This window comes from Pseudomonas sp. Yb2C2 (genome assembly GCF_052112325.1).
GTDB lineage: Bacteria > Pseudomonadota > Gammaproteobacteria > Pseudomonadales > Pseudomonadaceae > Aquipseudomonas > Aquipseudomonas marginalis.
In genome coordinates this window covers 1-55,608 of sequence record NZ_JAVAJK010000005.1, presented here as the reverse complement: position 1 = coordinate 55,608, position 55,608 = coordinate 1, and the positions used below count along the sequence as shown (strand labels likewise).

Below are 55,608 nucleotides of genomic sequence, written 5' to 3'. Positions count from 1 at the left end.
CGGGCTGTTTTTCTTCGTCTATGTGCTCTGAGGCGACTTACCAGGGCGCATGAGATACCAGCTGGCCGCTGAAAAATCCCCAGGCGATCAATGCCACGGTGATCACGGCCAGTACCACACGCACGGTCAAGGCCGTCACGAGGCGGTTGGAGTTGCCCTCGTCCTTGACCAGGAAGAACAGGCCACTGAACAGGCTCACGACGGTCGCGATCAGCATCAGGGCAATGGCTGCTTTGAGCATGGTCTGGTTCCTGGCGTTGGTGGGCATTAAGGGGATGGGCGGGCAATGAAAACAAGTATAGCCAGCGCCATGAAACGCTTTCGTCCAGGTATCGCACCGACTGTGGTGGTGATGATTCTGCTGCCTTTGATGGTGGGCTTGGGCGTCTGGCAGCTGTCGCGCGGCCATGAGAAGCAGTTGCTGGTGGACAGCTATGCCGAACGCCGCGCCGCTGAGCCGATCAGCAGTGTGCAACTCGGGGATATGGCGGACCCGGCCTTTCGCCGCGTGCATCTGCGCGGGCAATTCGATGCCGAGCACAGCGTATTGCTGGATAACCGCATGCGCGACGGCAAGGCAGGTGTCGAGTTGCTGCAACCCTTTCATGACCAGGCCAGCGGCCTGTGGTTATTGCTCAATCGGGGCTGGTTGCCGTGGCCGGATCGGCGCACCCCGCCCGTCTTCACCACCCCGGATCAGCCTTTAAATCTCGACGCCTGGGTGTATGTCGCGCCCGGCGAAACCTTCCAGCTGCATGCGGACCCCACGACCGCGCAATGGCCGCGCCTGTTGACCGCGTTGCACCCCGCCGCGCTGTGGGCTGAGCTGGGCCGCAACGGTTTTGCCTATGAGCTGCGCACCGAAGCCGGCCCCGGCACGTACGAAACCACCTGGCCCATCGTTGCGATGGGGCCGGAAAAACACTTGGCCTACGCGGTGCAGTGGTTCGCCATGTCCCTGGCGCTACTGGCTCTTTACCTCTACCTCGGATGGCACACCACAAAGGAGAAGCCCCATGGGAACGGCCACGAATCCACTCAACATGTCTGAGGTACCTGATCGGCGCAAAGGCCGCTGGCAGCTGATGCTGATCCTGCTGATGGTGATCGGTCCGATGGTGCTGGCCACCTTCATGTACAAACTGCAGTTCTGGGTGCCGGACAGTCGCAGCTACCACGGAGAAATGATCGGTAACGGTCAGACCCGCGCCGATATTGGCGTGCAGGCCGATGAACAGCGCTGGCAGTTGCTGGTCACCGCGCCTGGCGCCTGCGCCGCCGATTGCCAGCAACTGGTGTACCTTGCGCGCCAGTTGCAGATCGGCCTGGGGCGCGACGCTTCACGCGCCAGCCATGCCTTGGCCAGTGCGCAACCGGTCGCTGCCGACTATGACACCAAGCTGAAGGCCGAATACCCGCAATTGCAGCGCTACTCACTGGATCTCTCGACGTTCACCAAAAACGCCGCCGCGCCGGGCGCTGCGCAACTGTGGATCGTCGACCCCCACGGCAACCTGGTGCTGCGCTACGACGCCAAGGTCAAGGGCAAGGACTTGCTCAATGACCTGCGCCACCTGTTGAAACTGTCGAACATCGGATAAGGGCATCGTCATGGCCAAACCTGGATTTCGCCTCGCGTTGTTTGCCACTTTGCTGGCGTTGATCGTCGTGCTGCTTGGCGCCTACACCCGCCTGACCCACGCCGGCCTCGGTTGCCCGGACTGGCCGGGCTGCTACGGCTTTATCAGCGTGCCGCAAAGCGAGGCACAGCTGGCCCATGCCGAATTGCATTTTCCCGATACGCCCGTGGAGGCTGACAAGGGCTGGGCGGAGATGACCCATCGCTACTTCGCCGGCACCCTGGGCCTGTTGATTGTGCTGTTGGCGGCGCGTTCGTGGAGCCATCGGCGTGATCCGGGCCAGCCAGTGAAACTGCCGTTCTTTCTGTTGATGGTGGTGTTCGCCCAGGCGGCGTTTGGCATGTGGACGGTGACCTTGAAGCTGTGGCCCCAGGTGGTGACGGGGCACTTGTTGGGCGGCTTTGCGACCTTGAGCCTGTTGTTCCTGCTGACCCTGCGTTTGTCCGGCGTGCTGCCCGCGTTGATCGTGCCCAGGCGCCTGCAATATTGGGCCACGGCGGGTCTGGTGCTGGTGATCGGCCAGATCGCCTTGGGCGGCTGGGTCAGTTCCAACTATGCAGCGGTGGCCTGCATCGATTTGCCCACCTGCCATGGCCAGTGGTGGCCTGCGGCGGACTTTGCCAACGGCTTTCACCTGACCCAGCACATCGGCCCCAATTACCTGGGCGGCCAGCTCGACAGCGACGCGCGCACCGCTATCCACCTGACCCACCGCATCGGTGCAGTGCTGGTCACCCTGGTGCTTGCGGGGCTGGCCTGGCAGCTGCGTGCGGTGGGTATGACGCGGCTCGCGGGCCTGCTGTTGATTGCCCTGGCGGCACAAATCAGCCTGGGCCTGAGCAACGTCTATTTCCACCTGCCGCTGCCGGTTGCGGTCGGCCATAACGCCGGCGGTGCAGCGTTGTTATTGACCCTGGTGCTGGTCAATTACCACGCCCGCACCAGTCTGGTCCGGGTGCGTCACCAGTTGCCCTTCGGCTGGCGCTTCAGCCCGCGCAAACACGTATCGGGCCTCATCACCCTTAAAGGAGAGATGCCATGGCGACCTTGATCGGCGCGCGCCACAGCCAGGCGATCTGGCGCGACTACCTGGAGCTGACCAAGCCGAAAGTGGTGGTGCTGATGCTCATCACCTCCCTGGTCGGCATGTTCCTCGCCACCCGCGCCGGTGTGCCGTGGGCGGTGCTGGTTTTCGGCAACCTGGGGATAGCCCTGTGTGCCGGTGGCGCGGCGGCGGTGAACCATGTGGTGGACCGGCGGATTGATGCGGTGATGGCCCGCACCCATAAGCGACCGTTGGCGGAGGGGCGTGTGTCGCCGGTGGCGGCGCTGGCCTTTGCTTTGTTTCTAGCCGTTGCAGGATTGGCCTTGTTGCTGGCGTTCACCAATCCCCTGGCGGCATGGCTGACGCTGGCTTCGCTGCTCGGTTACGCGGTGGTCTACACCGGTTTTCTCAAGCGTGCGACGCCGCAAAATATTGTCATCGGAGGCCTGGCCGGTGCCGCGCCACCGCTGTTGGGCTGGGTTGCCGTCACCGGCCATGTCAGCGCCGAACCCTTGTTGCTGGTGCTGATCATCTTCGCCTGGACCCCGCCGCACTTCTGGGCCCTGGCCATTCACCGCAAGGAGGAATACGCCAAGGCCGATATCCCGATGCTGCCCGTCACTCACGGGGAGCACTACACCAAGGTGCATATCCTGCTCTATACCTTCGCCCTGTTGGCGGTGAGCCTGATGCCCTATGTGATCCACATGAGCGGCCCGCTCTACCTGGCCTGTGCGCTGGTTTTGGGCGGACGCTTTCTGCAATGGGCCTGGGTGCTGTACCGTGGCGCTCAGCCGCACGCGGCGATCAACACCTTCAAGTACTCTATCTGGTACCTGTTCCTGCTGTTTATCGCCCTGCTCGTAGACCACTACTTACTGTTGAACCTATGACTCGAACTCAAAAAACCGTCTTTATCCTGGTGGCCATCGTCGCGTTGATCATGGGCCTGACCGTTAACAAAGTGCTCTCGGGCAAGGGCCAGGGCGACCCTACCGCGTTGATCGACGCCGGCATCATCCTGCTGCCGCAAAGCCGCCAGCTGCCGCCGGTCAGCATGACCAACCAGGACGGCCAGCCGGTGCGGGTCAACGAGTTGAAAGGCAAGTGGAGCCTGCTGTTCTTCGGCTACACCTTCTGCCCCGACATCTGCCCGACCACCCTCGCCCAACTGCGCCAGATCAAGAGCGAGTTGCCTAAGGAGGCTGTGGATAAGTTGCAGGTAATCCTGGTCAGCGTCGACCCGAACCGCGACACCCCGACCCAGCTCAAGCAGTACCTGGGCTACTTCGACCCGCAATTCGAAGGCCTCGCCGGCGCGAACGTGGAGGATGTGCAGAAGGTCTCGAATGCCGTGAGCATCCCGTTCATCCCGGCAGACACCAGCAAGCCCAACTACACCGTCGACCACAGCGGCAACCTGGCGCTGATCGGTCCGGATGGTACCCAGCGCGGCTTTATCCGTGCGCCGTTGAACAACCAGAAGCTGGTGGCGCAACTGCCAGGGCTGTTGCAGCGCAAGTAACAAGGCAATACACAACACATGTGGGAGGGGGTAAGCCCCCTCCCACATTTTTTGATCTCCAGCGTGTTGGAGACCGAGTCGGATCAGAACGCCGGCAGGATCGCGCCTTTGTACTTCTCTTGGATGAATTGCTTCACCTCAGGGGTGTGCAGGGCTGCAATCAGCTTCTTCATCGCGTCCGAATCCTGGTTGTCTTCGCGGCTCACGAGGATGTTCACGTAAGGCGAGTCATTGCCTTCGATCACCAGGGCGTCCTTGGACGGGTCCAGCTTGGCTTCCAGCGCATAGTTGGTGTTGATCAGCGCCAGGTCGACCTGGGTCAGCACGCGCGGCAGGGTGGCGGCTTCGAGTTCGCGGAATTTCAGGTTTTTCGGGTTTTCGGTGATGTCCTTGATGGTCGACAGGATGTTGGTCGGGTCCTTCAGGGTGATCAGGTTGTGCTTGGCCAGCAGCAACAGCGCGCGGCCACCGTTGGTGGCGTCGTTCGGGATCACCACGTTGGCGCCGTCAGGCAGGTCTTCCAGTTTTTTGTACTTGCTGGAGTAAGCGCCCAGGGGCTCCAGGTGCACAGCGCCGACGCTCACCAGGTGAGTGCCTTTGGCTTTGTTGAATTCATCCAGGTATGGCTGGTGCTGGAAGAAGTTCGCGTCCAGGCGCTTTTCCGCTACCTGGACGTTGGGCTGTACGTAATCGGTGAAGACTTTGACTTGCAGGTCCACGCCTTCTTTGGCGAGGGCAGGTTTCACGAATTCCAGGATTTCCGCGTGGGGCACCGGCGAGGCAGCGACTTTCAGGGTCTCGGCGGCGTGGGCGGAAAACGCGGCAACGGCGGCGAAAGCAACCAGTAGTTTTTTCATCCAACAAGCTCCTTGTTCGGGCATGTGCCGGCTTTTGACCGGCAATGGCCGTTATTTTCGAGAAAAGTGCACCACCAGCTTGTCGCCGACGGTTTGCAGAATTTGCACCAGGATCAACAGCATTACCACGGTGACCACCATCACATCGGTCTGGAAGCGCTGGTAACCGAAACGGATCGCCAGGTCACCCAGGCCTCCGGCACCGACGACACCGGCCATGGCCGTGTAGGACACCAGGGTAATCGCCGTCACCGTTATCGCCGCGAAGATGCCGGGGCGTGCCTCGGGCAGCAGCGCGTTGATGATGATCTGGCGGGTGCTGGCCCCCATGGACTGGGTGGCCTCGATGATGCCGCGGTCCACTTCACGCAAGGCGGTTTCCACCAGGCGCGCGAAGAATGGCGTGGCCCCTACGACCAGCGGCGGGATCGCGCCCGCTACGCCCAGGGAGGTACCGGTGATCAGCACGGTGAACGGGATCATCACGATCAGCAGGATGATGAACGGCAGCGAGCGCAGGATGTTCACGACCAGCGACAGCAGCGCGTACAGGCCTTTTTGCTCGAACAGCTGGCGTGGGCTGGTCAGGAACAGCAGCACGCCTAAAGGCAGGCCCAATACCACGGTGAAGAACAGCGAACCGAACAGCATGATCATGGTGTCGCCGGTGGCGAGCCAGATTTCGGACCAGTCGATATTGGCGAAGAAACTCAAGAAAACGTCCATCAGCGCAGCACCTCCATGTGGACGTCTGCGGCGGTAAAGCGGGCAAAGGCCGCTTCCATGTCACCGCCGGTGACCGCAAGGGTCAGTTGCCCGTAGGGGATGTCTTTGATGCGGTCGATGCGGCCGGCGAGGATGCTGTAGTCCACCCCCGTTTCGCGGGCGACGGTACCCAGCAATGGCGCGTAGGTCGCTTCACCCTGGAACGTCAGCCGTACGATGCGACCCGGTACATGGGCGAAGTCATCACGCTGCTCGCCTTCATCGACCTGCTCGGCTTCCTGCACGAAGCGCTTGGTGGTCGGGTGCTTGGGGTGCAGGAACACGTCCGCCACCGAGCCTTGCTCGACGATCACGCCGGCGTCCATCACGGCTACCTGGTCACACACGCGGCGGATCACATCCATTTCATGGGTGATCAGCACGATGGTCAGTTTCAACTCGCGATTGATCTCGGCCAGCAATTGCAGGACCGAGGCGGTGGTCTGCGGGTCGAGGGCGCTGGTGGCCTCGTCGCATAGCAGGATTTTCGGCTTGGTCGCCAGGGCGCGGGCGATGCCGACGCGCTGCTTCTGGCCACCGGACAACTGCGCCGGGTACTTCTTGGCGTGGTCCGACAGGCCGACGCGGGCAAGTAGCTCGGCGACACGTTGGTCGATGTCCTTGCGCGACAATTCGCCGGCCAGGGTCAGTGGCAAGGCCACATTGTCGGCAACGGTCTTGGACGCCAGCAGGTTGAAGTGCTGGAAGATCATCCCGACCTGCTGGCGGAAACGGCGCAGGCCGTTTGCGTCCAGGGCGGTGACTTCTTCGCCGTCCACCGTGATCTGGCCGCCGCTGGGCTCTTCCAGGCGGTTGATCAGGCGCAGCAGCGTGCTTTTACCTGCACCCGAGTGGCCGATCAGGCCAAACACCTGGCCGTTTTCGACGCGCAGGCTGGTGGGGTACAGCGCGGGAATATCCTTACCGGCGACGCGGTAGGTTTTATGGACGTTTTGAAACTCGATCACGTAGCGAACCTTGTGGGGCGCATTGAAAAGGGATCAGCGGTTAGCCGGGCGCGCATTTTAGCCTGTCCGTATAGCGTTTCTTAGCATTTATTTCGCATTCAACCAGTGATTTGGCAATAACGCGATCAAAGGTCATAAAAAAGGAACGGCAGAAAACCGTGTCAGTCACTACTTAAGCAACTCGATTTCCCAGGTGCCGTGCCTGGGGTTTTGCTCAAACGAGCCGGGGACCGCTCTGGCCACTTTGAATAAGGAGTTTTGACTGATGAGTACCAAGAAGCCAGCCACCCCGTCGAAGAGTGAACTTGCAGGCACCGACACCCTGGACCGTGGCAACACCAACGCCAAGCTGCAAGCCCTGGAGGAATTCCGTTCCGATGCGACCGGCCAGGCCCTGCGTACCAACCAAGGCGTGAAGATCTCCGACAACCAGAACACATTGAAAGTCGGTGCCCGCGGCCCCTCGCTGCTGGAAGACTTCATCATGCGTGAAAAAATCACGCACTTTGACCATGAGCGTATCCCCGAGCGCATCGTGCATGCCCGGGGCACCGGCGCCCATGGCTATTTCCAGACCTATGAAAACCATTCCGCGCTGAGCAAGGCAGGTTTCCTACGTAACCCCGAGCATAAAACCCCGGTGTTCGTGCGTTTCTCCACCGTGCAGGGCCCGCGTGGCTCGGGCGATACGGTGCGTGACGTGCGCGGTTTCGCGGTGAAGTTCTTCACCGACGAGGGCAACTTCGACCTGGTCGGCAACAACATGCCGGTGTTTTTCATTCAGGATGCGATCAAGTTTCCCGACTTCGTGCATGCGGTAAAACCTGAGCCACACAACGAAATTCCTACCGGCGGCTCGGCCCACGATACGTTCTGGGATTTTGTTTCGTTGCAGCCGGAGTCGGCGCACATGGTGATCTGGGCGATGTCTGACCGCGCCATTCCAAAAAGCCTGCGTGCCATGCAGGGGTTTGGCATTCACACCTTCCGCTTGATCAATACCGAAGGTAAGTCCAGCTTTGTGAAGTTCCACTGGCACCCGAAGGTCGGCACCTGTTCCCTGGTGTGGGACGAAGCGCAAAAGCTTGCCGGTAAAGATACCGATTACCACCGCCGTGACCTGTGGGAAGCGATTGAAAGCGGCGACTACCCTGAGTGGGAGCTGGGTGTGCAGATCGTTGCGGAAGAAGACGAGCATAAGTTCGACTTTGACCTGCTCGATCCGACCAAGATCATCCCCGAGGAACTGGTGCCGATCACGCCGCTGGGCAAGATGGTGCTGAACCGTAACCCGGATAACTTCTTTGCCGAAGTCGAGCAGGTCGCGTTTTGCCCGGGCCACATCGTGCCGGGTATCGACTTCACCAACGACCCGTTGCTGCAAGGTCGTCTGTTTTCCTACACGGATACGCAGATCAGCCGTCTCGGCGGTCCGAACTTCCATGAGCTGCCGATTAACCGGCCGGTAGTACCTTTCCACAACGGCCAGCGCGACGCCCAGCACCGCACCGTGATCGACAAGGGCCGTGCTGCTTACGAGCCGAACTCGATCGATGGCGGCTGGCCGAAAGAAACGCCACCGTCTGCCCAGGATGGCGGTTTCGAAACCTATTACGAGCGCGTCGATGCCAATAAGGTGCGTGAGCGCAGTGAGTCGTTTGGTGACCACTTTTCCCAGGCTGCGCTGTTTTTCCACAGCATGAGCCACCACGAGAAAGAGCACATCATCGCGGCCTACAGCTTCGAGTTGGGCAAGGTGGAGCGCGAGTTTATCCGCGCGCGTCAGGTCAACGAGATTCTGGCCAATATCGATTTGGAACTGGCCAAGCGCGTGGCGCAGAACCTTGGTCTGCCGGCGCCGACCAAAGGCACGGTAGCGCCGCGTGAGTCTTCGCTGAAAGAGTCGCCGGCATTGAGCCAGGTGAACCTGCTGTCCGGCGATATCAAGACGCGCAAAGTCGCGATTCTCGCGGCTGACGGTGTGGATGGAGCGGCAATCGATGCGCTGAAACAAGCACTGGAGACAGAAGGTGCCCATGCCAAGTTGCTGGGGCCGACCTCGGCGCCGGTGAAGACGGCGGATGGCAAGCGCCTGCCGGTGGATGCGTCGATGGAAGGCATGCCGTCGATTGCGTTTGACGCCGTATTTATTCCAGGCGGAAAAGAGTCGGTTAAAGCACTGAGCGGTGATGGTGTGGCATTGCATTACGTTCTGGAAGCCTACAAACACCTGAAGGCGATTGCGGTTGCCAGTGACGTGAAGCCACTGCTGGATCTGCTGAAGCTGGAGACGGATGCGGGGTTGATCGTGGGTTCGGATGCGAAAGCGTTCAAGGCGTTTTTTGCCGCGATTGCACAGCATCGGGTTTGGGATCGTGAGCCGAAGGCTAAGGCGATTCCGGCCTGATTTTTTGGTTGTTTGTTAGATCGCCATCGGGGGGGCAAGTCGAATCGTCGCACCGCCCCGATGCTTTATTCCGCCTTGCGCGGGATCAGCACAACCTGCGCCGGAATATGTTTCAGAATCTGCCGGTGAATCTTCAGGTCATACCCTGAATCAATACGCTTCACCCGTTTGGTCAGCAACGTGGCCAGCCACGGGTAATCCTGGGTGCGCGGCGCCTGGATCGTCACATCGCACTGGTAATTCACCACGTCGGTGGCAATCGCATCCAGTTGATGGCGCAGCGCTTCAATATCAGTAAGGTTCAGCGCCACGGTGGTGCTTGGCGCGGCCGGGTCGATGACCTTGGCAGCTGGCTTGGCTTCGGCGGCCTTGAGGGCCTCTTCGGCTTTATCCAGCTCGACTTTACGGGCGTGGGTGATGGCGCTGTTGACGCCACCGGTCAGCGCCGGCGCCTTGGGCATCAGCGCGCGGGCACGGCTCAGGGCGGTGGCGGCGGCGTTTACATCGCCTTTTTGCAGCACAATCTGGCTGCGCTGCAGGTAAGCCTCGGCCAATTGACGTTGGTAGGGCTCCAGCGTCGGGTCATTGGGCGACTGGGCCTGCAGCGCGGCCAGTTGGTCTTCGGCGGTGGCCAGCTCACTGCTGGCCAGGTTTTGCTCCAGCTGCGCGATGGCCGCAGCACGCGGATCCGGCGCCTCTGGGGCGGCGGGCGGTGTGCTTTGACAGGCGCCCAGCAGCAGGGAAAACGCGGCAAGGAGCAGATAACGGGAGGTGAACAACTTCATTCCTGCGACTCTCTATTTGCGCAAAAAGCGAGCAAGTCTACACCCCTCGACGGGGCAGGACAAAACTCAGCAGAAACAGGGCGGCCGCCGTGACTACGATCGACGGTCCGGCCGGTGTGTCCTTGAACCATGACAACGCCAGGCCCCCGCACACTGCCAGCATCCCCAACAGGCTGGCACCGATTGCCATCTGCTCCGGCGAGCGGGCGTGGCGCTGGGCGGCGGCGGCCGGAATGATCAACAGCGATGTGATCAACAATACGCCGACAATCTTCATCGCGACAGCGATCACCACGGCAATCAGCAGCATCAGGGCCATGCGCAACGCTGGTACGGGCAAACCTTCGACCCTGGCCAGTTCTTCATGCACCGTGATGGCCAGCAGTGGGCGCCACAGGGCGACCAATAGCACCAATACTGCGGCGCTGCCGCCGAGAATCCAGGCAAGATCGGTGGGGCTGATCGCCAGCAGGTCGCCGAACAGATAGGCCATCAGGTCGATGCGCACTTCATGCATAAAGCTCAGCACCACCAGGCCCAGGGACAGCGTGCTCGGCGCCAGGATGCCCAACAGGGTGTCCGAGGCCAGTGGCTGGCGCTGTTGCAGGGTCACCAGCAGCACCGCCAGCAGCAGGCAACCCACGGTCACGGCGATGGTCGGGCTCACATCCAGCAGGAAGCCCATGGCCACGCCCAGCAGCGCGGCATGGGACAAGGTGTCGCCAAAATACGCCATGCGCCGCCAGACCACGAACGAGCCCAGCGGGCCCGCCACCAGCGCCAGAGCCAAGCCTGCCAGCAGGGCGTAAAGCAGAAAATCAGCCATGCTTGCAGCTATCTCCATGAACGTGGGTGTGGGGCGTCGCGGGATCGTCAACGACAGCGCCATGCAGGTCATGGGCGTGATCGTGATGGTGGTGATAGATCGCCAGGCTCTGGGCGTTCTTGCCGAACAGTTCGACGAACGCCGGGTCGCTGCTGACTTGTTCCGGGTGGCCGGAGCAGCACACGTGGCGGTTGAGGCATACCACTTGGTCGGTGGTGCTCATCACCAGGTGCAAATCATGGGAGACCATCAGCACGCCGCAGCCATGGCGGTCGCGCAGGCGGGTGATCAGGCTGTACAGCTCGGCCTGGCCGGCGACGTCGACGCCCTGCACGGGTTCATCCAGCACCAGCAACTCGGGCTCGCGCAGCAGGGCACGGGCCAGCAGCACGCGCTGCATTTCGCCGCCGGAGATGCTTTGCACCGGGCTGTCGATGACCTGCTCGGCACCGACTTCCTTGAGGGCGGCCTGCGCGCGGGCGCGGTCCACACCGGGCACCAGGCGCAAAAATCGCAGTACAGACAAGGGCAAGGTCGGATCAACATGCAGCTTTTGCGGCATGTAGCCCACGCGCAGCCTGGGCTTGCGCCACACGCTGCCGGTGTCGGGCTTGAGCAGGCCGAGTACGGCGCGCACCAGGGTGGTCTTGCCGGCGCCATTGGGGCCGATCAGGGTGACGATCTGCCCCGGCTGGACGCTCAAGGCGATGTTATCCAGCACGTTCTGCCCGGCAAACGTGACGCCGACCTGCTCCAGGCGGATTAACGCGTTGCTCATCAAGCCCCCTGGCAGCCCGAGCACAGGCCGACCACTTCGACCGTCTGCCCTTCGACCCGGAAGCCTACGTCGGCGGAGCTCTTGATGATGGCGTCGCTGATGCTTTTTTGTTCAAGTTCGATGGCGGCGTGGCACTCGCGGCAGATCAGGAACTGGCCCTGATGCGCGTGCTCCGGGTGGTTGCAGCCGACAAAGGCGTTGAGCGAGGCAATGCGGTGCACCAGGCCGTTTTCCAGCAGGAAATCCAGCGCGCGGTACACGGTCGGCGGCGCGGCCCGGCGGCCGTCCTGCTCGCTGAGCACACCCAGGATGTCGTAGGCACCCAGGGGCTTGTGGCTCTGCCAGACGAGTTCCAGCACCCGGCGACGCAGGGCGGTCAGGCGCAAGCCTTTCTGTGCGCACAGGGTGTCGGCCTCCGACAGCGCGGTATGCACGCAGTGAGAGTGGTCGTGTGGACGGCTGGCAAGCGGTGTTTTAGGCATGAGCGGCGACAGATATTTGATAGAGACGTTATTATGTTACCCGTTCCTACGTCATTGAGTGGTCATCGTGTCCCGACTTTTTCCCGTTTTTGTCGTATTTGTCACCAGTTTGTTCCTCGCTGGCGCCGCTCAGGCCGAGGTCAAGGTGCTCACGAGCATCAAGCCATTGCAGTTGATTGCCGCTGCCGTGCAGGACGGTGTGGCGGTTCCGGAGGTATTGCTGCCGCCGGGTGCATCGCCCCATAACTTCGCCTTGCGCCCATCCGACGTACGGCGCGTGCAGTCGGTCGATCTGCTGTATTGGATCGGGCCGGACATGGAGGGCTTCCTGCCTCGCGTGCTCAAGGGGCGTACCGCGCTGACCGTAGCAGTTCAAGACCTGCCGGGGATGAAATTGCGTCGGTTCGCCGAAGATAGCCATTCCCACGCCGACGATGCCGACGAACATGACCATGATCACCGCCCGGGGAGCCTGGATGCGCACCTGTGGCTGTCCACGGTGAACGCTCGGGTGATCGCAGCGCGTATGGCCGCTGACCTCAGTGCAGCGGACCCCGTGAACGCCGCGCGTTATCAGAGCAATGCCAAGGCTTTCGACGAGCGCCTGGATGCACTGGATGCGCGCCTGAAAAAACGCCTGGCGAGCATCGGTGACAAACCTTACTTCGTGTTCCACGAAGCCTTTGATTACTTTGAAGACGCCTACGGGCTCAAGCACACCGGCGTGTTCAGCGTTGCCGCCGAAGTGCAGCCTGGCGCCCAGCATGTGGCGGCGATGCGTACGCGTTTGCAGGAAGTGGGCAAGACCTGTGTGTTCAGTGAACCGCCGCTGCGTCCACGTTTGGCGGAAACCCTGGTGGCAGGTTTGCCGGTGAAGCTGGCGGAATTGGATGCGCTGGGCGGCTACACCCCGGCCACAGCCCAGGGTTACGAACAGGTGCTGGAGAAGTTGGGGAACGACTTGGCAGGGTGCCTGGAGTCGTTATAAGCCGCAACGCAGATCAAATGTGGGAGGGGCTTGCTCCCGATAGCAGAGTGCCAGTCAGTGCATAAGTTGACTGATCTACCGCTATCGGGAGCAAGCCCCCTCCCACATTTTTTTGCCCGCCTGAACCGTTAAAGGGCGAACGGCAGGTGGACAGTGACGTCTTGGCGTTGCGCCAGCCGATGCTCGAACTCGGCGGGATCGTGAATGAGAACATCCTGCCCGGCAAAGGACTCAGCGGCGATCAGGCGCGACAGCCAGAACCGCACGCACGCCACCCGCAGCATGGTCGGCCATAGCTCGGCCTCCTTGGCCGTGAACGGCCGCAGGCCTGCGTAGGCACCCAGCAGCGCTCGGGCGCGCGGGCCATCAATCACGCCATCGGCGTGTGAACACCAGTCATTCAGAGTGATCGCCACGTCGTACAGCATCGGGCCCGAGCAGGCATTGTAGAAGTCGATCAGACCCGTCAGGTGCGTGCCCTCGAACATCGCGTTGTCGCGGAACAGGTCGGCGTGCACGTTGGCGCGTGGCAGGGCGAGGATCTCGGCCTTATGGGTCTCGATTTCAGTCAATGCTGCTTGCAGCAGGCTTTGCTGTGCATCGTCCAGGTGCGAAATCAGCTGCGCACCCTCGCTGAGCATCCAGTCCAGGCCGCGATCGGTCCTGCGCTCCAGCACCTTCTCGCCTTGCGTCGCCAGGTGCAGATGGCCGAGCAGGTCGCCGACCTGGGCGCAATGCTGTGAGTTGGCGTCCTTGATGTGCTTGCCGGCCAGGCGTGGTTGCAGCAGGGCTGGTTTGCCTTTCAGTTCGCGCAATGCAACGCCATCGGTGGTACGCAGGGCATAGGGCACCGGCAGGTTGGCATCGTGGAGCACGTCGAGCAGTTCGATGAAGAACGGCATTTCCTGCACGGGCCCGCGCTCAACCAGGGTCAGGACGTACTCGCCCTGTTCCAGGCTGATAAAGAAATTGGTGTTTTCGCTACCAGCGGCAATCCCCTGGAAATCAAGCAGGCGGCCGAGCCCGTAGGGGGCGAGAAAGGTTTCCAGCTCGGGCCGAGCCAGGGGGGTGAACACAGACATGGTTAAAACTGCCAGTACGGGCGCCGCAGTGGGCGGCGCCAATTGAAGTTAAGAAATCATTTCCATTCGAAGATCTTCCATGACGGGATCAGCATATCCGGCTGGTCAGAGCGGATGAAGTTCGCGTCGGTTCCATCCGCGCGTACCAGGAAATACGGAGGCGCGCCTTTTACGGTCACCTTGATTGCATACAGGAAACCGTTTTGACGGTACTCCTGGATAGTCCGGTCGCCTTCCGTGCGAATGGTCACTTCCGGATCACCCGAAGGCGCGCTGTCTGCCGCCATGGCAGCCATCGGAGCGAGTGCAATCAGGCCGGTCAACAGCAGGCGATTGAATGTACGCATGATAACCTTGTCCCTTTGTTTTCATTGGTCCGGCTATTCTAGCGCCTGACCCGCCGAAAAGGTTGATCCTGCTCATGAGCCAAGCCCCCCTCGTCCTGGTGGACGGTTCGTCTTACCTGTACCGCGCGTTCCACGCGCTGCCACCGCTGACCACTTCCAAAGGCCTGCCGACCGGTGCGGTCAAGGGCGTGTTGAACATGCTCAAAAGCCTGCGCAAGCAGTACCCGGACAGCCCGTTCGCGGTAGTGTTCGACGCCAAGGGTGGGACGTTTCGCGATGACATGTACGCCGAATACAAGGCCAACCGCCCAAGCATGCCCGATGACATGCGCGTGCAAATCGAGCCCCTGCACCAGAGCGTGATCGCCCTGGGCTTCCCTTTGCTGTGCGTCGAAGGCGTCGAGGCCGATGACGTGATCGGTACCCTGGCCCGCAGCAGTGCGGCCGCTGACCGTCCGGTGGTGATCTCCACCGGCGATAAGGACATGGCGCAGTTGGTCGACGGGCACATTACCCTGGTCAACACCATGACCGGTAGCTCGATGGACATCGAAGGCGTAAAGGAGAAATTTGGCGTCGCTCCGGAGCAGATCATCGACTATCTGGCGTTGATGGGCGATTCGTCCGACAACATCCCGGGCGTTCCGGGCATTGGTCCGAAGACCGCTTCCGGCTTGCTGGTGGGCGTGAACGGCGGCCTCAAAGAGCTTTATGAGCAGTTGGACATTGTGCCGACCCTGCCGATCCGCGGTGCCAAGACGCTGCCGGCGAAGCTGGAAGAGCATAAGGAGATGGCATTCCTCTCCTATCAGTTGGCGACGATCAAGATCGATGTGCCGCTGGACGTGGGTCTGGACGATTTGCACCTGATTGAACCGGATCGCGAAAAGTTGCTGGAGCTTTACACCCTGCTGGAGTTCAAGAGCTGGTTCGATGAGATTCAGCGCGATGCCAAGCGAGTGGAGCTCAAGGCCGCGCCTGTTGCCGAGGACATTGTTGAGGCCGCGCCCGCGGCACCCGCAGAAACGACCTACACCACGATCCTCGACCAAGCCACATTCGATGCCTGGCTGAAGAAGCTCAACGACGCGAAGTTGTTCGCTTTCGACACCGAAACCACCGGGATCGACGCTCAGCAGGCGCAACTAGTGGGGGTTTCCTTCGCCGTGCAGCCCCATGAAGCCGCCTACATCCCGCTGACCCATTCCTACATCGGTGCGCCGCAGCAGCTGGATCGCGACACTGTGTTGCTGGCCTTGAAGCCATTATTGCAAGACCCGAGCAAGCTCAAGGTCGGCCAGCACGCCAAGTTCGATATGAATATCCTGGCCAACTGTGCCATCGGCGGCGACCCGGCGAATGGCATCAGCGTGCGCGGTATCGCGTTCGACACCATGCTTGAATCCTACGTGTTGAATTCCACTGCGACCCGCCATGATATGGACAGCCTGGCCAAGAAGTACCTGGACTACGACACCGTCAGTTTCCAGGACATCGCCGGCAAAGGCGCCAAGCAGCTCACGTTCGACCAGATCCCGCTCGAACAGGCTGGCCCTTATGCCGCCGAGGATGCGGACGTGACGCTGCGCCTGCATCAGGCACTGCACGCACAGCTCGCCGCCATACCGAGCCTGGCGAGTGTGTTGACGGACATCGAAATACCCCTGGTGCCGGTACTTGCGCGTATCGAACGCCAGGGCGCGCTGGTGGATGCGCAGCTGCTCGGTGTCCAGAGCATCGAGCTGGGCAACAAGATGGTCGAACTGGAGCGCCAGGCGTTCGAGATCGCCGGCGAAGCATTCAACCTGGGGTCGCCCAAGCAGCTCGGCGCGATTCTCTACGAGAAACTCGGCCTGCCGGTGCTGAAAAAAACGGGCAAGGGCCAGGCATCCACGGCAGAGGAAGTGCTGGCCAAGCTGGCCGAAGATGACTATCCGCTGCCCAAGGTACTGATGCAGTACCGCAGCATGAGCAAGCTGAAAAGCACTTACACCGACCGCTTGCCGGAGCAGATCAACCCGCGGACCGGGCGTGTTCACACCTCTTACCATCAGGCGGTGGCGGCGACCGGGCGGCTGTCTTCCAGCGACCCGAACCTGCAGAACATCCCGGTGCGCACCGCCGAAGGGCGGCGCATCCGCCAGGCGTTTGTCGCGCCCAAGGGCTACAAACTGCTGGCGGCGGACTATTCGCAGATCGAACTGCGGATCATGGCGCACCTGTCCAAGGACGAGGGGCTGATGAATGCGTTCCGTAACGACCTGGATGTGCATACCGCCACGGCGGCCGAGGTGTTCAAGGTCGAATTGGCTGAGGTCACCTCCAATCAGCGTCGCAGTGCCAAGGCGATCAACTTTGGCCTGATCTACGGCATGGGGGCTCAGAAGCTCGGCAAGGACATCGGTGTCGATACCAAGACCGCAAAGGCTTACATCGATGTGTACTTCGCCCGCTACCCAGGCGTTCGCGAGTACATGGAGCGCACCCGCGCCCAGGCTGCCGATCAAGGCTACGTGGAAACCTTCTTCGGACGTCGGCTGTATTTGCCGGATATCAACTCCAACAAGCCCCAGGAGCGCGCGGCCGCAGAACGCACGGCGATCAACGCGCCGATGCAGGGCACGGCGGCGGATATCATCAAGAAGGCCATGGTGCTGGTGGATAACTGGCTGACCGCGTCGGGCCTGGATGCCAAGGTGATCCTGCAGGTACACGATGAACTGGTGCTCGAAGTGCGGGAGGATCTGGTGGCCGAGGTCAGCGAGAAGATTCGCGAGCACATGAGCGCGGCCGCGCAGTTGGATGTGCCGTTGGTGGTGGACGTTGGCGTAGGCGACAACTGGGACGAAGCGCACTGATTTCGCGGCATCGCCACCACCGAGCGTGGTGGCGCAGTGCTTTAGATCGGAAATCCGCTGCAGTTATTTCCAATAGTTTTTTGAACCTGCCGGAACTTAACCTGTGAACTGCTACTCAGAGTTACTGAATGGGTGGTGAAGCCCTTCAATGCTCCTATGTTGTGTTAAGTGTTGGCAGATATCCGGACCCCGCCCTAGCGGTCCGGTACTTGAACCCCGAACTTCCCCTCCCCATACGAAGTCCGGGGTTTTTTTTGCCCGCAGAAAAGTTACTCGGCGAGTTCCGCACCTTTATCAGCCAATTCCATCCAGCCGGCCAGCACGGTATAGGCATCTTCCAGGCCCATGCGCTTGGGGGCCGAGAACAGCTGGATGGTGATTGTGTCACCCCAACCCTTGCGGATTTCGGACTGCACTTTAAGCAGGGTGTTCTTGGCGGCGCCGTAGGTGAGCTTGTCGGCCTTGGTCAGCAGGATATGCATCGGCATGCCGCTGGCGACCGCCCAATCCAGCATCAGCAGGTCGAAGTCGGTCATTGGATGACGGATATCCATCATCAGGATCAACCCCTTCAAACTCTCCCGGCCACCCAGGTAAGCCTCCAGGTGACGCTGCCAGTGCAGCTTCAGCGGGATAGGTACTTTTGCATAACCGTAGCCCGGCAGGTCGACCAGACGCCGATCATCGTCTAGCTTGAAGAAGTTGAGTAACTGCGTGCGGCCCGGGGTTTTCGAGGTGCGCGCGAGGCTGGCGTGGGTCAGGGTGTTCAGTGCGCTGGATTTACCGGCGTTGGAGCGACCGGCAAAGGCGACTTCAAAGCCTTCGTCATCGGGGCATTGGTCAACTTTGGCGGCGCTGAGCATGAAGGTGGACTGTTGGCACAGGCCGAGGATGGGGTTCTTGAGTTGCATGAGATTTCCGATGTGGGCGGTGCCGAAAAAGGGTGCGGCAAGCGGTGTCGTTTCCGTTTCAGTAGCGCCAGTATATAATGCCGCAGATTTTGTGTGTGCTTTGTCCCAGCGAAGGATGAAGTTCACGGGAGCGATAGACCTTTATTGCGCATTAGAACGCAAAACGCTCTCAAACCCTGAAAAGGTCGATGTATGACCCGATGGTTGCTCGCTTTCGGTGCCCTGGTTCCGCTGTATGGCGCTCAGGCTACACAGGATCCGGAAGCGGTGTACAACCGAGTTTGCGTGGCTTGCCATGCCGGCCAACTGCCGAACGCCCCGAAACGGGGTGACCAGGCAGCCTGGGCGCCAAGACTGGCGCAGGGCATGGACACGCTGGTGCAACACGTGACCCAGGGTTTCAAGGCAATGCCGCCGCGTGGTTTGTGCATGGACTGCAGTACCGAGGATTACCAGGCCATCATTGAGTTGATGGTGAGTAAACCCGGTAGATAACTCTTAAACCCTTAGCCGTAGTTGGATTAGCTGATGAACAAACTGATCGTGAGTCTGCTGTTGACCTTGGGCATCACCGGTGTTGCCGTCGCCGCAGAGGGCCCCCTTAAAGGTGATGCCACTGCCGGTCAAGCGAAAGCCGCCGTATGTGGTGCCTGCCATGGGCCGGATGGTAACAGCCCGGCGCCGAACTTCCCCAAATTGGCCGGCCAGGGTGAGCGTTACCTGACCAAGCAGATGCACGACATCAAGGATGGCAAGCGCACGGTCCTGGAAATGACCGGCCTGCTGACCAACCTCAGTGACCAGGACCTGGCAGACCTCGCGGCTTATTTTGCCAGCCAGAAAGGCAGTGTGGGAGCTGCTGATCCGAAACTGGTGGCCCGTGGTGAGAAACTGTTCCGCGGCGGTGACCTGGATAAAGGCCTGCCTGCCTGCACCGGTTGCCACTCGCCCAATGGCGCGGGCATAGCCGCCGCCGGCTTCCCGCACCTGAGCGGCCAGCACGCGACCTACATTGCCAAGCAGCTGACTGATTTCCGTAAGGAAGAGGCCGGGCGAGCCAATGATGGCGACGCGGCAATCATGCGCACCATCGCTCGCAAGCTGAGTGATGAAGACATTGCGGCGGTCTCCAGCTACATCCAGGGCCTGCACTAAGGTGCACGCAACGTTAACGCTCGATTAATCCATCGATGCAAGCATAAAAAGGGTGGCTTAGGCCGCCCTTTTTTGTGGCCGCTGCCGTTACACTAACGAACTCATGCCCGCGTAGACCTGTCACAACAAAGGTCGCGTGAGGCGACTTTATTTGTCCAGGAGTAAAGCATGCGTAATCTGATCTTCAGCGCCGCTCTCGTCACTGCCAGCCTCTTCGGCATGACCGCACAAGCTGCCGACGTGCCGCTTGAAGCCGGTAAAACCTACGTTGAATTGGCCAACCCAGTGCCGGTTTCGGTACCGGGCAAGATCGAAGTGGTAGAGCTGTTCTGGTACGGCTGCCCGCATTGCTACGCTTTTGAGCCGGTCATCAACCCTTGGGTCGAGAAGCTGCCCAAGGACGTGAACTTCAAGCGCATCCCCGCCATGTTCGGCGGCCCATGGGATGCCCACGGCCAACTGTTCCTGACCCTGGAAGCCATGGGTGTGGAGCACAAGGTCCACAACGCGGTATTCGACGCCATCCAGAAACAAGGCAAGCGCCTGACCAAGCCGGACGAAATGGCTGACTTCATTGCTACCCAAGGCGTCGACAAGGACAAGTTCCTGGCCACCTTCAACTCCTTCGCCATCCAGGGCCAGATCAAACAGGCCAAGGAGCTGGCGCAGAAGTACGGCGTGCAAGGCGTACCGACCATGATTGTCAACGGCAAGTATCGTTTCGACCTGGGTACTACCGGTGGTCCTGAAGCGACCCTCAACGTTGCCGACCAGTTGATCGCCAAAGAACGCGCAGCCAAGTAAGGGGCTCCTCATGCGCCGCTGGGGTACTGAACGTGTGGTTGGCCTGCGTGAACCGCAGGTCAACGCACATCACCTGGAGTCCACAGGTTTGCCGGCAGACAACCGCCTGCGCCTGCTCAGCTTCAATATCCAGGTGGGCAACAGCACCGAGAAGTACCGGCACTACCTCACCCGTGGCTGGCAGCATTTGCTGCCCCACAACGGCCGGGCCGGTAACCTGCAGAAGATCGGCGACCTGTTGAATGATTTCGACCTGGTCGCCCTGCAGGAGGCCGACGGCGGCAGCATGCGTTCCGGCTATATCAATCAGGTCGAACACCTGGCGCACCTCGGGGCCTTCCCCTACTGGTACCAGCAGCTCAATCGCAACCTCGGGCGCCTGGCGCAGCACAGTAATGGTGTGCTCAGCCGTTTGAAGCCCACCTCCATCGAAGATCACCCATTGCCGGGCCCCAAGGGGCGCGGGGCGATTCTCGTGCGTTTTGGCGAAGGGCCTGAGGCCTTGGTGGTGGTGATGATGCACCTGGCGCTCGGGGGGCGTACGCGCAACCTGCAGTTGGCCTACGTGCGCGACCTGATTGGCAACTACAAGCATCAGGTGTTGATGGGTGACATGAACACCCATGCGAACGACCTCCTGCTGAATTCCCCGTTGCGTGACCTCGGGCTACTGGCGCCGCAAGTCGAAGCCACGTTCCCCAGCTGGCGCCCGCAACGCTGTCTTGACCATATCCTGCTCAGCCCGACCCTCACACTTGAGAGTGTGCAGGTACTGGCGCAGCCCATCTCCGATCACCTGCCAGTCGCGGTAGAGATTCGTCTGCCGGGTTCGCTCACGGCTGATGCATTGCCCGCGTTGAGCCCCGGCCCTCGCGGACCCCTTGCATGAGCGACGACGCCCAGCGCTGGAAAGAAAAATACCTGTTAAGCATCGAGCAACAAGAAAAGCTCGAACGCCGTTGGGCTGCCCGCCTCGACCTGCTGCGTCGTGGGCTGGTGCGCAGCACACTGGCGGCGGAAGGCACCGACCGCGCGGTTGACCAGTGCATGAAGGAAATGCGCGACGTCGTGCGTACCGACGACATGGATGCCGCCCTCGCCGCCTTGCTGCCGCGCCTGGAGAAGGCGGTACTGGATTCGGAGCAGCGCCGCGAAACCCGGATCGACCAGATGAGCACCGCACTGACCTCCCTGGTCACGCAGTTGCAAAAGCTGCCGCTGCCCCGCGAAGTCGCCCGTCCGCTGAAAACCTTTGCCAAGCAGTTGGATGGCCGTGTCAGCCAGGCGCGCGAGATTCCCCTGTTGCTCAGCGAGTTGAGCAGCCTGCAAGGGCAGGCGCTGGATAACCTGGAGCCGGACGGTGAAACCGTGCGTCCCGGGCCGGGTTTATTGCAGCGCCTGTTTGGTGCTAAGGACGTGTCGAGCGAGGCAGCGGCCAGTGAGCCCGTCTCCAGCCCGTCACCGGCGCCGGTTGCCGCCAAGCCCGTCGCCGAGCCCCAGGCGCCCGAACAGTCCGAGGAACTGGCGCAAGCCTTGCGGGCCTTTGCGCCCCAGCCTCAGGAACCGGTTGCCGCGCAGCCTGAACCCGCAGCGCCGGCCAAGGCGGTTGATGCCAGCAGTGAAAAGTTTGTGTACGAGGCGCCTGCTCAAAGCGGCGCCTTGGCTGCGCCTGTCGACGTTTCTCCAGCACCTGTCGTGCCCGGCAAGCCTGAGCCACAGGTGGAAGAAACCAGCACCGAAAGCGCCCTCGCCGCCTTTATCGAACCGCCACAGGCTGTGGTCGAGGCACCGCAGGAGACGGTGATCGGCAGCCTCTCGCTCCCTCCAGTGCTTGAGGCCGAAGAGCCGGACCCCGACGAACTTCAATCGGATGGCCTCTACTCCTTGCCGGATTCACCGGAGCCGTCGTACAGCTCCGTGGCCAAGCACATCGAAGACACCCTGATCGGCCTGTTGGAGGAGTTGGCCTTGCCCGAGCGCCATCGGCCCCAGGCCGAAGCCATGCGTGAGCGCTTGGCCCACGGGTTGAATTGGTACGAATTGCTGCCGATCCTCGATGACTTGGCGGTGCTGATGCTGGCGATCACCGACAGCGGGCAGCACGAGTTCGAGGCATACCTCAAACAGCTCAACGAGCGCCTCGAAGCCTTTCAGGGCCATTTGCAAGTGGCCAGCGACGGCCATGCCGACAGCCGCTCCGCTGCGAGGGAGTTGGACACGCAGATTCGCGAACAGGTCGACGGCCTGCAAAGCAGTGTCCAGGAAGCCGCGGACCTGGACAGCCTCAAGCAGGTGCTCGAAAGCCATCTGGAAGGTTTACTCGGCACCATGGACGAGCACCAGCAACAGCGTGACCAGCGCGAGCAGGAAGTGGCAGCGCGCTTGAAAGGCCTGGCCGAGCGGGTCGCCAATATGGAGCAGGAAGCCCAAGGCTACCGTGAGCACCTGGAGGTGCAACGCCAGAAGGCCTTGATCGATCCGCTCACCGGCTTGCCTAACCGCGCGGCCTGGAGCGAGCGCCTGGATCATGAGGTCAATGCCTGGCACCAGCGTGGCAATAGCCTGTCGCTCGCGATGCTGGACCTGGATCACTTCAAGCGCATCAACGATGGCTACGGCCATCTGGCGGGTGACAAGGTGCTGAAAATCATCGCCAACGTCCTGCGCAAGCGCCTGCGTACCAGCGACTTTATCGCGCGGTTTGGCGGTGAGGAGTTTGTGTTGCTGATGCCCCACTCATCCCTCTCGGATGCGTTGGCGGTGGGTGAGGTGCTACGTGCTGCGATTGCCGCCTGCCCATTCCACTTCAAGGGCGAGCCGGTGACGATTACCGTGTCCATGGGCGTGGCGCAGTTCCTGCCCGGTGAGCGCAGTGAGCTGGCGCTCAAGCGAGCGGACGAAGCGTTGTATCGGGCCAAGGCCGCTGGGCGTAACCAGGTGCAGGCGGCGTAAAAGATGTTCCATTGTGTAATTTGACCGCCGGGCCACAAACGGTACGTTACACTGTTGCATTATCGTCTTCAGCGTACTGTCTTCCGCCATGAAATCCTTGTACTTCGCCTGTGTATTTCTCCTGCTCGCCGGCTGCGCCACTGGCCCGCGCCTGGACACCCGCCACCCCTCGCTAAACCACGACAACCGCGTGCAGTTCGTGGTCGTCCACTACACCTCTACCAATCTTGAGCGTTCCCTGGCCCTGTTGACCCACGGCCAGGTCAGCGCTCATTACCTGATCGGTGACGACGCCGGCGCCACTATCTACAAGCTGGTGGATGAAAGCCAGCGGGCCTGGCATGCCGGGGAAAGCGAGTGGATGGGGCGCACCTGGCTCAACTCCAGCTCCATCGGTATCGAAATCGTAAACCCTGGCTACAAGGACACCCCTACAGGCCGCCTGTGGTACCCGTACTCCGAGGCCCAAGTGAAGTCGCTGTTGTTGTTGCTCAAGGACATCAGCAAGCGCAATGGCATCGATCCCAGGAACATCATCGGCCATAGCGATATCGCACCCCTGCGCAAGCTCGATCCGGGGCCGCTGTTCCCCTGGAAGCGCCTGGCCGATGAGGGCCTGAGTGTGTGGCCGGATGCCCAGGCCGTCGCCCGTTTCCAGGTGCAGTACGCCGCTGAATTGCCGAGCATCACCTGGTTCCAGGAAGAATTGGCGCTCCTCGGTTACCCGACACCCCAGACGGGTGAGTTGGATGTCGCCACGCGCCATGTGATCGCGGCGTTCCAGATGCGCTTCCGGCCATCCCGGTTCGATGGCGTGCCGGATGCCGAAAGTGCTGCCATCCTGCGTGCCCTGAACCGGCGCTAAGCTGGCGCCTACAAGGGCAGCGCCATATAGAACTGGGTGCCCTGCCCCGGCCGCGAATACACCCCCATGCGGCCGCCGTGCAATTGCACGATCTCCTTGCACAGCGCCAGCCCCAGGCCGGCGCCGCCTTTCTTGCGGCCAACCTGGACGAAGGGTTCGAAGATGCGCCCTTGCTGGCCATAAGCGATACCTTCGCCGTTGTCTTCGACGCTGATAATCACCCGCTCGCCATGACGTCGCGCCTGCAGGCGAATTTGCCCACCGTCGGCGGTATGACGCAGGGCATTGCCCAGCAGGTTGTCGAGCACCCGTTCCAATTGCGCCTGGTCGGCATACAGCCGTGGCAGATCGGATTGCACTTCTACCAGCAGTTCTATGTGTTGCGCATTGGCGGGCTCCGCAAAGCGCGCGCGGGCGTGTTCGAGCAGATCGGTCACGTCGCAGGGGCCCAAGGTGAGTTTCTGCAGGCCATTCTGGTAGCGCGAGAAATTGAGCAGGTCGTTGATCAACTGCATCAGGCGCTGCATTTCTTCATTGACCGTATCCAGCAGGTCCGCTTCACGGGATTCCGGCGGGAACTTCGCGCGTTCACGGAACAGGCCGAACGCCATATGCATGCCGGTCACCGGCGTGCGCAGTTCATGGGACGCGCGCAAGACGAATTCGCTGCGTACCCGCTCGAAGGCGCGCTGTTCGGTGACGTCGTGCAGCACCATCACCGCCCCAAGGATATGTCCCTGGGTATGGCTGACGGGAGTGAGGCTGTAGGTCAGCAGGCGCAGTTCGCCTTCGACTTCGACTTCCAGGTCCTCCGGCGCGCGCTCCAGAGTGCCGCCGCGCAGCACCAGTTGCAGTTGTTCATCCAGCTCCGGGCGCACCAGGGCTTCGCCAAGGCCTTGGCCCAGGCGTTCCTCGTCCCAGCCCAATTGGCGTTGCGCAACGGGGTTGAGATGCTCCAGGCGGCCTTGGCGGTCAATCATCAGCAGGCCGTCGTCGATGCTGTCGAGCACGGCTTGCAGGCGCTGCTGGCCGGCCAGCAACTCGTCAACATTAGTCGCCTGATGCTGGCGCACAGCCTCGGCCATAAGGCCGAAGCGACGGGTCAACAGGTTCATTTCCGCTGCCGAAGAGAGCGGTAGGGTCACTTCAAAATCGCCCTGGCCGATCTTGTCGGCTGCTTTTGCCAGCGCTTCGATCGGGCCGCCAAATCGCCGGGCGATGCCATGGGCCGTGACAAATCCGATGATCAGCACTGCAAGGCCCACCAACCCCAGCAAACCGGCGATCAGCAAGGCGCGCGCGCGGGATTTATGCTCGCTGGCGCTGATGTTTTCCAGGGCTTGTTTATGTTCGGCAATCAGCCCGTTGCGCAGCACATTGAAGGTTTCGGTGAGTTTTTCCTTGCTGCCCGGTGGTGGCGACGCCTGCTGGGATTGCTCGAAGGCGTCCAGCAGGTCCTGGTATTGGGCTCGCGCCTGGCTGAAACCGTGGTTATGGCCGTCGCGTTGCTCATGGGCGATGCCTTGGTCCAGCAGGTCGAAGTACCGCTGCTTGGAGCTTTGCAATGCCTGCGGATCGGGGCGATGTTCCAGCATCATGATCAATTGGTCGCCCAGGCTTTGGCGCAGCTTGAGCCCCAGGTCCAGGGTGACGAAGTTGCTGCGAATCAGGGACTCCTGGGTCTTGGCCATTTGCATGACGCTGACCAGACCCAGGATCAGACCCAGCAGGGCGACGGTGATCAGCGCTGAGATACTCAGGAACAACCGAGTGCGCAGTTTCATCGCTAGCTTCATAGGGTGCAGCTCACAGGTTGTACTGTTTGCGTTTGCGGTAAAGCGTCGACGCGTCGATGCCGAGGGTGCGGGCGGCCTGGTCCAGGGTATCGCTGGTGGCCAATACGGCGCCGATATGGGCTTTCTCCAGCTCGTCCAGGCTCAACGCCGCGCCAATGCGCGGGGCGTTATTGGTCGGTTGTTCGGCCATGCCGAGGTGGATGATTTCGACCTTTTCCTGTGGGCAGATGATGCTGGCGCGTTCCACCACGTTGCGGAGTTCGCGGATATTGCCTGGCCAGCGATAGTTGAGCAGGGCTTCGCGCGCTTGATCACTGAAGCCCCGCGCCGGGCGGGCGTATTCCTTGACGAAGCGCGCCAGGAAGCGGTCTGCCAGGGTGAGGATGTCTTCACTGCGCTCGCGCAGCGGGGGCAGGTGCAAGGTGATGACGTTGAGGCGATACAGCAAGTCTTCACGGAAGCGACCGTCGCGCACCATGTCTTCCAGGTTCAGGTTGGTGGCGGCCAGGATACGCACATCGGCGCGACGGGTGACCGGGTCGCCCACGCGCTCATACTCCTTGTCCTGGATAAATCGCAGCAACTTGGGTTGCAGAGTGAGGGGAAAGTCGCCGATCTCGTCGAGAAACAGTGTACCGCCGTCCGCCTGGTTGACCCGGCCCAACGTGCTCTCACTGGCACCGGTAAAGGCACCACGGCTATGGCCGAACAGCTCGCTTTCCATCAGTTCTGCCGTCAGCGACGGACAGTTGATGGTCACGCAGGATTTCTTCGAGCGCTTGCTCCAGCCGTGAATGGCCCGGGCCAGTTCGCCTTTACCCGTGCCGGACTCGCCGAGGATCAGGATGTTGGCATCGGTGCCCGCCACCTGGCGTGCGGTTTCAAGCACAACCATCATTGACGGGCTGTGGGAGTCGAGGCCGTCTTTCTGCTGGCGTACGGCGCCTTCCAATGCTTCCAGGCGCGCGGAAAGTTGGCGCACTTCCAGCTGTTTGGCGGTGGCCAGGCGAAGTTGGTCGGGGCTGCAAGGCTTGACCAGGTAGTCGGCGGCACCCGCCTGGATCGCGTCCACGGCGGTATCGACGGCGGAATGGGCGGTGACGATCACCACACGCATCCACGGCGCCTGGATCCGCATCTGGGCCAACACATCCAGGCCATTGTCTTCACCCAGGCGCAGGTCCAGGAAGCACAGGTCGAACACCTGGCGTTGCATCAGGGCATCGGCCTGGGCGGCGCTGTTGGCGGTGGCGACGGTGTAGCCTTCATCTTCCAGGCAATAACGGAAGGTGCGGAGGATCGCGGACTCGTCATCCACTAAAAGAATGCGGCCTTGAAGTTCCTTGGCTGATTCCATCTGTCCCGCGCTCCTTAACTATGAATGATGGTGTTTAGTCCCGGAATAATCGGGCAAGTTGCATGGTTTATTCTGATCGATAAAAAGCAACGTCGTGCAGCTATCTGCAAGTCTTCCTACAAAGCCCCGTCTGATGGCGTTTTCATTCCGTCTTGCCACTTCGGCAACTCAACCCGCGCATTCGATCCTTTGACCCGACCGCTGGCCATCGTGCATTTCGCACGGCCTGTAGCGGTGGATCGTGCAGGATGCTGCGCCGCCAGTTGAGCCTTAATTTATAAGCTGTTGATTTTAATGGTTTTTATTTTGTAAAAAAGCTGGCATGCGCTCTGCAATACCTCTCTCAAGAGCGTCATGAACGAATAATCAGAATGCGGGAGAAAAGCAGCATGACTCGCCAACACCTCAGCCAACTGCGTGTATCGCCACTGCGTATGCAACAGGGGCTGTTTGCCAGCCTGGCCCTGATGGTCACGCTGATTGCAGGCCAGCAGATGCAACATTGGCAGCAGAGTCAGCCCCAAGCCCCGCAATTCGAACGTCCGGTAATGACCCAGACCCATTTCAGTTCCATTGAGAGCCGTGCCGTCGGGAGCGTTTCTGCCGATGTGACCGCCAAGCAATTGAGAGTGGCCGATCAGGACTCCACCCTGGGCGAGCTGCCAACCCAAGAGCGTTGGGTGTTCTAGGCAAAAACGTCGGACGCTTGTGTTGAGCGCCTGAACGGCATCACCGCTGTTACCTTTTATAGAAGCGTAAGGAGAATCACCATGTTGAGTTGGGCAATCACATTTCTGATCATCGCCATTGTGGCCGCAGTCCTGGGCTTCGGTGGTATCGCGGGCACCGCCACGGGTATCGCCAAGATTCTGTTTGTGGTCTTCCTGGTGATGTTCATTGCTTCGTTCTTCTTTGGTCGTCGCGGCCGAGGCTGAAAATGACCACTTTGTCCCTCAAAGCGATTGCTGCCGCTGTGCTCTTGGGCGGCAGCGGCTTCGCGATGGCCGCCAATGACGGTCAGTCGCGGGCCAACGAACTGCTCAGCGCGGATCCGCAGTACCGCGAGACCTGGCAAGGCGTGGTGAAGAAAGAAGAGCGCCTGCCGGAATGGGTCTTGAACCTGTCGGGCACGGCCGAGCAGATGAATGCCGTGGAAGAAGATGGCGATAAGTACTTGGTGGGGCCGCTCTGCGAAACTGCGGATACGTGCCTTAACAAGCGCCTGATCGTCGCCTTCAGCCTCGACAAGGAAGATGCCTACGCCATGTTGGTGGAAGTCCCTGCCGGTTTGCCAGCGGACAAGTCTCCGACGCGGCATGCCGATTACCGGTTTATCGGTAAGCCGGACGAAGGCATGCAGAAGCTGCTGATGGAGCAGCTGAAGAAAGATCCGAATTGGTACTAGGTTGCGTCTGACGGGTCTGTCGTCTGCGCGATCAGCGTCCATAGAAAGAAGCCTCTCGCTTCTTTCTGTCTGCATCCCCCGCCAAGGGGGATGCATGACCAGGGGGCCGGGTTGTTCTGATCAATTGAGATCGGCGTGACCTACGGGCACAGGGAGTGCCTGCGCAAGGGCCAGGTCAGGTGAAAAGCTGCGACGCAGGTTCACAAGCCCACGGCTTGCTGAACTTGCGGCGGGCTTGTGACTCTTATTCCCGCCTCCTATGCCGCCCATAGCCACAAATCCTGATTTTGCTTTCGACCAACCATTACTGGGTGTGTCGGGGCGACCATCTATCGAGAAAGTTTTGCTCGCGCCATAGGACGTTTCCGACGCTCGACGGCAGAGTTCCCCGGCATTTCTGCCAACCTCTCCAAGACCTGCAAAATCTCTGCGCGAGCCTGAATTGGCAGGTTCACGGCATATTCACCGGACAAAATGTCACATTTGAACTGACCGTTCGGACAGTTATTATGGAAAAAAGTCATGCCGATTTGGCATGGGGTAGGCGTTTACGGCATTAGACGTCGTCCCCTTGCATGGGAATAGTTGCGCCTTTTTTCGCCTGCCAGTAAGCCATTTCGGCCATGCTGCGGTGACCTTCCATGGAGGCAGATGCGCACACTTTTTCGCTCTCGAGCGTTGCAGCTGGCGCATTTGCCTTAAGTCCACTTGAAGTAAGGGTAATGACATGAAGAAGGCAAAGCTAAGCCTCGCCTGGCAGATCCTCATCGGTTTGGTATTGGGGATCGCAATCGGCGCAGTGCTCAACCATTTCAGTGCTGAAAAGGCCTGGTGGATCAGCAATGTGTTGCAGCCAGCGGGCGATATCTTTATCCGCCTGATCAAGATGATCGTGATCCCGATTGTGATTTCCTCGTTGATCGTCGGCATTGCCGGTGTCGGTGACGCGAAAAAACTCGGGCGCATCGGCGTCAAAACCATCCTTTACTTCGAAGTGGTCACCACCATCGCCATCGTGGTCGGCCTGCTGCTGGCCAACCTTTTCCACCCGGGCGCAGGCATCGACATGAGTACCCTGGGTACCGTCGATATTTCCAAGTACCAGGCGACCGCCGCCGAGGTGCAGCATGAGCATGCGTTCATCCAGACCATCCTCAACCTGATCCCGTCTAACATCTTCGCCGCTGTAGCCCGTGGCGAGATGCTGCCGATCATCTTCTTCTCCGTGCTGTTCGGCCTGGGCTTGTCGAGCCTCAAGCCGGAGCTGCGCGAGCCGCTGGTGACCATGTTCCAGGGCGTGTCCGAGAGCATGTTCAAAGTCACCCACATGATCATGAAGTACGCCCCCATCGGCGTATTCGCGCTGATCGCGGTGACCGTGGCCAACTTCGGCTTTGCCTCGCTGCTGCCGCTGGCCAAGCTGGTGATCCTGGTTTACGTCGCCATCCTGTTCTTCGCCTTTGCGGTGCTGGGCCTGATCGCTCGCCTGTTCGGCTTCTCGATCCTCAAGCTGATGCGCATCTTCAAGGACGAGTTGGTGCTGGCCTACTCCACCGCCAGTTCCGAAACTGTGCTGCCGCGTGTGATCGAGAAGATGGAAGCCTACGGCGCGCCCAAGGCCATCTGCAGCTTCGTGGTGCCGACCGGCTACTCGTTCAATCTCGACGGTTCGACCCTGTACCAGAGCATCGCGGCGATCTTTATCGCCCAGCTGTATGGCATCGACCTATCGATCGGCCAGCAACTGATGCTGGTATTGACCCTGATGGTCACCTCCAAAGGCATCGCTGGTGTGCCGGGCGTGTCCTTCGTGGTGCTGCTGGCCACCCTGGGCAGCGTGGGCATCCCGCTGGAAGGCCTGGCCTTCATCGCCGGTGTCGACCGCATCATGGACATGGCCCGTACCGCGCTGAACGTGATCGGCAACGCCCTGGCCGTGCTGGTCATCTCGCGCTGGGAAGGCATGTACGACGACGCCAAGGGCGAGCGCTACTGGAACTCCCTGCCGCACTGGCGCACCAAGCAAGCCCTGCCGACTGCCCAAGCCACTCGCGGCTGATAGCCCGACGGCTGTAAGACGAACCCCGGTAAATCCGGGGTTTGTCGTTTCTGTCAGCCCCGCTATCATTCGCCCCATCTTTCGGGGGATTCAACTGATGCTCAATGGCCTGTGGCTTGGCTTCTTTGTCGTGGCAATGGTGTCAGCACTGGCGCAATGGCTGGTGGGCGGTAACGCCGGGATTTTCGCGGCGATGGTCGAAAGCATTTTCGCCATGGCCAAATTGTCCGTGGAAGTGATGGTGCTGTTGTTCGGCACCCTGACGTTATGGCTGGGCTTCTTGCGTATCGCCGAAAAAGCCGGGATTGTCGAATGGCTGGCCAAGGCCCTGGGCCCGCTGTTCCTGCGCCTGATGCCGGAAGTGCCGGCCGGTCACCCGGCCATTGGCCTGATCACCCTCAACTTTGCCGCCAACGGCTTGGGCCTGGATAACGCAGCAACACCTATCGGCCTGAAGGCCATGAAGGCGCTGCAAGAGCTCAATCCCATCCCTAACACGGCGACTAACGCACAAATCCTGTTCCTGGTGCTCAATGCATCCTCCCTGACCCTGTTGCCGGTGACGATCTTCATGTATCGCGCCCAGCAAGGTGCGCCCGATCCGACCCTGGTATTCCTGCCGATCCTGCTGGCCACCAGCGCATCCACATTGGTGGGCCTGCTGTCGGTGGCGGTGATGCAGCGCCTGCGGCTGTGGGACCCGGTGGTGCTGGCCTACCTGGTTCCAGGCGCATTGGTACTGGGTGGGTTCATGGCCCTGCTGGCGACCCTCTCGGCCACCGCATTGGCCGGGTTGTCGTCAATCCTCGGCAACCTCACGTTGTTCGGCCTGATCATGCTGTTCCTGCTGATCGGCGCGCTGCGCAAGGTTAAGGTCTACGAAGCATTTGTCGAAGGCGCCAAGGAAGGCTTCGACGTCGCCAAGAACCTGCTGCCGTACCTGGTGGCGATGCTGTGTGCGGTGGGCGTGTTGCGTGCCTCCGGCGCGTTGGACCTGGGCCTCGAAGGCATTCGCCATGTGGTGGCCTGGACGGGCATGGACACGCGCTTTGTCGACGCCTTGCCGACCGCAATGGTCAAGCCCTTCTCCGGCAGCGCGGCCCGGGCGATGTTGATCGAGACCATGCAGACCCAGGGGGTGGACAGCTTCCCGGCGTTGGTGGCGGCGACGATTCAGGGCAGTACGGAGACCACCTTTTATGTGTTGGCGGTGTACTTCGGTTCGGTGGGCATCCAGCGGGCGCGGCATGCCGTAGGGTGCGCGTTGCTGGCTGAGTTTGCTGGTGTGGTCGCAGCGATCGCGGTGTGCTACTGGTTCTTTGGCTGAGGCTTAAATAGCTATCGGGAGCAAGCCCCCGCCCACATTTGAATGTGTTCACAGATCCACATGTGGGAGGGGGCTTGCCCCGATGAGGCCCTCAGCGTTTCACCGCACCATTGCCCTGCTGAACAACCCACTCCACCACCTGCCTGTTCAACTGATCTCCCGCCAACCCAAACCCGGTCACCACCGCCGGCACTTTGGTGTCAGTCACCGCCTGCTGCACTTCAAACCGCCGGCTGGCAATAATCCGCTGATCACTCCCACGCACCAGGCGTGCGTCGAGGCGGATCACCACCGCTACCGCACTGCCCCGGTACTCGCTCTGAAACGCCTGCAACTGCCCGCCCAATTCATAATCGGCCTGCAGGTTGGTGTCGTCGGTGCTCAACAGCGTTACGCGTCCATCGCGCTGGAACCCGTCCATCAGGCGATTGCGCAGCAGCACCGGCACTGGGTCGCTCCAGCGTGAGTTCGCATAGCTGCTGATCAAATCGCCATTGGGCACCACGGCGATGCGTGGGCTGTCGAGGAACTCACTGGTCTGCGGCTTGGCCAGGCGCAGCGACCAATTGACTGGCGCGCCCTGGGTCGTGCCCTGGGCCGTAGGCAGTCGGTAGACGTCCGACGGATCCGCCTTGGGCAGGATCGAACACGCGCTGATCAGCGCCAAGGCCACAGGGGCGATCATTTGGTAAGCACGCTTCATGGCGTGAACTCCTTGTTCTTGTCGCTGCCCAGCAGGTAGCCGCTGGGGTTGGCTTCCAGGCGGCGAGAGATGGCGCGCAGTGAACCGAGGGTTTCGCGCAGTTCGCGCACGGCCGGCGCCAGTTCGTTGAGGCCCTGCATGCCGCTGTTCACCGAGTCCTTGTTGTTGGTCAGCAAGGTATTGATGGTGGCGGTGCTTTGCTCAAGGGATTTCATCGCCTGTTCGGCGCTGCCGAAGACCTGCTTGCCTTGATCACTGAGCAGGCCATTGGCGTTGCGCATCAGCGCCGTGGTTTGCTCCAGGGCGGCCCCGGCCTGCTTGCTTACCTGCATCAATTGCTGCATCACCACCTTGATATCCCCACGCTGGTCGGCAATCGCGCCGGTGGTTTGTTCCAGATGGTCCAGGGTGTTGCTGAGGCGCTCGACATTCTGCGCGGAGAACATGTCGTTGGCGTTGTGCAGCAGCAGGTTGATGCTGGTCATCAGGTCGTTGCTGTTATTGAGTAATCGCGCGATCGGCGATGGCGAGGCGATGATCTCCGGCAGGTTGCCGTCCTTGCCCTTGAGCTCCGGGCTTTGCGGCGTGCCGCCGCTGAGTTGGATGATCGAGGTGCCGGTGATGCCGGTCAGCGCGAGTTTGGCCTGGGTGTCTTCCTTGATCGGCGTCTGGCCGGCCAGGCGAATGCGCGCGAGTACGCGGCGCGGGTCCTTGGGATCCAGGCGCAGGCTGATGACATCGCCCACCTTGATCCCGCTGTATTGCACCGAGCTGCCCTGGGACAGGCCGCTGACCGCTTCGTTGAAGATCACTTCGTAATCCTGGAAGGCGCTGTCGACGCTGGATTTGGCCAGCCACAGGCCAAACAGCATCGCGCCGACCACCACGATCACGCTGAACAGACCGATCATCACATGATGGGCTCGGGTTTCCATGTCATACCTCGTTGAGCGGTTGAGCGGCATCCAATGCCGCGCGGCCACGGGGGCCGTGGAAATATTCGTGAATCCAGGCGTCGTCCGTTTCCGAGACGATATCGATGGCATCGGCCACCAGCACCTTCTTCTGCGCCAGCACCGCCACACGGTCGGTGATGGTGTAGAGCGTGTCCAGGTCATGGGTGACCAGGAACACGCTCAGGCCCAGCGCATCACGCAGGGTCAGGATCAGTTGGTCGAATTGCGCCGCACCAATCGGGTCGAGGCCGGCGGTGGGTTCGTCGAGGAACAGGATGTCCGGGTCCAGTGCCAGGGCGCGTGCCAGGGCCGCGCGCTTGATCATGCCGCCGGACAGCGAAGCGGGGTATTTGTCGGCCGCCGACAGCGGCAGTCCGGCCAAGGCCAGCTTGACCGCAGCCAGGTGCTCGGCATCACGGCGGCTGAGCCCGGCATGTTCGATCAGCGGCAGCGCGACGTTCTCGGTCACCGTCAGCGAGGAGAACAGCGCGCCCTTCTGGAACAGTACGCCAAAGCGCCGTTCCACCAGCGAGCGTTCATGTTCCGGCAGGCTCGGCAGGTTCTTACCGAACACCCGCACTTCGCCTTCACTGGGCCGGCGCAGGCCGACGATGCTGCGCAGCAGCACTGATTTACCGCTGCCGGATCCGCCGACCACCGCAAGGATTTCGCCCTTGTACAGATCCAGGTCGAGATGCTCGTGCACGCGTTGGCTGCCAAAGCGATTGCACAGGCCACGCACTTCAATCACCGCCTCGGTGGGCGCACGGTGCAGACGACTCACCAGCCCATCTCCATGAAGAACAACGCGGCCACCGCATCCAGCACGATCACCACAAAGATCGATTGCACCACGCTGGAGGTGGTGTGGGCGCCGACCGATTCGGCGCTGCCGCTGACCTTGAAGCCTTCCAGGCAGCCGATGGCGGCGATCAGGAAGGCGAAGAACGGGGCTTTTACCATGCCCACCAGGAAGTGCTGCACGCCAATGTCCGATTGCAGCAGCGAGAGGAACATCGCCGGCGAGATGTCCAGGGCCACGGCGCAGACCACGCCGCCGCCGACGATCCCCGCCAGCATCGCCATGAACGTCAGCATCGGCAGTGCCACCAGCAACGCCAGCACGCGCGGCAATACCAGCAACTCCATCGGGTCCAGGCCCAGGGTGCGGATGGCGTCGATTTCTTCATTGGCCTTCATCGAGCCGATTTGCGCGGTAAAGGCGCTGGCGGTGCGACCGGCAATCAGGATGGCGGTGAGCAATACGCCGAATTCCCGTAGGAAAGAGAACGCCACCAGGTCCACGGTAAAGATCGTTGCGCCAAAGCTCTTGAGCACTGTAGCGCCGAGGAACGCCACGACGGCACCGACCAGAAAGGTCAGCAACGCGACGATGGGCGCGGCGTCGAGGCCGACCTGTTCAAGATGGGCGACCATCGGCGTCAGGCGCCAGCGCTTGGGCCGGAAAATGCCCCGGGCAAAGGTTTCGAGGATCAGGCCGATAAAGCCCAGCAGTTGCTTGCTGTCTTGCCAGACCTTGTCCACGGCCGCGCCGATACGCGCCAGCACCTGAATGCCAGTGGCTTCTTCCGGCGCTTTGTCCGGCACGCAAAAATCGTTGAGGGAGCGGTAGACGGTCTTGAGCAGCGCGCGGTCGGCTGCGGACAGGCTGCAGTCGGTCTGCTCGGCGGATTGTTCGATACGGGTGGGCCCCAGCAGCTCCACCAGCAGCGAGGCGCCGGCGGTATCCAGGGCGCCGAGGCCATTGAGATCGATGCGCGCTCCGGCGTCGTATTGGCCGTCGAGCTTGTCCGACAGCTTCTTCAGGTTTGCGTAGTGGGCAAGCGTCCAGTCCCCTGTAATCCGCAGTAACGGGGGAGCGGTGGACGTATCGAGGTGGGCTGCGCCGGCCGTAGTACTACTGGTCATAAGCTCCGAGCTTGTCTGGCTATCCACAATTCCTACGTAATAGCACGATCCTGCCTACTTTGGGTTGTCGGTTTGTGCTGTGTCCGTCACTTTAAAACGCAGCACGCCGATCACCTGGCCGTCCTCCGTCAACACTTGGACTTGCCAGCGCCCTACCGCTTCGGGCGGGAAGTTCTGCTTGTGGGTCCAGGCGCGGTAGCCCTCCTTGCGTCCGCCGTGGATGTCCAGGGCGATGCGGTCGACCTCTTTGCCGTTGAATTTCCACACGTGGTAGATGCGCTCATCCAGCCCGCGCGGCGCGTTGATTGCGGTGTAGGCATAGAGCCCGCCGCTGCGCAGTTGGGCGGCGCTGACTTCCTTGAGGTCGTCACCCGGCGTGCGGTCTTGCAGTTGGGTGCTGATCGCCACTTCGGTCATCCACAAGGTGGCCGGCGGTACCCAACTGCGCAGGAACCAGCCCGCGCAACCAATGGCGGCCGTTACCCCCAGCAGCATCGCCCAGCCCTTGAGGCTGCGCAGCGGTAGGCTCACCGCCAGGCTTGGAATCGACAAGGCCATGGCGACGCCGAGGGCGAGTTTGTAACTTTCGGCGGTGGTCAGGTGCAGGATGATCGGCAGCGCAGTGAGCAGCGCGGCGAACAGGGTCAGGGTGTGCAACGCGAGGAACAACGAACGCTTGGGCGCCAGCCATTTGTAGTACAGCGGGTCGACGATCGAAACCAGCGCGGCCGCGCCGAGCAGGCCGGTGAACACCGATTGGCCGCTGTTCCAGGCGGTGGTGACGAAAAAGAACGGCAGCACGAAGAACAGACTTTCCTGGTGAATCATCTGGGTCGCGTAGCGCAGCAGGGGTTCGGGTATTTCGCGCTTGAAGACTTTGGTGAACAGCTGGGTAAAGCTGTTTTCCAGCATCAGCCACAGCCAGCTCACCAGCATGATCACCGCGATCCAACTGGCCATGCCCTGCTGGCGATCCACCAGGATGAAGCTGCATACACCCGAGATAAAACCGCCGAGTGCAATCACCCCTGGGTAGCGCTTCATCAGTTCGAGGACGCGGGTGATTAAGCGGGTCAGGTTTTGCATTCGGCGGTTCGCAGTCTTTGTAGGAAAAAATCCCAGACAGAATAACGTCTTAGGCCAGGGTTCGGTGCCTCATTACGCGATCCGTTTGCGATAACGGCGCACGCCGATCAACGCAATGGCGATCAGCGCGAGGACGCCGGCGCCGATCCAGTTGAGCATGTCGTAGCTCAGCAGTGGTTTCTCGATGCGCCAGTAACCCGGTTGCTTGAGCAACTCGCGCATGGCCTGGCTGGTCTGCTCCAGGCTCACGGCCTTGATGCGTTTGACCGGGTCGCTGAAGTGGCCGTTGTCGTAATCGCCCGAGGCGCTCCAATAATAGTCGGCCAGCGCGCTGTTGCCCTGCACGGCCCAGGCCTGGCGGGCGATGGCGGCCTGTTTGAGGCGGGCAAATACCGTTGGGTCAAGGCCGTCCTTGAGCAGTTGCGCCTTGAGGTCTTGCAGCACCTGCTCGGCTTCGGGGAGGTTGTCCCGCTCGAGGTCGGCATTCAGGCTGAGGAAGCCAACGCCACCCAGCACCTCACGCTCGCTCCAGGGGCCGTAGGACAACCCATGCTTGAGGCGCAGTTGGCGGTACAGCGCCCAGTCCAGGTAATCCTTGAGCAGGTCGTAGGTTTCATCATGCTGGTCGTCCAGCACCGGCTCGGGGAACAGCCAGTGCAGTTTGGCACTGTCACCCACCCAGCCGTGGATCAGGTCGCGGTGGCTGGCGGCGGCGTGCTGGATCTGCGGCAGCGCCGGGTGCTCGCTGGGTTCGATCGGGTCGAGTTGACCGTAGGTGCGCTCCAGGTAGGCCGGCAGCAGTTTGTCGAGGTCGCCGACGATGATCAGGGTCATGTTGTTGGGGGCGTACCAATTTTTGCGCAGCGTCTCCAGTTGGTCGCGGGTCAGGTGATCGACCTCGGCACGTTCGGCGCATTTGAGCCCCAGCTCGATGGCCAGTTGATTGCTGGCGGTGTGACCCAGGTCCTGGCGGTCGAGCAGGCGTTGCAGGTGGGAGTAATGACCGCCGTCTTCGCGCTCGACGACCTGTTTGGCCGCGTTGATATTGGCGTCGGTCAACTGGGTGCGGGTGATGATCGCCAGCAGCAGGTCGAGCACCTTGCGCTGGTTTTGCGCGGGTGCCTCGATCACAAAGGTCGTATCGGCGTTGCTGGTGTAGGCGTTCCATTCGCCACCCAGGGCTTGCATGCGGTCTTCCAGCTCGCCTTCGCCGCCGCCGTCGATACCGCTGAACAGCAAGTGCTCGAGCAGGTGCGGCAGTTCCTTGTCCTCGCAACCGAAGTCGTCCAGGCCGATGCCGACCACCAGGCGAATCGCCACATGGCCGCGCTCGGTGCCCGGTTTAAGCAGCAATTGCAGGCCGTTGGGCAAGGTGTAGCCCTCAACCTGCAAGCGGTCAAAGGCAAGGACGTGGGCAGAACCCATGAGCAGGCAAGCGAACAACAGGCGACGCATAACAAGCTTCCTGGCGAGTGAGGTCAGCTTTAACTGACTTCACGGGCCATCGTACGTTCAGGGCGAATGTGTGATGTCGGCAATATCTTCGGCGGAGAGTGCGCCGGTGTCGGACGTTTCCAAGACTACATAAGCACTGCTGCAAAACAACGAGTTCAAGCGTTTCATGTCGGCAATCAGCTCCAGGTGCAGGGAACTGGTCTCCAGGCTCTGCACGATCTTGCGTTGCAGGCGACTGACGTGGGCGTGGGCCAGGCGGCGTTCCTGGGCGCGAAAGCGGCGCTTTTCGCGCAGCAGTTGGCGGGCGCTTTCCGGGTCGGCACTGAGGAACACCGACAAGCCCAGGCGCAGGTTGGCGATCAATTGGCTGTGCAGGCCGGTGAGTTCTTCCAGGCCCACTTCGGAAAACTGGCGGCGTTGGGAGGTTTTCTGCTGCTGGACTTTACGCAGCATGCGTTCGATCAGGTCGCCGGCCAGTTTCAGGTTGATCGACAGCTCGATGATTTCGGCCCAGCGCCGACTGTCTTGCTCGCTGAGGTCTTCGCGGGGCATTTGCGCCAGGTAGAGTTTGATCGCGCTGTAGAGTGCCTCGACATCATCGCTGAGGCTGCGTATTTCCTGGGTAATGGCTGTCTGTTTGCCGCGCAGCACTTCCTGCATGGCGGTGAGCATGTTGTCGATCAGATCACCCAGGCGCAGGGTTTCGCGCGCGGCGTTGGCCAGGGCCAGGCTCGGTGTGGTCAGGGCCGTGGGGTCCAGGTGGCGCGGTTTGGCCTTGCCGTTGACCTCGTCCCGCTCCGGCAGCAACCAGGCGCACAGCCTGGCCATGGGGCCGATGGTGGGCAGCAGGATCAGGCAACGGCTGACGTTGTAGAGCAGGTGGAAGGTGATGACCATGCCTTGGGCGCTGTAGTCCAGGCCGTCCATCCACAGCACCAGCGGGTCGAGCACCGGGATAATCAGCAGCAGGCCGATCAGTTTGTACAGCAGGCTGCCCAAGGCGACCTGGCGACCGGCGGCGTTCTGCATGCTGGTGCTGAGAAAGGCCAGCACGCCGCTGCCGATGTTGGCGCCGATTACCAGGCCGATGGCCACGTGCAAGCCGATCACCCCGGCGCCGGCCAGGGTGGCGGTCAGCAGGACAGCGGCGAGGCTGGAGTAGGAAATCATCGCGAACAGGGCGCCGACCAGGGCATCGAGCAAAATATCGCCGGTCAGCGAGGCGAACAGCACTTTCACGCCCTGGGCGTGGGTAATCGGCCCGGCGGCTTCGACGATTAACTGCAGCGCGAGGATGATCAGCCCGAGGCCGATCCCGACCCGGCCCAACTGCCCGGCCCGCGTCTGTTTGCGCGACAGGAAGAAAATCACCCCGAGAAAGATCAGCAGCGGCGACAGCCAGGACAGGTCGAAGGTCAGCACCCGCGCCATCAGCGCGGTACCGACGTCGGCGCCGAGCATGGTCGCCAGGGCGGGCACCAGCCCCATCAGGCCCTGGCCGACAAAGGAGGTCACCAGCATTGCCGTGGCGTTGCTGCTCTGCACCATGGCAGTCACCAGGATGCCGGCGACAAATGCCAGCCAGCGCTTGGACATGTTCTGCCCGATGACTTGACGCAGGTTGGAACCGTAGACCCGCAGAATGCCGGTACGGACGATGTGCGTGCCCCAGATAAGCAGGGTCACGGCGGAAAGCAGATTGAGCAAGGTCAGCATGCTCGGCCCCCCGTGTGGGTGTGCGCCATTTGGCGCAAATGAGAATTGCCGCGTGCCGTTCTACGTCTTGTAGTTAAGCTGTAGTTGGCGAATGGGCTCGGCGCCAGCATCGCATAGCTAAAGTGGGGATTGAAACAAAACTGTCATGAAATCAGCTTTTTATGCATGAAAAAAAGGGGCTTATAAAAGCCCCTTTTTTGTCTGGCTCGGGTTTATTGACCCGGAATATCCTTGCGCAGTTTCACAGGGTCCTGCTGTTTCTTCTTTTTCGCGATGGCGGTGCGCATCTTGATGTTCACCGCTTCCACCGCCAGCGAGAATGCCATGGCGAAGTAGACGTAGCCTTTTGGCACGTGCACGTCGAAGGATTCGGCGATCAGTACGGTACCCACCACCAGCAGGAACGACAGCGCCAGCATCTTCAGCGACGGGTGCTTGTCGATGAAGTCGCTGATGGTGCCGGCCGCCAGCATCATCACCAATACGGCAACAATGATCGCGGCAACCATGACCGGCACATGGGAGACCATGCCCACGGCGGTGATCACCGAGTCCAGGGAGAAGACGATGTCGATGATCGCGATCTGGATGATGGTGTAGATGAACTTGCCACCGGCGCCCTTGGGTTCGTCGTGGGTTTCGTCTTCACCTTCCAGGGCGTGGTACATCTCCTGGGAGCTTTTCCACAGCAGGAACAGGCCACCGAAGAACAGGATCAGGTCGCGGCCGGAAATGCCTTGGCCGAAGACCACGAACAGGTCGTCGGTCAGGCGCATGACCCAGGTGATCGACAGCAGCAACAGGATTCGCGTGACCATGGCCAATGCCAGGCCGAAGATCCGGGTGCGTGCCTGCATATGCTTGGGCATGCGGCTGACCAGGATCGAAATCATGATGATGTTATCGATGCCCAGGACGATCTCGAGGGCCGTCAGGGTGAAGAAGGCAATCCAGATTTCCGGATTGGTCAGCCATTCCATGTGTATTCCTTTGAGCAAGTGTTAAACCGCGCAAGCTGCAGCGCCGCGCGGTGAGTGAGTCGGTACGATTATAGAGTGCTGAACAGCGGAAAAATCCCCATCAGCAATGCGGCGAACATTATGCACAGGCATACCAGTACTGCCCACTTCAGGGTGAAGCGCTGGTGATCGCCAAATTCGATACCGGCCAGGGCCACCAACAGGTAGGTCGACGGTACCAGCGGGCTGAGCAAGTGCACGGGCTGGCCAACGATCGAGGCGCGGGCCATTTCCACTGCGGTGATGCCGTAATGGCTGGCGGCTTCGGCGAGTACTGGCAGTACGCCATAGTAGAACGCATCGTTGGACATGAAGAAGGTGAACGGCATGCTCACCAGTGCGGTGATCACCGCCAGGTAAGGGCCCATGGCTTCCGGAATGACGGCCAGCAGGCTCTTGGACATGGCATCGACCATGCCGGTGCCCGACAGGATGCCGGTGAAGATCCCTGCGGCGAAGATCAACCCGACCACCGCCAATACGCTGCCGGCGTGGGCGGCGACGCGGTCTTTCTGCTGTTGCAGGCACGGGTAGTTGACGATCATCGCGATACTGAATGCCACCATGAACAGCACCGGCAGCGGCAACAGGCCGGCGATCAGGGTGCACATCAGGGCCAGGGTCAGGGCACCGTTGAACCAGATCAGCTTCGGACGACGGGCGTCCGGGTATTGCGACACGCTGATCTCGCTGTGGTCGATCTCGTCGCCTTGCAGGTGCAGTTCACCCAGGCGCGCCCGTTCGCGCTTGCCGTACATGTAGGCAATCACCAGGATCGCGACCACACCGGCGGCCATCGCCGGGATCATCGGTACGAAAATATCCGAGGGGTCCACGTGCAGCGCACTGGCGGCGCGGGCGGTCGGGCCGCCCCAGGGGGTCATGTTCATCACGCCACCGGCGAGGATGATCAGGCCGGCCATGATCCGCGGGCTCATGCCGATGCGCTGGTACAGCGGCAGCATGGCGGCCACGCAAATCATGTAGGTGGTGGCGCCGTCACCGTCGAGGGACACCACCAGGGCCAGCACGGCGGTGCCGACCGACACCTTCAGCGGGTCGCCCTTGACCATCTTGAGGATCTTGCGCACAGCCGGGTCGAACAGGCCGGAGTCGATCATCAGGGCAAAATAGAGGATGGCGAACATCAGCATCACGCCGGTGGGCGCGAGCTTGGTAATGCCTTCGAGCATCATCGGGCCGATCTTCGGTGCGAAACCGCCGAACAGCGCGAACAGGATAGGCACGATGATCAGGGCGATCAGCGCAGACAGGCGCTTGGTCATGATCAGGAACATGAACGTGATGACCATGGCAAAGCCAAGGAAAGTCAGCATAGGAATACTCCAGGCGTAGCGCGGCTAGGGAATGGCGAACCGGGGTGGGGTCAGCGCAGAACGAAGGGCACGAGGCGTACGGGTGGAGTTGGGGCGAACAGGCGGGTACGGACGGACATCGGGGATCACCATTGTTGTTGTGTACAGCCGGTCTGTTGCCGGCAGTTGGGGGCGATCCTAGACGCGTTAGCTTTCAGCCAGCTTTCGTTGGCAAAACAGTTGGTGGTGGGAAGATGTACGGTCTTCAGGTGTACACATTTCAAATGTGGGAGGGGGCTTGCTCCCACATTGGAATGTGTTTATCCCGTGTACTTCAGGGCAGCTCGAGGCCGCCCGCTGCTTTGTGCAGTTTGCGCAGGTGTTCACCCACCTGCTTGAGGTTGGCTTCACACGCAGCAATTTCGGCCGCGCGGGACGGATCCAGCAGCGCCCTCACCTCTTTATCCAGCTCGCCGGTGAGCGATTGCAGCTGCTTCTGGCGCTCGGCGCTTTCCGATTCCAGGCGCTTGGCTTCCGATGGTTGCGGCAGGCCATAGCCACCGCTGCCCAGCAGTTCTGCGGGACGGCTGAGGAAGCCACTGTTGGCGAGGATCTGCTGCAGTGTGGCGTTGGCTTTCTCCATGCCGCCGTTTTTCAGCTCGCGTGCACCGAGGTAGCGTTGCTTGACTTCGTCCTGGGCCAGCATCAGCTGTTTGCGAAAGCTCGCCTGTTCCAGCAGCAGCAGTGCGGCGCTGGTGCGCAGGTCGGCCTGGTCGAACCACTGGCGGCGCTCTTCGGCGCTGAGGGACAGCCAGTCTTCAACCTGGGTCTGTTTGATCGGCAGGTGTTTGCGCAGCACGTCGAACATGGCCTGGTAGCGTTCTCGGAAGGAGTCGAAGTGATACCCCAGGCGCATGGCCTCGCGTTTGTCGTTGAGTACGCTGGTATCCGCCAGGCCGCGGGCTTGCAGCACTTCCAGCAGGCCATTAGGCGTGATGTTATCCAGGCCGGTCAGCTGGGGGTTGGCGCTGCCGCTGCGCAGCAGTTTCAGGCTTTCGACCGCGCAATTGTTGGACAGGAAGTAATAGTTGCCGTCATAGCTCCAGTGCATTTCAGCGGCGTGCTCGACGGTGTCGTTGATCTCCTGGCGCGACAGTTTCAGCGGCACGGACGCCAGGCCGCGCAGTTCGGTCTTGGTGTATTCGTCGATCACCTGGGCCAGCGGCAACACGAACAGCCGTGACGGGTACTTGCCCACCAGGCCGTCCCAGCTGGACAGCTGTACATCGCCGACGAAGGCGCGGTAGGACAGCACCAGGTGCTGGTCCAGGTCGAGCCGGCAGTCCGGCCCACGGGGGCGGCCCGGCGCGCAGATCACCAGGCGCAACATACTGTGGCCCCAGCGGCTGACCAGGTTCTGGTTGGCTTCGGCCAGCAGGTAGTCGATTTCGTAGACCCGCTCCGGGTCGACGTGGCCCAGGGGTGTCTTGGCGAAATCGTTGCCGGCGTTGAGGAACGCGTAGGTCTTGGCGCAGGTGTCTTGTTCCGGTGGGGCCCAGCCGAAGTGTTCCTTGTAATAGCGGAACAGCGCGGGGCGCCGGCAGGCATAGCTTGGGTCGAGAAGGAAGTACTCCATATTGACCGCTACGAATTCCAGCGGGCTGGTGGTTTCGTAGATATCCGGGCTGCGCGCGACCTGACGGTTGTGTTGTTCGCGCTCACCGCGACGGCCGACATATTGCGGCCAGCCCGCCAGGTCCAGCAGGCGCGGGTCATCGCTGAGGGTGAAGCGTCGGTCATTCTGGCCACGGCATTGATCGGGCAGGCCGATCAGGCCGGTGATGTTGTTCTGGCGGCTGCAACGCTGGATCAGCGCGCGTTCGTCCTTGGGCCACAGGCGCGCACGGTCATAGATGTGGGTCAGTTCATGCAGCACGGTGGCGAGCATTTCCCGGCGCACGGTGCCGTGGGGGCGATTGGTTTTTTGCGTGGCGGCGCTGCCGTCGGTGAGGCCGTCGAGCAGGTTGCGGTTGAGGTCCAACTCGGACACCAGGGAGGCCTGGCCGTAGGCATTTTCGGGCATCTTGTCGGTCCAGCCGACATCGATGCGCCGGTCCAACTGCTCGACGAAGCGCGGTGGCAGCGAGCGCATCGCCTCATCGAGCAATGCCTGGCTGGCCTGCTGTTCGGTCGGGCTCAAGCCATCTGTCTTGAGCCGCAGTTGCAGGCTGGCCTGGGCTGCGCTGGCACACAGCAGCACAGTCCCGGCCAGGAGCCAGGCGACAAGGCGCCTCACAGAGCGAGGATAGCTTCGGCGAGGGTCTGGTCGCTGGCATCGCGCGCTTCCGGCAGGCGGGTGCGCAGGGTGTCGAAGGCGGCTTCCAACTGTGCGCCGCGGATCTCGCCGTTGGTGGCGACGAAACTGGCCGCGTCATCGTGGGCTTCGCGCACGACTTTGGAGTCGCGGATGGAGGTGGTGGTGTCCGAAGTGAAATCAATGGTGCGGCCAGAGGCGCGAACAATGATGTTACTGGTGGCCACCAGGGTATGTGCCTGGGCAGCGTCGGCCAACAACAGCAGGCCAAGGGTGGCGGCGATCAGCGGGCTACGCATGGAATGACTCCGAAATACAAAGATGATTATTGGACGAGAATTGCCTGCGCCAGTTCAAGGTCGCTGGCGTTAAGTTTTGGTTGGGTACGGCGCAGGTAATCCAGCGCGGATTCCAGCCGTGCACCCCGCCATTGGCCGTCAGTGGCGATAAACGCAGCGGCATCAGCCTGGGCAGCCACGACTACTTTCCGGTCGAAAGGCGCTGAGCTCACCTTGCTGGTGGCGTACGCACTCGCGACGGTACCTTGGATGGTCAGGTCAAAGGCCGAAGCCAATGGCGACCAGCTGGCACACAAACACACAGGGACTATTAGCAGGCGGTATGAAAAAGCCATGGGACTCGACAACTGAAAGCGAGCGCCAAGGCTAGCGTAATGCCCGAGCGAGAGCCAGTGCGTCGGCATCGGGGAGCGACGGGCGCTCCCTTTGTCAGCCCACTCAAATAGCCAGGATGGCTTGGGCCAGTTGTGCGTCAGTCGCGGTGTTCAGTTGCGGCGCGTGTTGGCGGATCTGGGCCAGGGCGCTTTCCAGCTTCACCCCACGAATGGCGCCTTCGCTTGCGACGAAGCTGGCTGCGTCGTCACGGGCGGCGCGCACGACCTTGTTATCCCGCAGTGACGAAGTGGCATCGGAGGTGGCGTCGGAAGTAGCCTTCAGTGCGCCGACGATGGAGTCGGTGGTCACAATGAAGCTGGATGCGCTGGCGTTGGTGGCCAGGGCCAGCAGGGCAGCAGCACTCAGCAGGCGAATACGGGACATGGGGTGACTCCTGTAGGTGAACGAATAAGGTGGCGCAGGGCAGCCATTGGGGATCAGACGCCTGTTCTAAACGGTTCGCCACGTTGTGCATGGATATTAAGCCGCTGTTTATCCGTTCGGAAAGCTTCTTGACTGCCTAGTCTCGCCAGAACGGCTTGGACAGCTCGGCCATTCGGTCTCCCGGGCTGATGCCGACATCGGAGAGTTCTCGAAGATCGAGTTGCGCCAGTTGGCGGCGTTCGTAGGCGTGGCGGAGCCATTTGGCCAGCGTGGAAGCTGTCCTGTGTAACAGCCGTTTATAGAGAGAGGGTTGGGTGTCCATGGTGAGCGCCTTCCGTGAGGTCCTGGAACACCATGGTGGGCGAGTTGCTTTGACCGTTACAGATACACCAATACTTAATTGTACTGCTTAACTGTTATATTTTTCTGAACTGTACTGGTTGAGATGAATGGCTTCTGTTTGGCCTGGAACAAGGCTGGCCCCGAAACAACAAAGCCCGCCTCCGGTCTCCCGGGGCGGGCTTTGTTTTGACAAATCAGTGCTGGCTGTGGACCCGGTGGGTCAGGGCCAGCGGGCGTCAATTAACGCCAGAACGGCTTGCTCAGCTCTTCGTAGCGTTGAGCTTCGCTGATACCGGCATCAGCCAGCAGACGCGAATCCAGACGAGCCAGTTGATGGCGGCTGGAGATGCGGCGCTGCCACAACATCAGGTTGGCGAGAACGCGCAAAGGCAGGGAAGCCTGGGTGTTTACAGCTTTTTCTTCGAAGAACAGTTCGGAACTGAGTGTACGTTCCATGATGACATCCTTCCGCTTGTGGCGGGATTAGGTAGTGGTTTAACTGATGCCAATGATCCTCTTCCGGCGCAAGACTCTCTAGATACAGTTCACCTGTATTGTGAGGGGCCAGTTAACTGTTTATAGGCGCTGTACTGTACGGAAATGGGGAAACTGTACCTGTCCGCACTGAAATAGTGCGAAATAGGCATTTTATGATGTGGGGGTGGGAATTTTCGGTAGGAAATGACCGGTACAGCAGTACAGTTTTTTCAAGAAGCGAGGGTTGTGGCATCGAGCTGACGAAACTGTGTTTGCGTCAGCTCGAATCTGTATCAATCAAGCCTTGAGCATATGCCCGGTTTCTTCCAGGTTAATGTGCCAACTCAGTGCTTCGCGCAGGATGTGTGGCGTGTGTCCGCCGATGGCGCAGGCTGTGTTGAAGTAACTGTTCAGCGCATCGCGGTATGCCGGATGCACACAGTTGTCGATGATCACCCGGGCCCGCTCCCGCGGCGCCAGGCCCCGCAAGTCGGCGAGGCCTATTTCGGTGACCAGGATATCGACGTCATGCTCAGTGTGGTCCACATGGCTGACCATCGGCACCACGCTGGAAATCGCGCCGCCCTTGGCAATCGACTTGGTGACGAAGATCGCCAGGTGCGCGTTGCGCGCAAAGTCGCCGGAACCGCCGATGCCGTTCATCATCCGCGTACCGCAGATGTGGGTGGAGTTGACGTTGCCGTAGATGTCGAACTCCAGCGCCGTGTTGATGCCGATAATGCCCAGGCGCCGCACTACTTCAGGGTGATTGGAAATTTCCTGCGGGCGCAGCACCAGCTTGTCTTTGTAGTGCTCCAGGTTGCCGAACACGTCGGCATTGCGCCGCTCCGACAGGGTGATCGAGCTGCCCGAGGCAAAGCTCAGTTTGCCGGCGTCGATCAGGTCGAACGTCGAGTCCTGCAACACTTCCGAATACATGGTCAGGTCTTCGAACGGCGAATCGATCAGGCCGCACATCACTGCGTTGGCAATGTTGCCGATCCCGGCCTGCAGCGGGCCAAGCTTGTTGGTCATGCGCCCGGCGTCCACTTCCTGCTTGAGGAAGTTGATCAGGTGGTTGGCGATGCCCTGGGTGTCGCTGTCGGGTGGTGTCACGGTGGAGGCTGAGTCGGCCTGATTGGTGATCACGATGGCGACGATCTTCTCCGGCGGGATCGGGATCGCGGTGCTGCCGATGCGGTCGTCGACCTTTACCAGCGGGATCGGCGTACGGGTTGGCCGGTAGGTCGGGATATAGATGTCGTGCAGCCCTTCCAGATTCGGGTTGTGTGCCAGGTTGATCTCGACGATCACTTGCTTGGCGAAAATCGCGAAGCTGGCGGAGTTACCCACGGACGTGGTGGGCACGATATGGCCTTGTTCGGTGATCGCAACGGCCTCGATGACGGCAATGTCCGGCAGCTTGAGCTGGTTGTTGCGCAGTTGCTCGACGGTTTCCGACAGGTGCTGATCGATAAACATCACTTCGCCGGCGTTGATCGCCTTGCGCAACGTGCTATCGACCTGGAACGGCATGCGTCGGGACAGCACGCCGGCTTCGGTCAATTGCTTGTCCAGGTCGTTACCCAGGCTGGCGCCGGTCATCAGGGTGATTTTCAGCGGGGACGTCTTGGCGCGTTCGGCCAGGGCGTGGGGGACGGCCTTGGCTTCACCGGCACGGGTGAAGCCGCTCATGCCGACGGTCATGCCGTCCTCGATCAGTGCGGCGGCGTCTGCCGCGCTCATGACCTTGTTCAACAACGAAGGCAAGCGGATACGATCACGGTACATGAATTGTTATCTCAGGCTACGGAAGCAAGGTGGGCAGTGTAGTGATTTCAAAAAGTTTCGGCCCGCTACCATGGTCGAATGCGGGGCAGCGATTTAGAGCCTTTGGTCGGGTTTCATGGGGTAATAAAAAACCCCAGCCTACTGGAGGCCAGGGTTTCGGGTATTGCTCTGGCGCAGTGTTACTCGACGGCCTTGACCATATCTTCGATGACCTTCTTGGCATCACCGAAGACCATCATGGTCTTGTCCAGGTAGAACAGTTCGTTATCCAGCCCGGCGTAACCACTGGCCATCGAACGCTTGTTGACGATGATGGTCTTGGCCTTGAACGCCTCCAGGATCGGCATGCCGGCAATCGGCGAGTTGGGGTCGTTCTTGGCGGCCGGGTTGACCACGTCGTTCGCGCCCAGCACCAGCACCACGTCAGCCTGGCCGAATTCGGAGTTGATATCCTCCATCTCGAACACCTGGTCGTAAGGCACTTCCGCCTCGGCCAGCAGGACGTTCATATGCCCAGGCATACGGCCGGCCACCGGGTGGATCGCGTATTTCACGGTCACGCCACGGTGCGTCAGCTTTTCGGTCAGTTCCTTCAGGGCATGCTGTGCCCGTGCCACTGCCAGGCCATAGCCTGGAACGATGATCACGGTGTCGGCGTTGGTCAGCAGGAAGGTGGCGTCGTCGGCCGAACCGGACTTCACCGGGCGTGCTTCTTTAGAACCCGCTGCAGCACCGGCATCCGGCGCATTGCCGAAACCGCCGAGCAGTACATTAAAGAAGGAGCGGTTCATCGCCTTGCACATGATGTACGACAGGATCGCACCGCTTGAACCCACCAGCGAACCGGCAATGATCAGCATCGAGTTGTTCAGCGAGAAGCCGATGCCCGCCGCGGCCCAGCCGGAGTAGCTGTTGAGCATCGACACAACAACCGGCATATCGGCGCCGCCAATCGGGATGATGATCAGCACGCCGAGCACGAACGCCAATGCCAGCATCAGCGCAAAGGCGGTGAGGTTGCCGGTGAACATGAACGCCAGCCCCAGGCCCAGGGTTGCGAGGCCGAGCACCAGGTTGATCTTGTGCTGGCCGCCAAACTGTACCGGTGCGCCTTGGAACAGGCGGAACTTGTACTTGCCCGACAGCTTGCCGAACGCGATCACCGAACCGGAGAAGGTAATCGCCCCGATGGCCGCGCCGAGGAACAGCTCCAGGCGGTTGCCCGCCGGGATCGCATCGCCCAGGTGTTTGACGATGCCCAGGGACTGCGGCTCGACCACGGCGGCAATCGCGATAAACACCGCGGCCAGGCCGATCATGCTGTGCATGAAGGCGACCAGTTCGGGCATCTTGGTCATTTCTACGCGCTTGGCCATGATCGAGCCGGCGGTGCCGCCGACCAGCAGGCCGACGATCACGTAGCCGATACCGGCGGTGGCCAGCTCAGCGCCGAGCTTATAGATGAGGCCTACGGTCGTGAGTACCGCCAGCGCCATGCCGAGCATGCCGAACAGATTGCCGCGTCGCGACGTAGTGGGATGCGACAGGCCTTTGAGGGCCTGGATAAAGCAGATCGACGCGATCAGGTACAGCGTCGTCACCAGATTCATGCTCATTACTTCGGCGCCTCTTCTTTTACTTTCGGGGCTTTCTTCTTGAACATCTCCAGCATCCTGCGAGTTACCAGGAAACCGCCGAACACGTTCACGGCCGCGAGGGCCACAGCCAGGGTGCCCATGGTCTTGCCCAGTGGCGTAACGGTCAGCGCTGCAGCGAGCATGGCGCCGACAATCACAATCGCTGAAATGGCGTTCGTCACTGCCATCAACGGTGTGTGCAGTGCGGGCGTTACGTTCCAGACCACGTGGTAACCGACATAAATCGCCAGCACAAAGATGATCAGGTTGTAGATACCGGGGGAGATAAGCTCTTCCATCGTCTGAATCCCTGCTTAGGCGTTTTTGCGGATGACTTGGCCGTCGCGGCACATGAGGCACGCGGCGACGATGTCGTCTTCGAGGTTGATTTCAAACTGCCCTTCCTTGTTGAAGACCAGCTTCAGGAAGTCCAGCAGGTTGCGCGCATACAAGGCCGACGCATCGGCGGCGACGGCGCCGGCGAGGTTGGTCGGGCCGCAGATGATTACGCCGTTCTCCACCACCACCTGGTCGGCGACGGTCAGCGGGCAATTGCCGCCCTGGGCGGCAGCGAGGTCAATGACCACCGAGCCGGGCTTCATCTGCGCGACGGTGTCGGCGCTGAGCAGCGTCGGCGCCTTGCGGCCGGGGATCAGGGCGGTGGTGATGACGATGTCGGCCTGCTTGGCGCGTTCGTGCACGGCCAGGGCCTGGCGTTGCATCCAGCTGCTGGGCATCGGGCGCGCGTAGCCGCCGACACCGACGGCGCATTCACGTTCTTCGTCGGTTTCGTAGGGGACGTCGACGAACTTGGCGCCAAGGGATTCGATCTGCTCTTTTACCGCAGGACGCACGTCGGATGCTTCGATCACCGCGCCCAGGCGTTTCGCCGTGGCGATGGCTTGAAGGCCTGCAACACCGGCGCCGAGGATCAGCACGCGCGCGGCTTTGACCGTACCGGCGGCGGTCATGAGCATCGGCATGAAGCGCGGGTAATGATGGGCGGCCAGCAACACGGCTTTATAGCCGGCGATGTTGGCCTGGGAAGACAGCACGTCGAGGCTCTGGGCCCGCGAGGTACGTGGCGCAGCTTCCAGCGCAAAGGCAGTGATGCCTTGCTCGGCCAGCTTGGCAATGGTTTCGTTGCTGAACGGATTGAGCATGCCCACCAACGCGGTGCCGCTTTTGATCAGCGCCAGTTCGCTGTCGCTGGGGGCGACCACCTTGAGAATCAGCTCGGCGCCAAACGCATCGCCGGCACTGCCAATGGTCGCGCCTGCCGCTTCATAGGCACTGTCGACGATGCTGGCCTTGAGGCCTGCGCCGCTTTGAACAGTGATCTTATGGCCCTGGCCGATCAGCTTCTTGATGGTTTCCGGGGTGGCAGCCACCCGCGTTTCACCGGTCTGGGTTTCGAGAGGAACACCAATGTGCACGTCAAATCTCCTGCATGATCTTTTTGCTTTTGATCTTTTTGTAAAAAGGCCAGTGCACCGCGAGTGGCGCAGCTGGGGCGGCCGATCAGCACGATCCCGCTGAAATGACAGCGGGGCGCGGCATTTTGCAGGCGAACTTTACGGCCTTCAAGGGATTATGACGGGTGACGAAAAATTAACTACAAGTCACCCTGTGACTGATTGTCGCAACGGTCTGAAATAACCTCTTTAAATACAGGTGTTTAAAGGGCTTCAGCTGATTCGTGTGTTTTTTTCCATCGTTGATGTGAATAGTCGGGCATTGGCTGATAGGAGTCGCTACAAGCCACGAAAATCATGGCTTTAAGCCTTGTTTCAGACTGACAGGTACAGTCTGCTTAAATGCGACATATACGTACATCTGTAGGCTTGAGATTTAGCTGACTACAAAGTCAGCATGTGAGGCTTGTCCTTTAAATGCTGGGGCTGTAGCGCTGCGATTGGTCTATCAACCAGTCTCTGAACGCGTGCAGTGAGGCGGATTCGACTTTTCTGTCAGGAATCATCAGGTAATAAGCCTTCGAACTGGTCAGCGCCTGCGGGCTTGCGATCACCAGTCGATGCTCATCCAGTTCTCGCTGGATAAGGAATGGCGGGATCAGTGCAATACCCATGTCATGCATGGCGGCTTGAGACAACATCGAGAATAGCTCGTAACGTGGGCCTGTCATGTCGCGGGGCACGTTCAGTTGCTGGGCGTTGAACCATTGGCGCCAGGCGTAAGGGCGGGTGGTCTGCTGCAGCAATGGCAGTTCTGCAATCTCCTGGGGGGTGAATCGCTCAAGTTCGCCCAATAGTCGCGGGCTGCACACGGGGACAGGATTTTCTCCCATGAGCCTGTGGGATTCGGTACCGGACCAATCTGCGTCGCCGAAGTAAATTGCTGCGTCGAATTCCGTATCCGCAAATAGAAAAGGACGCGTGCGGTTAGTCAGGTTTACCGTCACTTCTGGATGCTCTCGTTGAAAGTCCTTGAGGCGAGGGATCAACCATTGCGTACCAAACGTGGGTACTACGGCCAGCTCAATGGTGTTTGCGCCTTGCTGCCCCATGACGGACAGGGTATCGCGCTCCACGGCGTCCAGCTGGGTGGCCACGCGACGGCTGTATGAAAGTCCCGCCTCCGTCAGCTTTACCCCGCGCCGTGAGCGCCGAAACAGCTCGACACTTAAAAACTCTTCCAGGCTGGCGATCTGTCGGCAAATGGCGCCTTGGGTGATGGAAAGCTCATGCGCCGCCTTGGTAAAGCTCTCGTGGCGGGCTGCCGCTTCAAAACTGACGAGGGCGGTGGTGCTGGGAATTTTTCTGCGCATATACCTTGTCCTCACATAAAAAGTGCAGCTGCGCCGCTTGTAGGCGTTACGGAGTGATAAATTATCACAAGCCTATGCTAAAACCTCGTTTGCTCTCCCTGCCTGCCCGGCCTAGGCTCCATGCACGACTTCTGATTTTTCTTTGCGAGGACTTATTCATGGCTGGCAAGGCAAGCTTCAACTGGATCGATCCACTGCTGCTGGATCAACAGCTCACCGAAGAGGAGCGCATGGTGCGCGACAGTGCTGAGCAATTCGCCCAGGACAAGCTGGCGCCGCGTGTGCTCGAAGCCTTTCGCCATGAAAAGACCGACCCGGCGATTTTCCGTGAAATGGGTGAGACCGGTTTGCTGGGGGCGATGATTCCTGAGCAGTACGGGGGCAGTGGTTTGAGTTACGTCGGCTACGGCCTGATTGCGCGTGAGGTTGAGCGCGTCGACTCCGGTTATCGTTCGATGATGAGTGTGCAGTCGTCACTGGTGATGGTGCCTATCAATGAGTTCGGCACCGAAGCGCAAAAGCAGAAGTACTTGCCGAAATTGGCCTCTGGCGAATGGATTGGTTGTTTTGGTTTGACCGAGCCTGACCACGGCTCCGATCCTGGCGCGATGACCACTCGTGCGCGCAAAGTGGATGGCGGCTACAGCCTTACCGGCGCAAAAATGTGGATCACCAATAGCCCGATTGCGGACGTGTTTGTGGTGTGGGCCAAGGACGACGCTGGCGATATTCGTGGGTTTGTTCTGGAGAAAGGCTGGAAAGGCCTGAGTGCGCCGGCGATTCACGGCAAGGTCGGCCTGCGCGCCTCCATCACCGGTGAGATCGTGATGGATAACGTGTTTGTGCCGGAAGAGAACATTTTCCCGGATGTGCGCGGCTTGAAGGGCCCTTTTACCTGCCTCAACTCGGCGCGTTATGGCATCTCCTGGGGGGCTTTGGGTGCTGCCGAGTTCTGTTGGCACACCGCACGCCAGTACACCCTGGATCGCCATCAGTTCGGCCGTCCATTGGCAGCAACTCAATTGATTCAGAAGAAGCTGGCCGATATGCAGACCGAAATCACCCTGGCGCTGCAAGGCTGCCTGCGCCTGGGGCGTATGAAGGAAGAGGGAACGGCTGCGGTTGAAATCACATCGATCATGAAGCGCAACTCATGCGGCAAGTCCCTGGACATCGCGCGTATGGCGCGGGACATGTTGGGTGGCAACGGTATCTCCGACGAGTTCGGGGTGGCGCGTCATCTGGTGAATCTTGAGGTGGTTAACACCTATGAGGGTACCCATGACGTGCACGCCCTGATTCTGGGGCGCGCGCAAACCGGTATTCAGGCGTTCTATTAATAGGAGAACGGCATGGGCGCGCTTTCGCATCTGCGGGTATTGGATTTATCGCGAGTGTTGGCAGGCCCCTGGTCCGGGCAGATCCTTGCGGACCTTGGGGCTGAGGTGATCAAGGTCGAGCGACCTGGTAGCGGTGACGATACGCGCGCCTGGGGGCCGCCCTTCCTTAAAGACGCTGATGGCGAGAACACGAGTGAGGCGGCGTACTACTTGTCGGCTAATCGCAACAAAGAGTCGGTGACGATCGACTTCACGCGGCCGGAGGGACAGCGGCTGGTGCGAGATCTGGCTGCCAAGTCCGACATCTTGATCGAGAACTTCAAGGTGGGTGGCCTGGCGGCGTATGGGCTGGACTACGATTCGCTCAAGAAGGTGAATCCGGAGTTGATCTACTGCTCGATCACTGGCTTCGGTCAGACGGGGCCGTATGCCGCTCGCGCGGGGTATGACTTCATGATCCAGGGGTTGGGTGGGCTGATGAGTCTTACCGGTCGGCCGGAAGGCGATGAGGGGGCCGGGCCGGTGAAGGTGGGGGTGGCGTTGACTGACATTCTCACTGGGCTCTACTCGACGGTGGCGATCCTTGCTGCGCTGGCGCATCGGGATCATGACGGTGGTGGGCAGCATATCGATATGGCGTTGCTTGATGTGCAGGTGGCTTGTCTGGCTAACCAGGCGATGAACTACCTGGCCACGGGAGCGGCGCCAAAACGACTGGGTAATGCTCATCCGAATATCGTGCCTTATCAGGATTTTCCTACGGCCGATGGCGATTTCATACTGACCGTGGGTAATGACGGGCAATTTCGCAAGTTCGCCGAAGTGGCTGGGCAGCCGCAGTGGGCGGATGATCCGCGGTTCTCTACTAATAAGGTGCGGGTAGCCAACCGCGCTGAGCTGATTCCATTGATTCGCCAGGTTACGGTCTTCAAGACTACGGCTGAGTGGGTGTCACAACTGGAGCGGGTTGGTGTGCCTTGTGGGCCGATCAATGACCTAGCCCAGGTGTTTGCCGATCCTCAGGTAAAGGCACGAGGGCTGGCGATACAGCTGCCGCATGCGTTGGCGGGGATGGTGCCGCTGGTGGCCAGTCCGATTCGGTTATCCAAGACGCCTGTGGAGTACCGTACTGCGCCTCCTTTGTTGGGGCAGCATACGGCTCAGGTGCTGCAGGATGTGTTGGGGTTGGGCTCGGCGAATGTGAAGGCTTTGAAAGAAGCGGGAGTTATCTAGGGGCGCTCTTCTATATAGAGGGCGTTTTGGTGGTTTTTTAATCAACTTCGGCAAATTGATAGGAAAACTAAATTAAGTGTTGACGGCAGATCCTGGAAGTCTATAATTCGCCCCACTTCCGGCGCAGTCGAAACGCAAAACTCCTTGGTAAACAAAGAGTTATGCAGAATAAGGCAGCGGATTGCTTCAGTTCATCGAAGCCCAGAAGAAGTTGGTAGGGTCGTGTTGTTTGACGCTATTAACGATTCGATCTTCTCGGTCGAAAGCGGAGAAAAAGAGGTGTTGACAGCAGCGTGTAACGCTGTAGAATTCGCCTCCCGCTGACGAGAGATCGGAGGCGCAAGTGGTTGAAGTTGTTGAAGAAATCTTCGAAAGCTTCTGAAAATAATCACTTGACAGCAAATGAGGCTGCTGTAGAATGCGCGCCTCGGTTGAGACGAAAGCTCTTAACCAACCGCTCTTTA

56 protein-coding genes (1 of these 56 only partly in view) are annotated in these 55,608 nt (G+C 60.7%); 22 read left to right on the top strand and 34 right to left on the bottom strand.

The window, feature by feature from the left end; translation table 11 throughout:
• Window positions 1-31 carry the final stretch of a cytochrome c oxidase subunit 3 gene (locus Q8X51_RS08355; protein ID WP_027608047.1) on the top strand. 857 nt of this gene lie to the left of the window's left edge, so only the last 31 of its 888 coding nucleotides appear in the window; the start codon falls outside the window, past its left edge; its stop codon occupies window positions 29-31.
• Between the two features lie 6 nt (window positions 32-37).
• Here Q8X51_RS08355 and Q8X51_RS08350 read toward each other — a convergent pair whose 3' ends face one another.
• Complete coding sequence (locus tag Q8X51_RS08350) at window positions 38-241, bottom strand: twin transmembrane helix small protein (RefSeq protein ID WP_016978774.1); 204 nt, start codon at window positions 239-241, stop codon at window positions 38-40.
• A 45-nt stretch (window positions 242-286) separates the two neighbouring features.
• On the opposite strand from Q8X51_RS08350, the gene Q8X51_RS08345 reads away from it, so the two are divergent.
• From Q8X51_RS08345 to Q8X51_RS08325, 5 genes are read left to right on the top strand one after another with little or no spacing between them, the layout of a single operon-like run.
• Window positions 287-1,051 carry an SURF1 family protein gene (locus Q8X51_RS08345; RefSeq protein ID WP_065926845.1) on the top strand — a complete coding sequence of 255 codons (765 nt, stop codon included), beginning with the start codon at window positions 287-289 and terminating at the stop codon, window positions 1,049-1,051.
• On the top strand, window positions 1,017-1,601 hold the full coding sequence (locus tag Q8X51_RS08340) for a hypothetical protein (protein ID WP_065946462.1): 585 nt from the start codon (window positions 1,017-1,019) through the stop codon (window positions 1,599-1,601). Before Q8X51_RS08345 ends, Q8X51_RS08340 begins: the two co-directional genes overlap by 35 nt.
• Window positions 1,602-1,611: 10 nt before the next feature.
• Entirely contained in the window at window positions 1,612-2,691 is a 1,080-nt protein-coding gene (locus tag Q8X51_RS08335) for a COX15/CtaA family protein (RefSeq protein WP_407693779.1), read from the top strand.
• Window positions 2,679-3,578, top strand: coding sequence for a heme o synthase (gene cyoE, locus Q8X51_RS08330; protein WP_065926848.1), 900 nt, complete (start codon window positions 2,679-2,681; stop codon window positions 3,576-3,578). The genes Q8X51_RS08335 and cyoE overlap by 13 nt, the downstream gene beginning before the upstream one ends.
• The gene (locus Q8X51_RS08325) at window positions 3,575-4,210 is read left to right on the top strand and encodes an SCO family protein (RefSeq protein WP_065926849.1); all 636 of its coding nucleotides are present in this window, start codon (window positions 3,575-3,577) and stop codon (window positions 4,208-4,210) included. Before cyoE ends, Q8X51_RS08325 begins: the two co-directional genes overlap by 4 nt.
• 83 nt (window positions 4,211-4,293) lie before the next feature.
• On the opposite strand, the gene Q8X51_RS08320 is transcribed toward Q8X51_RS08325, so the two are convergent.
• Genes Q8X51_RS08320 through Q8X51_RS08310 form a run of 3 tightly spaced genes read right to left on the bottom strand, consistent with a single transcriptional unit; the run spans window position 4,294 to window position 6,800 of the window.
• Window positions 4,294-5,067 carry a MetQ/NlpA family ABC transporter substrate-binding protein gene (locus Q8X51_RS08320; protein ID WP_065926850.1) on the bottom strand — a complete coding sequence of 258 codons (774 nt, stop codon included), beginning with the start codon at window positions 5,065-5,067 and terminating at the stop codon, window positions 4,294-4,296.
• A gap of 51 nt (window positions 5,068-5,118) precedes the next feature.
• Window positions 5,119-5,793: a methionine ABC transporter permease gene (locus Q8X51_RS08315; RefSeq protein ID WP_065926851.1), complete on the bottom strand. Its 675-nt coding sequence runs from the start codon at window positions 5,791-5,793 to the stop codon at window positions 5,119-5,121.
• The gene (locus tag Q8X51_RS08310) at window positions 5,793-6,800 is read right to left on the bottom strand and encodes a methionine ABC transporter ATP-binding protein (RefSeq protein WP_065926852.1); all 1,008 of its coding nucleotides are present in this window, start codon (window positions 6,798-6,800) and stop codon (window positions 5,793-5,795) included. The genes Q8X51_RS08315 and Q8X51_RS08310 overlap by 1 nt, the downstream gene beginning before the upstream one ends.
• Before the next feature lie 265 nt (window positions 6,801-7,065).
• On the opposite strand from Q8X51_RS08310, the gene katE reads away from it, so the two are divergent.
• Window positions 7,066-9,207, top strand: a complete 2,142-nt coding sequence (gene katE / locus Q8X51_RS08305; protein ID WP_323146620.1) for a catalase HPII — start codon at window positions 7,066-7,068, stop codon at window positions 9,205-9,207.
• 65 nt (window positions 9,208-9,272) lie between these two features.
• On the opposite strand, the gene Q8X51_RS08300 is transcribed toward katE, so the two are convergent.
• Genes Q8X51_RS08300 through zur form a run of 4 tightly spaced genes read right to left on the bottom strand, consistent with a single transcriptional unit; the run spans window position 9,273 to window position 12,078 of the window.
• The gene (locus Q8X51_RS08300) at window positions 9,273-9,992 is read right to left on the bottom strand and encodes a PA5502 family lipoprotein (RefSeq protein WP_065926854.1); all 720 of its coding nucleotides are present in this window, start codon (window positions 9,990-9,992) and stop codon (window positions 9,273-9,275) included.
• Between the two features lie 37 nt (window positions 9,993-10,029).
• Window positions 10,030-10,818, bottom strand: coding sequence for a zinc ABC transporter permease subunit ZnuB (gene znuB, locus Q8X51_RS08295; protein WP_027608036.1), 789 nt, complete (start codon window positions 10,816-10,818; stop codon window positions 10,030-10,032).
• On the bottom strand, window positions 10,811-11,596 hold the full coding sequence (gene znuC, locus Q8X51_RS08290; protein ID WP_323146619.1) for a zinc ABC transporter ATP-binding protein ZnuC: 786 nt from the start codon (window positions 11,594-11,596) through the stop codon (window positions 10,811-10,813). The genes znuB and znuC overlap by 8 nt, the downstream gene beginning before the upstream one ends.
• The gene (zur, locus tag Q8X51_RS08285; protein WP_026136513.1) at window positions 11,596-12,078 is read right to left on the bottom strand and encodes a zinc uptake transcriptional repressor Zur; all 483 of its coding nucleotides are present in this window, start codon (window positions 12,076-12,078) and stop codon (window positions 11,596-11,598) included. The genes znuC and zur overlap by 1 nt, the downstream gene beginning before the upstream one ends.
• A gap of 58 nt (window positions 12,079-12,136) precedes the next feature.
• Here zur and Q8X51_RS08280 point away from each other — a divergent pair, with 58 nt between their 5' ends.
• Complete coding sequence (locus Q8X51_RS08280; RefSeq protein WP_065926856.1) at window positions 12,137-13,066, top strand: zinc ABC transporter substrate-binding protein; 930 nt, start codon at window positions 12,137-12,139, stop codon at window positions 13,064-13,066.
• 128 nt (window positions 13,067-13,194) lie between these two features.
• On the opposite strand, the gene Q8X51_RS08275 is transcribed toward Q8X51_RS08280, so the two are convergent.
• On the bottom strand, window positions 13,195-14,148 hold the full coding sequence (locus Q8X51_RS08275) for a homoserine kinase (RefSeq protein WP_330215312.1): 954 nt from the start codon (window positions 14,146-14,148) through the stop codon (window positions 13,195-13,197).
• Window positions 14,149-14,204: 56 nt separating this feature from the next.
• Complete coding sequence (locus Q8X51_RS08270) at window positions 14,205-14,495, bottom strand: DUF2782 domain-containing protein (RefSeq protein WP_060756492.1); 291 nt, start codon at window positions 14,493-14,495, stop codon at window positions 14,205-14,207.
• Between the two features lie 74 nt (window positions 14,496-14,569).
• Here Q8X51_RS08270 and polA point away from each other — a divergent pair, with 74 nt between their 5' ends.
• Window positions 14,570-17,353 carry a DNA polymerase I gene (gene polA / locus Q8X51_RS08265; RefSeq protein WP_407693780.1) on the top strand — a complete coding sequence of 928 codons (2,784 nt, stop codon included), beginning with the start codon at window positions 14,570-14,572 and terminating at the stop codon, window positions 17,351-17,353.
• Between the two features lie 269 nt (window positions 17,354-17,622).
• Here the strand turns inward: polA and yihA are convergent, their stop codons facing one another.
• Window positions 17,623-18,264 carry a ribosome biogenesis GTP-binding protein YihA/YsxC gene (gene yihA / locus Q8X51_RS08260; RefSeq protein ID WP_027608030.1) on the bottom strand — a complete coding sequence of 214 codons (642 nt, stop codon included), beginning with the start codon at window positions 18,262-18,264 and terminating at the stop codon, window positions 17,623-17,625.
• Between the two features lie 192 nt (window positions 18,265-18,456).
• Between yihA and Q8X51_RS08255 the strand changes: the two genes are divergently transcribed.
• From Q8X51_RS08255 to Q8X51_RS08230, 6 genes are all read left to right on the top strand, one after another.
• Complete coding sequence (locus tag Q8X51_RS08255) at window positions 18,457-18,759, top strand: c-type cytochrome (protein ID WP_027608029.1); 303 nt, start codon at window positions 18,457-18,459, stop codon at window positions 18,757-18,759.
• A 33-nt stretch (window positions 18,760-18,792) separates the two neighbouring features.
• Window positions 18,793-19,419: a c-type cytochrome gene (locus tag Q8X51_RS08250; protein WP_065926859.1), complete on the top strand. Its 627-nt coding sequence runs from the start codon at window positions 18,793-18,795 to the stop codon at window positions 19,417-19,419.
• Window positions 19,420-19,587: 168 nt separating this feature from the next.
• Window positions 19,588-20,223 carry a thiol:disulfide interchange protein DsbA gene (gene dsbA / locus Q8X51_RS08245; RefSeq protein ID WP_407693781.1) on the top strand — a complete coding sequence of 212 codons (636 nt, stop codon included), beginning with the start codon at window positions 19,588-19,590 and terminating at the stop codon, window positions 20,221-20,223.
• A 10-nt stretch (window positions 20,224-20,233) separates the two neighbouring features.
• Window positions 20,234-21,112 carry an endonuclease/exonuclease/phosphatase family protein gene (locus tag Q8X51_RS08240; protein WP_065926860.1) on the top strand — a complete coding sequence of 293 codons (879 nt, stop codon included), beginning with the start codon at window positions 20,234-20,236 and terminating at the stop codon, window positions 21,110-21,112.
• Window positions 21,109-23,175 (top strand): diguanylate cyclase, encoded by a 2,067-nt coding sequence (locus Q8X51_RS08235; RefSeq protein WP_065946469.1) that lies wholly within the window; start codon window positions 21,109-21,111, stop codon window positions 23,173-23,175. The genes Q8X51_RS08240 and Q8X51_RS08235 overlap by 4 nt, the downstream gene beginning before the upstream one ends.
• Window positions 23,176-23,263: 88 nt before the next feature.
• Complete coding sequence (locus Q8X51_RS08230) at window positions 23,264-24,040, top strand: N-acetylmuramoyl-L-alanine amidase (RefSeq protein ID WP_407693782.1); 777 nt, start codon at window positions 23,264-23,266, stop codon at window positions 24,038-24,040.
• Between the two features lie 8 nt (window positions 24,041-24,048).
• Here Q8X51_RS08230 and Q8X51_RS08225 read toward each other — a convergent pair whose 3' ends face one another.
• Window positions 24,049-25,836, bottom strand: a complete 1,788-nt coding sequence (locus tag Q8X51_RS08225) for a KinB sensor domain-containing domain (RefSeq protein ID WP_407693783.1) — start codon at window positions 25,834-25,836, stop codon at window positions 24,049-24,051.
• A 10-nt stretch (window positions 25,837-25,846) separates the two neighbouring features.
• Entirely contained in the window at window positions 25,847-27,193 is a 1,347-nt protein-coding gene (gene algB / locus Q8X51_RS08220; protein ID WP_065926864.1) for a sigma-54-dependent response regulator transcription factor AlgB, read from the bottom strand.
• A gap of 389 nt (window positions 27,194-27,582) precedes the next feature.
• Between algB and Q8X51_RS08215 the strand changes: the two genes are divergently transcribed.
• The 5 genes from Q8X51_RS08215 (at window position 27,583) to Q8X51_RS08195 (ending at window position 31,984) form a co-directional block, all read left to right on the top strand.
• A complete protein-coding gene (locus Q8X51_RS08215; protein WP_065926887.1) occupies window positions 27,583-27,882 on the top strand; it encodes a hypothetical protein in 300 nt (99 codons plus the stop codon).
• Between the two features lie 81 nt (window positions 27,883-27,963).
• A complete protein-coding gene (locus Q8X51_RS08210; protein ID WP_003170804.1) occupies window positions 27,964-28,128 on the top strand; it encodes a DUF1328 domain-containing protein in 165 nt (54 codons plus the stop codon).
• A 2-nt stretch (window positions 28,129-28,130) separates the two neighbouring features.
• Window positions 28,131-28,598: an inhibitor of vertebrate lysozyme family protein gene (locus tag Q8X51_RS08205; protein WP_065946470.1), complete on the top strand. Its 468-nt coding sequence runs from the start codon at window positions 28,131-28,133 to the stop codon at window positions 28,596-28,598.
• A gap of 727 nt (window positions 28,599-29,325) precedes the next feature.
• Complete coding sequence (gene gltP, locus Q8X51_RS08200) at window positions 29,326-30,657, top strand: glutamate/aspartate:proton symporter GltP (RefSeq protein WP_065926866.1); 1,332 nt, start codon at window positions 29,326-29,328, stop codon at window positions 30,655-30,657.
• 97 nt (window positions 30,658-30,754) lie between these two features.
• Window positions 30,755-31,984, top strand: coding sequence for a nucleoside recognition domain-containing protein (locus tag Q8X51_RS08195; RefSeq protein WP_027608018.1), 1,230 nt, complete (start codon window positions 30,755-30,757; stop codon window positions 31,982-31,984).
• A gap of 91 nt (window positions 31,985-32,075) precedes the next feature.
• Here Q8X51_RS08195 and Q8X51_RS08190 read toward each other — a convergent pair whose 3' ends face one another.
• The 20 genes from Q8X51_RS08190 to Q8X51_RS08095 all read right to left on the bottom strand — a co-directional run bounded on the left by Q8X51_RS08190 (window position 32,076) and on the right by Q8X51_RS08095 (window position 52,571).
• Window positions 32,076-32,687 (bottom strand): ABC-type transport auxiliary lipoprotein family protein, encoded by a 612-nt coding sequence (locus Q8X51_RS08190; protein ID WP_065926867.1) that lies wholly within the window; start codon window positions 32,685-32,687, stop codon window positions 32,076-32,078.
• Entirely contained in the window at window positions 32,684-33,622 is a 939-nt protein-coding gene (locus Q8X51_RS08185; protein WP_027608016.1) for an MlaD family protein, read from the bottom strand. Before Q8X51_RS08185 ends, Q8X51_RS08190 begins: the two co-directional genes overlap by 4 nt.
• A 1-nt stretch (window position 33,623) precedes the next feature.
• On the bottom strand, window positions 33,624-34,427 hold the full coding sequence (locus tag Q8X51_RS08180) for an ABC transporter ATP-binding protein (protein WP_065937854.1): 804 nt from the start codon (window positions 34,425-34,427) through the stop codon (window positions 33,624-33,626).
• Window positions 34,424-35,572, bottom strand: coding sequence for an ABC transporter permease (locus tag Q8X51_RS08175; protein ID WP_074848111.1), 1,149 nt, complete (start codon window positions 35,570-35,572; stop codon window positions 34,424-34,426). The genes Q8X51_RS08180 and Q8X51_RS08175 overlap by 4 nt, the downstream gene beginning before the upstream one ends.
• 54 nt (window positions 35,573-35,626) lie before the next feature.
• Entirely contained in the window at window positions 35,627-36,658 is a 1,032-nt protein-coding gene (locus Q8X51_RS08170) for a DUF5924 family protein (protein WP_065946472.1), read from the bottom strand.
• A gap of 72 nt (window positions 36,659-36,730) precedes the next feature.
• Window positions 36,731-38,113 (bottom strand): M16 family metallopeptidase, encoded by a 1,383-nt coding sequence (locus Q8X51_RS08165; protein WP_407693784.1) that lies wholly within the window; start codon window positions 38,111-38,113, stop codon window positions 36,731-36,733.
• A gap of 57 nt (window positions 38,114-38,170) precedes the next feature.
• On the bottom strand, window positions 38,171-39,829 hold the full coding sequence (locus Q8X51_RS08160; RefSeq protein ID WP_065926872.1) for a Na/Pi cotransporter family protein: 1,659 nt from the start codon (window positions 39,827-39,829) through the stop codon (window positions 38,171-38,173).
• A 212-nt stretch (window positions 39,830-40,041) separates the two neighbouring features.
• Entirely contained in the window at window positions 40,042-40,809 is a 768-nt protein-coding gene (locus tag Q8X51_RS08155; RefSeq protein ID WP_027608010.1) for a TerC family protein, read from the bottom strand.
• 68 nt (window positions 40,810-40,877) lie between these two features.
• Window positions 40,878-42,185 (bottom strand): CitMHS family transporter, encoded by a 1,308-nt coding sequence (locus tag Q8X51_RS08150; protein ID WP_003170826.1) that lies wholly within the window; start codon window positions 42,183-42,185, stop codon window positions 40,878-40,880.
• 313 nt (window positions 42,186-42,498) lie between these two features.
• On the bottom strand, window positions 42,499-44,460 hold the full coding sequence (locus tag Q8X51_RS08145) for a DUF7844 domain-containing protein (RefSeq protein ID WP_407693785.1): 1,962 nt from the start codon (window positions 44,458-44,460) through the stop codon (window positions 42,499-42,501).
• Window positions 44,457-44,777 carry a DUF2388 domain-containing protein gene (locus Q8X51_RS08140; protein WP_407693786.1) on the bottom strand — a complete coding sequence of 107 codons (321 nt, stop codon included), beginning with the start codon at window positions 44,775-44,777 and terminating at the stop codon, window positions 44,457-44,459. Before Q8X51_RS08140 ends, Q8X51_RS08145 begins: the two co-directional genes overlap by 4 nt.
• 26 nt (window positions 44,778-44,803) lie before the next feature.
• A complete protein-coding gene (locus tag Q8X51_RS08135; RefSeq protein WP_065926888.1) occupies window positions 44,804-45,112 on the bottom strand; it encodes a DUF2388 domain-containing protein in 309 nt (102 codons plus the stop codon).
• A 103-nt stretch (window positions 45,113-45,215) separates the two neighbouring features.
• Window positions 45,216-45,536: a DUF2388 domain-containing protein gene (locus Q8X51_RS08130; protein WP_137211772.1), complete on the bottom strand. Its 321-nt coding sequence runs from the start codon at window positions 45,534-45,536 to the stop codon at window positions 45,216-45,218.
• 136 nt (window positions 45,537-45,672) lie between these two features.
• Window positions 45,673-45,858, bottom strand: coding sequence for a DUF1127 domain-containing protein (locus Q8X51_RS08125; RefSeq protein ID WP_027608005.1), 186 nt, complete (start codon window positions 45,856-45,858; stop codon window positions 45,673-45,675).
• A gap of 260 nt (window positions 45,859-46,118) precedes the next feature.
• Window positions 46,119-46,334 carry a DUF1127 domain-containing protein gene (locus Q8X51_RS08120; RefSeq protein WP_003187413.1) on the bottom strand — a complete coding sequence of 72 codons (216 nt, stop codon included), beginning with the start codon at window positions 46,332-46,334 and terminating at the stop codon, window positions 46,119-46,121.
• 318 nt (window positions 46,335-46,652) lie between these two features.
• Window positions 46,653-48,146, bottom strand: a complete 1,494-nt coding sequence (locus Q8X51_RS08115) for an acetyl-CoA hydrolase/transferase family protein (RefSeq protein WP_065926874.1) — start codon at window positions 48,144-48,146, stop codon at window positions 46,653-46,655.
• Between the two features lie 179 nt (window positions 48,147-48,325).
• Window positions 48,326-49,762, bottom strand: a complete 1,437-nt coding sequence (locus tag Q8X51_RS08110) for an NAD(P)(+) transhydrogenase (Re/Si-specific) subunit beta (protein WP_027608003.1) — start codon at window positions 49,760-49,762, stop codon at window positions 48,326-48,328.
• The gene (locus Q8X51_RS08105; protein ID WP_003187417.1) at window positions 49,762-50,082 is read right to left on the bottom strand and encodes an NAD(P) transhydrogenase subunit alpha; all 321 of its coding nucleotides are present in this window, start codon (window positions 50,080-50,082) and stop codon (window positions 49,762-49,764) included. The genes Q8X51_RS08110 and Q8X51_RS08105 overlap by 1 nt, the downstream gene beginning before the upstream one ends.
• A 15-nt stretch (window positions 50,083-50,097) precedes the next feature.
• Window positions 50,098-51,219, bottom strand: coding sequence for a Re/Si-specific NAD(P)(+) transhydrogenase subunit alpha (locus Q8X51_RS08100; protein ID WP_407693787.1), 1,122 nt, complete (start codon window positions 51,217-51,219; stop codon window positions 50,098-50,100).
• 452 nt (window positions 51,220-51,671) lie between these two features.
• Window positions 51,672-52,571: a LysR family transcriptional regulator gene (locus Q8X51_RS08095; RefSeq protein ID WP_065926876.1), complete on the bottom strand. Its 900-nt coding sequence runs from the start codon at window positions 52,569-52,571 to the stop codon at window positions 51,672-51,674.
• Window positions 52,572-52,729: 158 nt separating this feature from the next.
• Here Q8X51_RS08095 and Q8X51_RS08090 point away from each other — a divergent pair, with 158 nt between their 5' ends.
• The gene (locus Q8X51_RS08090) at window positions 52,730-53,911 is read left to right on the top strand and encodes an acyl-CoA dehydrogenase (protein WP_407693788.1); all 1,182 of its coding nucleotides are present in this window, start codon (window positions 52,730-52,732) and stop codon (window positions 53,909-53,911) included.
• Window positions 53,912-53,923: 12 nt separating this feature from the next.
• Complete coding sequence (locus tag Q8X51_RS08085) at window positions 53,924-55,144, top strand: CaiB/BaiF CoA transferase family protein (RefSeq protein WP_065926878.1); 1,221 nt, start codon at window positions 53,924-53,926, stop codon at window positions 55,142-55,144.
• A gap of 186 nt (window positions 55,145-55,330) precedes the next feature.
• Here Q8X51_RS08085 and Q8X51_RS08080 read toward each other — a convergent pair.
• Window positions 55,331-55,608, bottom strand: a 278-nt coding sequence (locus Q8X51_RS08080) for a hypothetical protein (RefSeq protein ID WP_249226991.1), incomplete at its 5' end; no start/stop codon positions are given.

Excerpts from the sequence above, each read along its gene's own strand:
- Q8X51_RS08350 (WP_016978774.1), bottom strand. The coding sequence starts at position 241 with ATGCTCAAAGCAGCCATTGCCCTGATGCTGATCGCGACCGTCGTGAGC.
- Q8X51_RS08345 (WP_065926845.1), top strand. The coding sequence starts at position 287 with ATGAAAACAAGTATAGCCAGCGCCATGAAACGCTTTCGTCCAGGTATC.
- Q8X51_RS08340 (WP_065946462.1), top strand. The coding sequence starts at position 1,017 with ATGGGAACGGCCACGAATCCACTCAACATGTCTGAGGTACCTGATCGG.
- Q8X51_RS08335 (WP_407693779.1), top strand. The coding sequence starts at position 1,612 with ATGGCCAAACCTGGATTTCGCCTCGCGTTGTTTGCCACTTTGCTGGCG.
- cyoE (WP_065926848.1), top strand. The coding sequence starts at position 2,679 with ATGGCGACCTTGATCGGCGCGCGCCACAGCCAGGCGATCTGGCGCGAC.
- Q8X51_RS08325 (WP_065926849.1), top strand. The coding sequence starts at position 3,575 with ATGACTCGAACTCAAAAAACCGTCTTTATCCTGGTGGCCATCGTCGCG.
- Q8X51_RS08320 (WP_065926850.1), bottom strand. The coding sequence starts at position 5,067 with ATGAAAAAACTACTGGTTGCTTTCGCCGCCGTTGCCGCGTTTTCCGCC.
- Q8X51_RS08315 (WP_065926851.1), bottom strand. The coding sequence starts at position 5,793 with ATGGACGTTTTCTTGAGTTTCTTCGCCAATATCGACTGGTCCGAAATC.
- katE (WP_323146620.1), top strand. The coding sequence starts at position 7,066 with ATGAGTACCAAGAAGCCAGCCACCCCGTCGAAGAGTGAACTTGCAGGC.
- Q8X51_RS08300 (WP_065926854.1), bottom strand. The coding sequence starts at position 9,992 with ATGAAGTTGTTCACCTCCCGTTATCTGCTCCTTGCCGCGTTTTCCCTG.
- znuB (WP_027608036.1), bottom strand. The coding sequence starts at position 10,818 with ATGGCTGATTTTCTGCTTTACGCCCTGCTGGCAGGCTTGGCTCTGGCG.
- znuC (WP_323146619.1), bottom strand. The coding sequence starts at position 11,596 with ATGAGCAACGCGTTAATCCGCCTGGAGCAGGTCGGCGTCACGTTTGCC.
- zur (WP_026136513.1), bottom strand. The coding sequence starts at position 12,078 with ATGCCTAAAACACCGCTTGCCAGCCGTCCACACGACCACTCTCACTGC.
- Q8X51_RS08275 (WP_330215312.1), bottom strand. The coding sequence starts at position 14,148 with ATGTCTGTGTTCACCCCCCTGGCTCGGCCCGAGCTGGAAACCTTTCTC.
- Q8X51_RS08270 (WP_060756492.1), bottom strand. The coding sequence starts at position 14,495 with ATGCGTACATTCAATCGCCTGCTGTTGACCGGCCTGATTGCACTCGCT.
- polA (WP_407693780.1), top strand. The coding sequence starts at position 14,570 with ATGAGCCAAGCCCCCCTCGTCCTGGTGGACGGTTCGTCTTACCTGTAC.
- yihA (WP_027608030.1), bottom strand. The coding sequence starts at position 18,264 with ATGCAACTCAAGAACCCCATCCTCGGCCTGTGCCAACAGTCCACCTTC.
- Q8X51_RS08255 (WP_027608029.1), top strand. The coding sequence starts at position 18,457 with ATGACCCGATGGTTGCTCGCTTTCGGTGCCCTGGTTCCGCTGTATGGC.
- Q8X51_RS08250 (WP_065926859.1), top strand. The coding sequence starts at position 18,793 with ATGAACAAACTGATCGTGAGTCTGCTGTTGACCTTGGGCATCACCGGT.
- dsbA (WP_407693781.1), top strand. The coding sequence starts at position 19,588 with ATGCGTAATCTGATCTTCAGCGCCGCTCTCGTCACTGCCAGCCTCTTC.
- Q8X51_RS08240 (WP_065926860.1), top strand. The coding sequence starts at position 20,234 with ATGCGCCGCTGGGGTACTGAACGTGTGGTTGGCCTGCGTGAACCGCAG.
- Q8X51_RS08235 (WP_065946469.1), top strand. The coding sequence starts at position 21,109 with ATGAGCGACGACGCCCAGCGCTGGAAAGAAAAATACCTGTTAAGCATC.
- Q8X51_RS08230 (WP_407693782.1), top strand. The coding sequence starts at position 23,264 with ATGAAATCCTTGTACTTCGCCTGTGTATTTCTCCTGCTCGCCGGCTGC.
- Q8X51_RS08225 (WP_407693783.1), bottom strand. The coding sequence starts at position 25,836 with ATGAAGCTAGCGATGAAACTGCGCACTCGGTTGTTCCTGAGTATCTCA.
- algB (WP_065926864.1), bottom strand. The coding sequence starts at position 27,193 with ATGGAATCAGCCAAGGAACTTCAAGGCCGCATTCTTTTAGTGGATGAC.
- Q8X51_RS08215 (WP_065926887.1), top strand. The coding sequence starts at position 27,583 with ATGACTCGCCAACACCTCAGCCAACTGCGTGTATCGCCACTGCGTATG.
- Q8X51_RS08210 (WP_003170804.1), top strand. The coding sequence starts at position 27,964 with ATGTTGAGTTGGGCAATCACATTTCTGATCATCGCCATTGTGGCCGCA.
- Q8X51_RS08205 (WP_065946470.1), top strand. The coding sequence starts at position 28,131 with ATGACCACTTTGTCCCTCAAAGCGATTGCTGCCGCTGTGCTCTTGGGC.
- gltP (WP_065926866.1), top strand. The coding sequence starts at position 29,326 with ATGAAGAAGGCAAAGCTAAGCCTCGCCTGGCAGATCCTCATCGGTTTG.
- Q8X51_RS08195 (WP_027608018.1), top strand. The coding sequence starts at position 30,755 with ATGCTCAATGGCCTGTGGCTTGGCTTCTTTGTCGTGGCAATGGTGTCA.
- Q8X51_RS08190 (WP_065926867.1), bottom strand. The coding sequence starts at position 32,687 with ATGAAGCGTGCTTACCAAATGATCGCCCCTGTGGCCTTGGCGCTGATC.
- Q8X51_RS08185 (WP_027608016.1), bottom strand. The coding sequence starts at position 33,622 with ATGGAAACCCGAGCCCATCATGTGATGATCGGTCTGTTCAGCGTGATC.
- Q8X51_RS08175 (WP_074848111.1), bottom strand. The coding sequence starts at position 35,572 with ATGACCAGTAGTACTACGGCCGGCGCAGCCCACCTCGATACGTCCACC.
- Q8X51_RS08170 (WP_065946472.1), bottom strand. The coding sequence starts at position 36,658 with ATGCAAAACCTGACCCGCTTAATCACCCGCGTCCTCGAACTGATGAAG.
- Q8X51_RS08165 (WP_407693784.1), bottom strand. The coding sequence starts at position 38,113 with ATGCGTCGCCTGTTGTTCGCTTGCCTGCTCATGGGTTCTGCCCACGTC.
- Q8X51_RS08160 (WP_065926872.1), bottom strand. The coding sequence starts at position 39,829 with ATGCTGACCTTGCTCAATCTGCTTTCCGCCGTGACCCTGCTTATCTGG.
- Q8X51_RS08155 (WP_027608010.1), bottom strand. The coding sequence starts at position 40,809 with ATGGAATGGCTGACCAATCCGGAAATCTGGATTGCCTTCTTCACCCTG.
- Q8X51_RS08150 (WP_003170826.1), bottom strand. The coding sequence starts at position 42,185 with ATGCTGACTTTCCTTGGCTTTGCCATGGTCATCACGTTCATGTTCCTG.
- Q8X51_RS08140 (WP_407693786.1), bottom strand. The coding sequence starts at position 44,777 with ATGCGTAGCCCGCTGATCGCCGCCACCCTTGGCCTGCTGTTGTTGGCC.
- Q8X51_RS08135 (WP_065926888.1), bottom strand. The coding sequence starts at position 45,112 with ATGGCTTTTTCATACCGCCTGCTAATAGTCCCTGTGTGTTTGTGTGCC.
- Q8X51_RS08130 (WP_137211772.1), bottom strand. The coding sequence starts at position 45,536 with ATGTCCCGTATTCGCCTGCTGAGTGCTGCTGCCCTGCTGGCCCTGGCC.
- Q8X51_RS08125 (WP_027608005.1), bottom strand. The coding sequence starts at position 45,858 with ATGGACACCCAACCCTCTCTCTATAAACGGCTGTTACACAGGACAGCT.
- Q8X51_RS08120 (WP_003187413.1), bottom strand. The coding sequence starts at position 46,334 with ATGGAACGTACACTCAGTTCCGAACTGTTCTTCGAAGAAAAAGCTGTA.
- Q8X51_RS08115 (WP_065926874.1), bottom strand. The coding sequence starts at position 48,146 with ATGTACCGTGATCGTATCCGCTTGCCTTCGTTGTTGAACAAGGTCATG.
- Q8X51_RS08110 (WP_027608003.1), bottom strand. The coding sequence starts at position 49,762 with ATGAGCATGAATCTGGTGACGACGCTGTACCTGATCGCGTCGATCTGC.
- Q8X51_RS08105 (WP_003187417.1), bottom strand. The coding sequence starts at position 50,082 with ATGGAAGAGCTTATCTCCCCCGGTATCTACAACCTGATCATCTTTGTG.
- Q8X51_RS08095 (WP_065926876.1), bottom strand. The coding sequence starts at position 52,571 with ATGCGCAGAAAAATTCCCAGCACCACCGCCCTCGTCAGTTTTGAAGCG.
- Q8X51_RS08090 (WP_407693788.1), top strand. The coding sequence starts at position 52,730 with ATGGCTGGCAAGGCAAGCTTCAACTGGATCGATCCACTGCTGCTGGAT.
- Q8X51_RS08085 (WP_065926878.1), top strand. The coding sequence starts at position 53,924 with ATGGGCGCGCTTTCGCATCTGCGGGTATTGGATTTATCGCGAGTGTTG.